Source organism: Streptomyces sp. DSM 40868 (assembly GCF_011820545.1).
GTDB classification, from domain to species: domain Bacteria; phylum Actinomycetota; class Actinomycetes; order Streptomycetales; family Streptomycetaceae; genus Streptomyces; species Streptomyces eurythermus.
Window position 1 is genome coordinate 7,269,343 of sequence record NZ_CP050504.1, and the last position, 56,306, is coordinate 7,325,648.

The window sequence follows — 56,306 nt, forward strand, 5'->3', positions numbered from 1 at the left end:
CCCTGCACCCGCTGGTGGACTCCGTGAACATCGCCCGCCGGCTGGTGGAGGAGTACGCCGCCGCGCACCCCGGGCTGGGGTATCTGAAGTAGCGAGCCGACGGATATTCTCCGCGGCGGTCGGCGGTTCTGCCCCGTGAGTGAGCCGGTATTTCTACCCCTTGAAAACTCCGCCCGAGCCGGGTGACGCTGCTGGAGGAGAGTAATCAGGGGGCGTGCCGGCGGGTGACAGCGGCCATGACGGTCTCTGCTCGGCTTTTCACTCAAGGATGGGAACAACTGATGAAGAAGCAGATCGCGGCGACCGCCGTAGTGGGCATGGTGCTCGCCGGAGGGATTTCCATTGCCGCCTCCTCGACCGATGCAGCTCCCGCACGGAAAGACATAACGTGCACCGCGTCGCAGTTCGCCGGCGGTCGGATCGCGATATCGGGAAGGGGATTCCCGGACGGTGAGACGGTTACCGCGAGAAATTCCGCAGGGGCGTCGGTGGGTACGTTCACCACGACACCCGGCGGCTTCTTCGAATTCACCGGGCTTCCGAACGACACCTACACGGTGACGTCCAAATTCGGCAAGGTGACCTGCGCGAAGCTCGCCGATCCGGGCGGCCGGGGCGGTCAACAGCAGCAACAGCAGGGCGGCCGAGGCGGTCAGCAACAGCAGGGGGGCAGGGGCGGTCAGCAGCAACAGCAGCAGCAGCAGCAACAGCAGCAACAGCAACAGCAGCAACAGCAGCAACAGCAGCAACAGCAGCAGCAGCAACAACAGCAGCAGCAACAACAACAACAGCAGCAGCAACAACAGCAGCAGCAACAGCAGCAGCAGCAACAGCAGCAGCAGGGCGGTGGGGGCGGTCAGCAACAGCAGGGCGGCGGGGGCGGTCAGCAGCAACAGCAACAGGGCGATGGAGGCGGTCAGCAGCAGCAGGGCGGCGGGGGCGGTCAGCAGCAACAGCAACAGGGCTGACGGGCGACGCGTCCGCCTTCCCGGTCACCGGCCCCGGCCTCCGTACGGAGACGCCGGGGCCGTCGTCCGCCCGGGCGCGGAACGGGCTCCGTGCGCCCGGCTGGCCCACTGGGCGTGCCGTGGCACGGGACTGTGGCCACTCTGGGATCCGACGGCATGACGGCCGGCCGTTGACCCCGTCGCCCGCCGCGTGGCGGTCCGCTACGCCCTGGAGCCCGTATGGACGCACCCGAGACCCCCATCAGCGTCATCTGCGACTGCCCGCTGATCGCCCACGGCCTGACGCATGTGATCGACCCCGAACCGGATCTGCGGATCGTGGCCTCGGTCAGGAAGGTGGGCGACTACCGCGATCAGGGCAACCACGGCGAGGTCGTCCTGCTGAACGTCCAGCTGTCCACCTGGGAGACGTCCAGCGTCGTCTCCCGGCTGCACCGCAGGGGACACGCGGTCGTCGTGCTGGCGTTCTCCGAGAAACAGTCGGACGCCGTGCTGTGCATCGAGGCGGGGGCCCGCGGTTATCTGGGCCACAGAATCGGGGAAACGGAATTGCTGACGGCCATCCGTGCCGTGGCCTCCGGGAGCAGTTATTTCTCCGCCGACCTCGACGGCCGGGTCCTGCCCGCGCCGCCGCCTCGTCTCACCGACCGGGAGCGGCAAATTCTACGGCTGCTCGCCGACGGCGCCACGGACCGGGAAATCGCGGTCACGCTGAACATCACCGAGAACACGGTGCACTCGCATCTGGACCGGCTGCGCAGCAAGAGCGGATTTCATCGCCGGGCGGATCTGACCCGGCTGGCGTTGCGGTACGGCCTGACCGGTGAATGAGAACGAGGAGGAAAGGGGTCGTTCTGCCCCTTGCCGTCCGGCCGGCGCCGGGAAACCGTATGCGACCGACACCCGCACCCCTCCTGGAAATGCCATGCGACCTCCTGATGCCGAGGTGCTGCCGAAGGAGCCGCCGGACCCGGGGGACCGCTCGCCGGGTGGCCGCGCCGACGGCCCGGGAGGGCTGTCCGGTCTCTCGCCGGTCTCACGGTGGGTCATCGCGCTCACGGCGGTGGCCGTGGTGGTCGGGGCCGCCGTGCACCTGGCGGTGGTCTTCCTCGCCATCGCGCCCCCGAACCACCTCTCCCAGCGGCACGCCGCCGGCATCAGCCGGTACCTCGGCCCGGAGTTCGCCCAGCAGTGGAAACTCTTCGCCCCCAACCCGTCGACGGCGAACACCCATGTGCACGCCCGCGCACAGGTCGAGATGCCCGACGGAAGCCTCTCCACCACCCGGTGGCTGGACCTGACCGCGAAGGACGAGACCCGGATCGCGCACCATCCGCTGCCCGGCCAGGCGTACCAGAACCAACTGCGCGTCGCCTGGAACAACTTCATCGAATCGCTCGACAGCCAGGGCCGCCCCACCGGCCTGTACGGCAGCCTCATGCGGCAGTACCTGGTGCGCATCGCCGTCCGGCGACTCGGCCCGCGGGCCGACGGCGGCACCGTACGCCGCGTCCAGCTGCGTTCGGCCGTCACACCGGTGCCGGCGCCCCCGTGGAGCTACCAGTACGTCGACACCAGGACGAGCTACCTAGTCCAGCCGTGGTGGATCGTCAGGGCGGAGGACGCCGGATGACCGCATACCCCTCGACGCCGCCCGGCCGTCCCTCCGGACCACCCGGTCCGGCCCCGCTGTCGCGCGGTTTCGCCTCGGCCGTGCGGCGCGGTCTCGCGCGGATCGCCGCCGAGCCCTTCGCGCCGTACCAGGCCGCCGTCCTCCGGATCGGCCTCGCGCTGACCTGGCTCGCCCTGCTGCTGCGCGAATGGGTGGACCGGGCCGAGCTGTACGGACCGGACGGCCCGTGGAGCTGGGACATGGCCCGGCAGTGGAACGCCACGACCCACGCCTTCACCGTCCTGCTGTGGTACGACGGCCGGCCGTGGTTCGAGGCCGTCTACGCGGCGGCGGTCGCCGCGTCGGTGATGCTGCTCCTCGGCTGGCGGACCCGGACCGCCTCACTGCTCTTCATGATCGCCGTGATGGCGGTCCAGAACCGCAACCCCTTCGTGGGCAACGGCGGTGACAACCTCCTCCACATCATGGCGGTCTACCTGGTGTTCACCCGCTGCGGCGCGGTCTGGTCGCTGGACGCCCGCCGGGCCGCGAAAGGCCGGGACCACGACGCCGACGCGACCGGGATCGTCCTGTGGGTGTGCTGCGCCGCCTTACTCGCCCTGGTCACCGGGCTGGGACGACTCGGCGCGGGCTGGGCGTGGCTGCTCCGGGCCTTCCTCGCGGCGCACCTGGTGGGGTGGCTGGTGCGGCGCCGCGCCCCGGGGGAGCCGCGCACCGTCCTGACCATGGCCGGCAACGTGGTGCACGCCGGGGCGATGCTCGTCATCGCGGTCCAGATCTGCCTGATCTACTCGTCCTCCGGCTGGTACAAGATCCAGGGATCCCTCTGGCAGGAGGGCACGGCGCTGTACTACGCGCTGCACATCGGCAACGTCACGCCGTGGCCCGCGCTGTCCCGGGCCGTCGCCGGCCACAGCCTGGTCGTCCTGTTGCTGACCTACGGCACGGTCATCGCCGAGGTCGCCTTCCCCTTCCTGCTGCTCAACCGTCGCACCCGCACCGCGATCGTGATGGTCATGATGGGGATGCACGCGGGGATCGGGACGCTGCTCGGCCTGCCGTTCTTCTCGCTGGCGATGATCGTGGCGGACGCGGTCTTCCTGCCGGCCTCCGTACTGCGCCGGCTGGGCGACCGCGTGACCCGCACGGCCCGCCGGACGCGAGCCGCCCTGCTCCGCCCGATCCGCGCACCGGCCGACTGAGAAGCCCCGACGACGCACCCGGCGGCCGGGAAGCCCGGACGGTGCACCGACCGGCCGGGAAGCCCCGACGGGCGCACCGGCCGGTGAGTAGTCCCGACGGCGTGTCGGTCGTCGGCCGAGAAGTCCCGACGACGTGTCGGCCGGCTGAGAACCCCGGACGGTGCGCCCGCCGGCCGGGAAGCCCCGACGGCGTGGCCGGGAAGCCCCGGCCGGCTCGGAGGGCCGTCGCCTAGAGCGGCAGCACCTCGCCCGCCGGGGCCGTCTGCGCGGGCGTCGGCACCGCCGGGAGTGCCACCTCGGCGGGCTCCGGCCGCTGCCGGGCCGGCCCGGCGGGCAGCAGCGGACGCGGTCCCGCCAGCACCGTGTAGTCCTGGCCGAGGAACGGCGGTTCGATCACCCCGGGGTCGTCGCCCAGCGCGAGCCGCACCGCCGCCCAGGGCGCGTTCACCCCACAGAGCGACAGCTGGTGCAGCCCGCCGGCGGGCCTGGTGTTGACGTCCAGCAGCACCGGGCGGTCGCCGAGCATCCGGAACTGGATGTTGGACAGATGGTGCAGCCCGAAGCCCTCCGCGATCAGCCGGGCCGGCGCCAGCCACCGCTCGTCCAGGGTGAAGCCCCGGCGGCGGCCGTTCTTGGTGCGGCCGATGGCGAGCCGTACCCGGTTGTCCGTCCCGGTCAGGCAGTCGACGGACACCTCCGGTTCCGCCAGGCGGGGCATCACCAGCCAGTCCACCGGCTCCCCGGACCGCCGCAGCGCGTCGAGGACCGCGTCCAGCTGCACGGACGCGCCGGGGTAGCCGCTCAGCTGGGACAGGGACAGGGGCGACCGGGTGATCACCCGGAAGCCGGCCCCGCCCGCCCCGGCGGCCGGCTTGACGCACGCCTGGTGCCCGGCCTCCTCCAAGTCCTCCACCGCGGCGAGGAGCTGGTCGGCCGTCCGGACCCGCCACCACGGCGGCACCGGGACACCCACCGAGCGCACCGCCTCGTACCCGATCGCCTTGTTCTCGAACACGGCGACCGCCTCGGGCGTCGGGGCCAGCAGCGCCGTACCGGCCGCCGCGAACTCGGCCCGGTGCGCCACGATCGCGGCCTGGTGCAGCCGGGGCACGAACACGTCGATGCCGCGCCGGGCGCACTGGTCGAGCGCGTATTCGACGTACGCGGCCGGGGACAGGCCCTCCGGCTCCAGCTCGGCCGTGTCGGCGGCGGCCAGCACCGGCGAGTCCGGATCACCGTGCGTGGCGTGGATCTCGACCGCCCGGTCACCGGGATTTCTCCGCAGCTGATCCATGAAGAACACGTTCTCCGCGTACGTGCGGTTGAGCCAGACGCGTACGCGAGAGAGCATGCAGGCCGCCTTTCGGGTGTGCGGGCAGGGCGGAGCGGCCCGTGCCCGGGCAGGTGCGAGGAAGGGTCACCAAACGGCCCTGGAGGCAAGGGAGTCGGGGCGCCGGTGTCGGGGCGATCATACGGCCAACCGGAGCCCCCTCGCGCACCCTGCCGGTGCGGGCCGCACCCCGCGTGTCAGTGGTTCCCGGACGTGGCCGCCTCCTCGGTGACGGCGGCGGGCGCGCCGGCCCCCGCCGAGGGCTCCGGCGAGCCGGCCACGGGAGCGTCGGCCGCCCGGGCACGGGGCAGCCACAGCGCGATCAGCAGGCCGAGGGCCATGCCGGCCGCGGTGAGCAGGACGACCAGGAACTCCCCGTCCGCGGTGGCGGCCCGCAGCGCCCGGCCGGTCTTGCCGTCGGTACCGGCGTCGGCGAGCGCGGTGAGCACGGCCAGGCCGATGGCGTTGCCCAGGTTGAGGGTGGTGGAGGCCATGCCGTTGGCGATGCCCTGTTCGCCGGGCGCGACCTTGGTGGCGGCGGCGATCCACATGGACGTCCACACGATGCCCTGACCCACCCCGGAGACGATCAGCCCGGGTACGGCGATGCCGTAGCCGGCGTCCGCGTCGAAGCCGAGGGAGAGGGCGGCGGTGCCCACCGCGCCGACCAGGAAGCCCGTGATCAGCGTGGTGCGCGCGCCCAGCCGGGTGGTCATGCGCTCGCCGAGCTGGGTGCCGGCGGCGATGGCGACGGAGGGCACGAGGAAGGCGAGCCCGGTGTCCAGGGCGCTGAAGCCGTGCACCGACTGCAGCAGCACGGTGAGGAAGTAGGGCAGGGTGCCGAACGTGGCCATGTACAGGAACGTCACCGTGATGGCCACGCTCAGGCTGCGGTTGCGGAACAGCCGGAACGGCATCAGCGGGTCGGCGCTGCGGGACTCGATCGCGGCGAACGCGGCGAGGCACACCACGGCGGCGACGGCCGCGCCGATGACCGCCGGCGCGGCCCAGCCCCACTCCGGGCCCTCCACCAGCGCGAAGACGAGCAGGGTGGCGCCGGCGGTGACGGTCAGGGCGCCGGGCAGGTCGAACCGGCGGCCCGCGCCGCCCGCCGGGTCGCGCGGGATGACGAACACGGCGGCCAGGGCGACGAGCCCGGCCAGCGGCACGTTGACGAAGAACACGGCGGGCCAGCCGAAGGCCTCGGTGAGCAGGCCGCCCAGCAGCGCGCCGACGGTCAGGCCGCTGGCCCCGGCCCCGCCCCACACGGCGAGCGCCCGGTTCCGCCTCGGGCCCTCCTCGAACAGGGTGTTGATCAGCGACAGCGTGGACGGCAGCAGCAGCGCGCCGCCGATGCCCTGCACCGCCCGCGCGGCGACGATGACCTCCGGGCTGCCCGCCAGTCCGCCGGCCAGCGAGGAGACGGCGTACACGGAGAGCGCGAGCACGAAGATCCGGCGCCGGCCGAGCAGATCGGCGGCCCGGCCGCCGAGCAGCAGGAAGCCGCCGGCGAAGACCACGTAGGCGCTGACGACCAGTTGCTGGGTCTGGCCGGGGAAGTCCAGGTCGGCGCCGATGTCGGGCAGGGCGACGAACACGATGTTCAGGTCGAGGGAGAAGATCAGCTGGGCCAGCGCCAGCAGCGCCAGGCTCCAGCCCGGCCGGGTCCGGCCGGTTCCGGTCGGCCGCGTGTGCGGCCCGGGGGAGGGGGACATGGTCGGCCCTTCGGGTCATGGGCAGGGCGGCCCGGCTCACTACGACAGTTCGTATAGTTGCGTACTGTCGAACTTTCGCTCAGTGGGACCATCGGTATCCGGTCACACCGCCGTCGGCCGCCGAGGGCCCGTGCGTTCCGGTGCCGGATCTGGACGCGCGCCTGGCCGGGCGGTCGCGATACCGTGGAGCGGTGATCCGGCACGACCCGGACCCGGGACGGAATCCGGTCCGGGAGCCTCCTCCACGGTGACCGGAAAACGACCATGACCCGCCAAGTCGCCCTCGGGCCCGGGAAGCTGACGCCCGGCCAGAAGACTCTTGTCCCGGGCGGGGTCGGTGTGTTCTTGTGGTGCCATCGGATGATCGGAAGGGGTGTGCGGGGTGGAGTCGACGGCCGGCGCCGGACAGCTGCTCGCCATCAGCGACCTGCACATCGGCTATCCGGACAACCGCGCCCTCGTGGAGGGCATGCGGCCCGAGAGCGACGAGGACTGGTTGATCGTGGCCGGCGACGTCGCCGAGACCGTGGCCGACATCCGCTGGGCCCTCGGCACGCTCGCGAGCCGCTTCCGCAAGGTGCTGTGGGTGCCCGGCAACCACGAGCTGTGGACGCACCCCAGGGACGAGGTCACCCTGCGCGGCGTCGCCCGCTACGAACACCTGGTCGAGGTCTGCCGGGAACTGGGCGTCGTCACCCCCGAGGACCCCTACCCCGTGTGGCGCGGCGCCGGCGGGCCGGCCGTCGTCGCCCCGCTGTTCCTGCTGTACGACTACTCGTTCCTGCCGGCCGGCTGCGCCACCAAGGCGGAGGGCCTGGCCTACGCGGAGAGCACGGGCATCGTCTGCAACGACGAGTACCTGCTGCACCCCGACCCCTACCCGACCCGTGAGGCGTGGTGCCGGGCCCGGGTCGCCGAGACCGAGCGCCGGCTGGCCGAGCTGCCCGAGGACCTCCCGACCGTGCTGGCCAACCACTACCCGCTGGACCGGCACCCCACCGAGATCCTCTGGCACCCCGAGTTCGCCATGTGGTGCGGCACCGGGCTGACCGCCGACTGGCACCGCAGGTTCCGGGTCGCCACCATGGTCTACGGCCATCTGCACATCCCCCGCACCACCTGGCACGACGGAGTCCGCTTCATGGAGGTCTCCGTGGGATACCCCCGCGAATGGCGCAAGCGCCCGGAACCGCCGGGAAGGCTGCGCCGCATCCTGCCGATGGAGGTCGAAGCAGGTGATCGAGGAGCTGCTCCCGGAGTCGGTCGTGGCCGTGGAGGCGCACACTGACGACCCGCTGTGGGAGACCCCGCTCTACCCGGCGGAGGAGGCGCTCGTCGTGCGCGCGGTGACCAAGCGGCGCCGTGAGTTCGCCGCCGTGCGCGGCTGTGCCCGGCGCGCCATGGAGAAGCTCGGCGTGCCGCCGCAGGCCGTGCTCAGCGGCGAGCGGGGCGCCCCGCTGTGGCCGGACGGGCTGGTCGGCAGCATGACCCACTGCGACGGCTACTGCGCCGCCGCGCTGGTCCGCGCCGCCGACCTCGCCTCCCTCGGCATCGACGCCGAGCCGCACGGGCCGCTCCCCGAGGGCGTCGGCGACGCCGTGTTCCTGCCCGCCGAGTCCGCGCGGCTCGGCGAGCTGGCCCTGCGCCGGCCAACCGTGCACTGGGACCGGCTCCTGTTCAGCGCCAAGGAGTCCGTCTACAAGGCGTGGTTCCCCCTCACCCGCAAGTGGCTCGACTTCTCCGAGGCCGACATCACCCTGCACCCGGACAGCGGCGGCGCGTCGTACGGCACCCTGCGCGCCGAACTCCTCGTGCCCGGGCCCCTGGTCGGCGGCCGGCGCCTCCAGGCCTTCGAGGGACGGTGGATCGTCCGGGACGGAGTGGCGGCGACGTCCGTCGTCGTACCGCACGCGTCCCCGGCCCCGAGTCCCTGACGGACCGGCGGACCGCGTACCGAACTCCGCCCCTGACGGCGGGTGAACCGCGTACCGTACCCGCCCCCGCGCCCCTGACGGCCGGTGAACCGCGTACCCCGCCCGCCCCAGCGCCCCGGCACCGGGCGTCCCGCGCGCCGCCGGGCCGTCAGGCGGGCGGGTACCAGTCGCGCAGCAGGCGGAAGAACTCCGCCTCGTTGCCCGCCAGTCCGGCGTGGGCCAGCGCCTGTTCGGCCTCGGCGAGGACCGCGGGCGGCAGGACGGCGGGGCGGCCGGCCTCCGGCGGCGCGTCGAGGGCGGCGCGCACCGTGTGGAGCAGCCGCAGATACGCCTGGACGGCGGTGCGCTCACGATCGGTCAGTACGGCGGTGGGCATCGTCGGCTCTCCCCGGGTAGGCGTCACGGTCACGCGCCCTGACGGCGCCGTGCACCGCGTCCCGCGGCGCACACCCCCAGCTTGCCGCCCGCCACTGACAATCCCGTCCGGCTCGGCCCGTGTTCGCCCGCTCAGCGCAGGCGCGAGGAGGAAACGGCCGCGTCCGGGCGTGCCGTACGGCCCGGCACCGGCGGGCGCCCGGACCCGCCGCCCGCATTCACGACTCGGGCCGCTTCACGCTCTCCAGGAGCATGTCCAGCCACTCCGCGACCTTGTCCCGGTGCTGGTCGGTGGGCAACTGCGCGGCCCGCCAGGCGATACCGCGCACCCCGTGGTCCTGCAACAACCGCTCCAGCGGATCCTCCGCGGCCTCGCCATCGGCCCGCTCCCGGTCCGCGAGCTTCTGCAGCAGCTCCTGCTCGACGCGCTGTAACGCGCCCGCCAGCGCCTCGGGGTCCTCCGCGGTGAGGAAGCCGGCGTGCACCCGGAAGAAGCGCTGCAACGCGTCGCAGTGCTCCATGGTGGGCCGCCGGTCGCCGTTGATGAGGGCGCCGGCCTGCTGCCGGGACATGCCCGCGCCGTCGGCGATCTCCTGCTGGGTGTAGCGGCGTCCGCCCGGTTTCAGCCGGGTGCGGCGCAACAGGTCCAGGCGCTGCAGGAACCGGGCCTGGACGTCCGGTTCGCCCGCCGGCCGTCCGCTGAGCAGGGCCCTGACCACCGGCTCGGGCACCCCGCAGGCGATGGAGAGCCGCCCGACGTCGAAGACCTCGGCGTGCGGTACGCCGAGGCGGTCGGCGAGCGCGGTGACGCGGGCGACGACGGCCGGCAGCTGGGCGGTCGCCGAGGCGCCCGGATCCTCGTAGCCATCCGTCACCGACAGAACTCCTACGTCTCTAAAGAGGGCTTCAGGTGCGTCCGTGCTTCTCACGAGCGATCGCCGTGAACTTCCCGGAGAGTAGCCCGTGTCCGGAACCCACATCCAGGTGTCGCCACAACTGTGGCGAATTTCAGCCGTCAACCGGCATGAAATGCCACGATAGTTGACACGACTCTTGCCTGGGCAGCAGGATCGCATCGCCGCGTGAAAGGCCGCAGAGGCAAGAGGGGTGACCTCCCGATGGCACATCAGGCAGGAGGGCAGCGGCCGGCACCGCGGCCCGTCCCCGACACTTGCGACACCCAGGCGTACCTCCAGGACTACGGGGCGCTGCTGGAGTACATGTCGTGCCCGTCCATGGTCGTCGACCACCAGTGGAACGTGGTCATGGCGAACCGGGCGTTCGAGGCGCTGTTCCGCGGCGTCGGCCCGCATCCGACGGCCATGCCGGGGGTGAACTTCCTGCGGTTCGTGCTGTTCCACCCGGACGCGGGCGGGATCCTCGGCGAGCACGAAGCGGCCTGGTGCCTGCCGATGCTGGCCCAGCTGCGCACCGCGCTGGAGTTCTACGGCCACGACCACGAACTCCAGGCCGTGCGCCGGGAGATCGCCCAGGATCCGATCATGGAGGCCGCCTACCGGCACGGCCTGCCGCACTGGATCAGCGCCGTCGGCGAGGCCGCGACCCGGCTCGACGGCGCCGTACGCCTCCTGCACCACCCGGACCCGCGTCACGGGCGCACCGAGTGCCGCATCGTGGAGGAGGCGCCGCAGCCGCTGCGGGAGCTGGGCTACCGGCGCCTGACGATGGTGCTGCGCGAGCCCCGCCGCCCCACCTCGACCGTGCGCCGCCCCCGCCGGCCCCGAGGCACCACGTCCCACCTCACGGCGGTCCCGGCACCCGAAGGGTGACCCCACCCGCCCCCTGCCGCCTTTACGCAAGTCGCTTGCAATGCTTGCGCTAGCCTTGCGCTCATGACGCGACGACTTGCGGAAGTGGCCAAGAAGGTCGGGGTCAGCGAGGCCACCGTCAGCCGGGTGCTCAACGGCAAACCCGGGGTCTCCGACGCCACCCGGCAGGCCGTGCTGACGGCACTCGACGTGCTCGGCTACGAGCGCCCCACCCAGCTGCGCGGCGAACGCGCCCGGCTCGTCGGCCTGGTCCTGCCCGAGCTGCAGAACCCCATCTTCCCGGCGTTCGCCGAGGTCATCGGCGGTGCTCTGGCCCAGCTCGGGCTGACCCCGGTGCTGTGCACCCAGACCAAGGGCGGGGTCTCGGAGGCGGACTACGTCGAGCTGCTGCTCCAGCAGCAGGTCTCCGGCGTCGTGTTCGCCGGCGGCCTGTACGCCCAGGCCGACGCGCCGCACGACCACTACCGGCTGCTCGCCGCGCGCAACATCCCGGTCGTGCTGGTCAACGCGGCCATCGAGCACCTCGGTTTCCCGGGCGTGTCCTGCGACGACGCCGTGGCCGTCGAGCAGGCCTGGCGGCACCTGGCCTCACTCGGCCACGAGCGCATCGGCCTGCTCCTCGGCCCCGCCGACCACGTCCCCTCGGCCCGCAAGCTCGCCGCCGCCCGGGCGATCGCCGGCGATCTGCCGGAGGAGTTCGTCGCGCGGGCCATCTTCTCCCTCGAGGGCGGGCACGCCGCCGCCTCCCGGCTGCTCGACCGGGGTGTCACCGGCATCATCTGCGCCTCCGACCCGCTGGCCCTCGGCGCCGTCCGGGCGGCCCGGCGCAAGGGGTACGACGTCCCGGGCCGGGTCTCCGTCGTGGGCTACGACGACTCGGCGTTCATGAACTGCACCGAACCCCCGCTGACCACCGTCCGCCAGCCCATCGAGGCCATGGGGCGCGCGGCCGTGGAGCTGCTGAACGCGCAGATCGGCGGCACCGCCGTACCCGCCGAGGAGCTGCTGTTCGAGCCGGAGCTGGTGGTGCGCGGCTCCACCGCGCAAGCACCGCGCGACTGATCCTCCGTGAGATCCGGCCACCTGTCGAATAATTACAGATTCCGCTCGACATCTTGCGAACGAAAGTCGGCGGTGCTTGAGTGTGCGGCGCCCACCGCTCCTGCCACGAGTGTCATGAGGGGTCCACCGATGAGACACACCGGGTTCCGCCGTACCGTCGTCGCGATCGGCGTCTGTTCCTCCCTCGCCCTCGCCGCCACCGCCTGCGGGTCCGGCGCCGACGGCGCGGCGAGCGGCAAGACCCGCATCACCGTCAACTGCGAGCCGCCCAGGAGCGCCAAGGTCGACCGCGCCTTCTTCGAGGCGGACACCGCCGCCTTCGAACAGGCCCACCCGGACATCGATGTCGTCGCCCACGACGCCTTCCCCTGCCAGGACCCGAAGACCTTCGACGCCAAACTCGCCGGCGGCCAGATGGAGGACGTCTTCTACACGTACTTCACCGACGTCCGGCACGTCGTGGACCTGGGCCAGGCCGCCGACCTCACCCCGTACCTGAAGGAACTCAAGAGCTACGACAGCATCCAGAAGCAGCTGCGGGACATCTACACCGTCGACGGGAAGGTCTACGGCATCCCGCGCACCGGCTACTCCATGGGGCTGATCTACAACCGCGCCCTGTTCCGCGAGGCCGGGCTGGACCCCGACCGGCCCCCGGCGACCTGGGACGAGGTCCGCGCCGCCGCCCGGAAGATCGCCGCCCTGGGCGACGGCACGGTCGGTTACGCCGACTACAGCGCCCAGAACCAGGGCGGCTGGCACTTCACCGCCGAGCTGTACGCGCAAGGCGGCGACGTCGTGAGCGCCGACGGCGAGAAGGCCACCATCGACACCCCCGAGGGCCGCGCCGTACTGCGGAACCTGCACGACATGCGGTGGACCGACGACTCGATGGGCAGCAGACAGCTCCTCGTCCTCAACGACGTGCAGCAGATGATGGGTTCGGGCAAGCTCGGCATGTACCTCGCCGCCCCCGACAACATCCCGATCCTGGTCAAGGAGAAGGGCGGCGACTACCAGGACCTCGCCCTGGCCCCCATGCCGGGCGGCCACGCCACCCTCATCGGCGGCGACGGCTACATGTTCCGCAAGAAGGCCACGCCCGCCCAGATCCGGGCCGGCCTGAAGTGGCTCGACCACATGTTCCTCACCCCGGGCAAGGGCTTCCTCGGCGACTACGCCCGCGCCAGGAAGCACGGCGCGCCCGTCGGCCTGCCCGAACCGCGCCTGTTCACCGGTGCCGCCGACGCCACCGACCAACGGGTGAAACAAGCCAACGCCAACGTCCCGGTGGAGAACTACCGGGCGTTTCTCGACGGCAACGGCAAACTCCGGCTGAAGACGGAGCCGCCGCACGCCCAGCAGATCTACTCCGTCCTCGACGGCGTCGTCTCCGCCGTGCTCACCAAGGAGGACGCCGACATCGACCAGCTCCTCGAGGAGGCGTCCGGAAAGATCGACAGCATTCTGGCCCGGGGCTGACCGCCATGACGAAGACGGCCGAGCGACGGCCCGTCGCCCACCCGCCCGTCCCGCCGCTCCCGGCACCCACCCCGGCCGGGCGCCGCCGGCGCCGCCTGGCCGACCAGGCCCGCGCCTACGGCTTCCTCCTCGGCGGCCTGCTCTGCTTCGCCCTGTTCTCCTGGGGCCCGGCGATCCGCGCGGTCGTCATCTCCTTCCAGAGGTACACCCCGGGCTCACCGCCCGCGTGGGCCGGCACCGCCAACTTCACCCGCGTCCTCGACGACCCCGAGTTCGCCGACGCCTGGCGCAACACCCTCACCTTCACCCTGCTGGCGCTGCTCATCGGCTTCGCGGTCCCCTTCGTGCTCGCGCTCGTCCTGAACGAACTGCGGCACGCCAAGCCCTTCTTCCACGTGGTGGTCTATCTGCCGGTGATGATCCCGCCGGTGGTCAGTGCCCTGCTGTGGAAGTGGTTCTACGACCCGGGAGCCGGCCTCGCCAACGAGGCCCTGCGCCTGCTGCACCTGCCCACCTCGAACTGGACGAACGGCACCGACACCGCGCTGGTCTCCCTGGTGCTCGTCGCGACCTGGGCCAACATGGGCGGCACCGTCCTCGTCTACCTCGCCGCGCTCCAGTCCATCCCCGGCGAGCTGTACGAGGCGGCCGAACTGGACGGCGCGAACCTCCTCCAGCGCGTGCGGCACGTCACGATCCCCCAGACCCGGTTCGTGATCCTGATGCTGATGCTTCTTCAGATCATCGCCACCATGCAGGTGTTCACCGAACCGTTCGTCATCACCGGCGGCGGACCGGAGAACTCCACCGTCACCGTGCTCTACCTGATCTACAAATACGCCTTCCTCTACAACGACTTCGGCGGTGCCTGCGCCCTCAGCGTCATGCTCCTGGTCCTGCTCGGCGCCTTCTCCGCCCTGTATCTGCGGCTCACCCGCACCGAGGGGGACACATGACCCCGGGCACCCGCACCCTGATCTCCCCGGCCGCCCTCGCCCGTCCCCGCGGAAAGGCCCTCTACTGGACGGTGTTCACCACCGTCACCGTCCTCTTCGCGCTCGCCTTCCTCTTCCCCGTGTACTGGATGGTGACCGGCGCGCTGAAGTCGCCCGACGAGGTGGCCCGCACCCCGCCCACCCCGCTGCCCGAGCACTGGCACCCCGGCGGCTACACCGACGCCTGGGAGCTGATGGAGCTGCCGCGGCACCTGGGGAACACCGTCGTCCAGGCGGCCGGGGCCTGGGCCTTCCAACTGGTGTTCTGCACCGCCGCCGCCTACTCCCTGTCCAAGTTGCGCCCGGCGTTCGGCAAGGTGGTCCTCGGCGGCATCCTCGCCACCCTCATGGTCCCGGCGCAGGCGCTGGTCGTCCCCAAGTACCTGACCGTCGCCGACCTGCCGCTGATCCACACCAGCCTGCTCAACGACCCCCTCGCCGTCTGGCTGCCGGCGGTCGCCAACGCCTTCAACCTCTACCTGCTCAAACGCTTCTTCGACCAGTTGCCGCGCGAGGTGCTGGAGGCCGCCGAGATCGACGGCGCCGGAAAGCTCCGCGTCCTGTGGTCCGTCGTGCTGCCCATGTCCCGGCCGGTGCTCGGCGTGGTGTCGATCTTCGCGCTGGTCGCCGTCTGGCAGGACTTCCTGTGGCCGCTGATGGTCTTCTCCGACACCGGCAAACAGCCGATCAGCGTGGCCCTGGTGCAGCTGTCGCAGAACGTCCAGCTCACCGTGCTCCTTGCCGCGATGGTGATCGCCAGCATCCCGATGGTGGCGCTCTTCCTCGTCTTCCAGCGGCACATCATCGCCGGGATCGGCGCGGGCAGCACCAAGGGCTGACGCCGCATCCCCGACCACAGAAAGGCCAAGCTCCGTGGGACAGCCCACCCCTGCCCGCAAAGACCCCGACTGGTGGCGTGACGCCGTCATCTACCAGGTGTACGTCCGCAGCTTCGCGGACGGCGACGGCGACGGCACCGGCGACCTCGCGGGAGTCCGCGCCCGGCTGCCGTACCTGGCCGAACTCGGCGTGGACGCCCTGTGGTTCACCCCCTGGTACCTGTCGCCCCTGAAGGACGGCGGCTACGACGTCGCCGACTACCGGACCATCGACCCGGCCTTCGGCACCCTCGCCGAGGCGGAGAAACTCATCGCCGAGGCCGCCGGGCTGGGCATCCGCACGATCGTCGACATCGTGCCCAACCACGTCTCCGACCAGCACCCCTGGTTCCGGGCCGCGCTCGCCGCCGGGCCCGGCAGCCCCGAACGCGAGCTGTTCCACTTCCGGCCCGGACGCGGCCCGCACGGCGAACTCCCGCCCAACGACTGGCCCTCGCAGTTCGCCGGCTCCACCGAACCGGTGTGGACCCGGCTGCCCGACGGCGACTGGTACCTGCACCTGTTCACCCCCGAACAACCCGACCTCAACTGGGCCCACCCGGCCGTCCGCCAGGAACACGAGGACGTCCTGCGCTTCTGGTTCGAGCGGGGCGTCGCGGGCGTCCGCATCGACTCGGCGGCCCTGCTCGCCAAGGACCCGGACCTCCCCGACCTCGCCGCACACCCCGACCCCCACCCCTTCCTCGACCGCGACGAACTCCACGACATCTACCGCTCCTGGCGGCGCGTGGCCGACGAGTACGACGGCGTCTTCGTCGGGGAGGTCTGGCTCCCCGACCCCGAGCGCTTCGCCCGCTACCTGCGCCCCGACGAACTCCACACCGCCTTCAACTTCTCCTTCCTCACATGCCCTTGGGACGCCGGCCGGCTGCGCGCCGCGATCGACACCACCCTCGCCGAGCACGCACCCGTCGGCGCCCCGGCCACCTGGGTGCTGTGCAATCACGACGTCACCCGCACCGTCACCCGCTACGGCCGCGCGGACACCGCCTTCGACTTCGCCACCAAGGCCTTCGGCACCCCGGCGGACCTCGCGCTCGGCACCCGGCGGGCCCGGGCCGCAGCCCTGCTGTCGCTGGCGCTGCCCGGCGCGGTCTACCTCTACCAGGGCGAGGAGCTGGGCCTGCCGGAGGCCGACATCCCGCTCGAGAGCATCCAGGACCCGATGCACTTCCGCTCGGGCGGCACCGACCCCGGCCGCGACGGCTGCCGGGTGCCGCTGCCCTGGGCCGCCGGCCTGCCGTACGCCGGATTCGGCTCCCGCGAGGAGCCGTGGCTGCCGCAGCCGGCCGACTGGCCGTCGTACGCGGTCGACCGCCAGCGGCGGGACCCGCACTCCATGCTCTCCCTCTACCGCACGGCCATCGCCCTGCGCCGCGTGTTCGGTGCCGGCCCCCTGACCTGGCTTCCCGCCCCCGACGGCGTGCTCGCCTTCGCCCGCGCGGACGCGCTGTGCGTGGTCAACCTCTCGGCCACGCCCGCCCCGCTCCCCGCGCACTCCCGGCTCCTGCTCGCCAGCGGCCCCCTGGACCCCACGGGCCGGCTGCCCCAGGACACGGCGGCCTGGCTGCGCGCCTGAGCCACGTCGCACGTACCACCGCACCATCACGCGCCCGAGCCGCACCACCGCACCATCGCACCATCGCGCGCCCGCACCGCGCCCCACGCACCACCGCGCTGTCCCACGCACCCACCACGAAGGGATCGGCACATGCACAACAGAAGCACCGGACACCTCCGGCGCATGCCGGCCGTCGGGGCGGTCGTCGCCCTCGCCGCCGGCATGCTCGTCACCCTCGCCCCGGCCGCCCACGCGGCGGCGGGCGCCACGCTCCCCTTCACCTCCGTGGAGGCCGAGTCGGCGAGCGGCAACGGCACCCGGATCGGCCCCGACCACACGCAGGGCACGCTCGCCTCGGAGGCATCCGGCCGGCAGGCCGTCCGGCTGGCGCCCGGGCAGCGGGTGGAGTTCACCGTCCCGCGCACGGCCGACGCGCTCAACCTCGCCTACAGCGTCCCCGACGGCCAGTCCGGCGCGCTCGCCGTGTACGTCAACGGCAGCCGGCTCGCCAAGACCCTGCCGGTGACCGCCAAGTACTCCTACGTCGACACCGGCTGGATCACCGGCTCCAGGACCCACCACTTCTTCGACAACACCCGCATGCTGCTGGGCCGGACCGTCCAGGCCGGCGACAAGGTCGCCGTCGAGGCGACCGATGTGCAAGTCACCGTCGACGTCGCCGACTTCGAGCAGGCGGGCGCGGCCACCTCCCAGCCCGCCGGATCGGTGTCCGTCGTCGCCAAGGGCGCCGACCCCACCGGCAACGGCGACTCCACCCAGGCGTTCCGGGACGCCATCGCCGCAGCCCAGGGCGGCACGGTCTGGATCCCGCCGGGCGACTACCGGATCACCTCCTCCCTTAGCGGCGTGCAGAACGTCACCCTCCAGGGCGCCGGCCCCTGGTACTCGGTCGTGCACACCTCCCGCTTCATCGACCAACCGAGCTCCGTCGGCAACGTGCGCATCAAGGACTTCGCGGTCATCGGCGAGGTCACCGAGCGCGTCGACTCCAGCCCGGACAACTTCGTCAACGGCTCGCTCGGCCCCGGGAGTTCGGTATCGGGCATGTGGCTCCAGCACCTGAAGGTCGGTCTGTGGCTCACCGGCAACAACGACAACCTGGTGGTGGAGAACAACCGCATCCTCGACACCACCGCCGACGGCCTCAACCTCAACGGCAACGCCAAGGGCGTCCGGGTGCGGAACAACTTCCTGCGCAACCAGGGCGACGACGCCCTCGCCATGTGGTCCCTGTACGCCCCGGACACCGACTCGTCCTTCGAGCACAACACCATCTCGCAGCCCAACCTCGCCAACGGCATCGCCGTCTACGGCGGCACCGACATCGCCGTGCGGGACAACCTGATCTCCGACACCAACGCCCTCGGCAGCGGCATCGCGATCTCCAACCAGAAGTTCCTCGATCCGTTCCACCCGCTGGCCGGCACCATCACGGTCGACGGCAACACACTGGTGCGCGCCGGCGCCATGAACCCCAACTGGAACCACCCGATGGGCGCGCTGCGCGTCGACTCCTACGACAGCGCCGTCAACGCCACCGTGAACATCACCGACACCACGATCACCGACAGCCCGTACAGCGCCTTCGAGTTCGTCTCCGGCGGCGGGCAGGGCTACCCGGTGCGCAACGTCAACGTCACCGGGGCGACCGTACGGAACACCGGGACGGTCGTCGTCCAGGCCGAGGCTCAGGGCGCCGCCGTCTTCAGGAACGTCACCGCCACCCAGGTAGGTGCGGCCGGCGTGTACAACTGCCCCTTCCCGGCGAACTCCGGCTCCTTCACGCTCACCGACGGCGGCGGCAATTCCGGCTGGTCGAGCACCTGGTCGGACTGCTCGACCTGGCCGCGGCCCGGACAGGGCAACCCCGAACCCGACCCGAACCGCAACCTCGCGAAGGGCCGCCCGGCCACCGCGACCGGCTCCCAGGACGTCTACACGCCCGGCAAGGCGGTCGACGGCGACGCGAACTCGTACTGGGAGTCGGCCAACAACGCCTTCCCGCAGTCCTGGACGGTCGACCTCGGCGCGTCCTACGGAGTGCGCCGCCTAGTGCTGAAGCTGCCGCCGTCGGCGGCCTGGGGCGCCCGCACCCAGACCCTCGCGGTGCTCGGCAGCGCCGACGGCACGACCTGGACGACGGTGGCCGGCGCCCAGGGCCACCGCTTCGACCCCGCCACCGGCAACACCGCGACCGTGTCCCTGCCCGACGGAACGAACCTGCGCCATCTGCGCCTGACCGTCACCGCCAACACCGGCTGGCCCGCAGGTCAGTTCAGCGAGGTGGAGGTCTATTCGTCCTGACCCCGGACAGCGAGGGAGCCGTGCCCGGGCACGGCTCCCTCCTCAGCGTTCCAGCTCCCGGTGGGCCGTCTCCGGCAGCCGCAGGTACACCAGCGAGGACAGCAGGCAGAGCACGGCGACGTACCAGGGGAACAGCCCCGAGTGGCCCAGGTCCTTGAACAGCGTGCCGACGTACGGGGCCGTGCCGCCGAACAGCGCCACGGTCAGGGAGTACGGGAAGCCGATCCCGGCCGCGCGCACCCGGGGCGGGAACACCTCGGCGTTGACGGCCGCGCTGACGGACGTGAACCCGGTCAGCAGCACCATGCCCGCGCAACTCACCAGCAGCAGCACGGCGAAGGAGTCGCGCAGCGCGTGCAGCAGCGGCACGCACAGCACGGCGAAGCCCACCCCGAAGCCCAGCAGCAGCGGCCGGCGCCCCACCCGGTCCGACAGCATCCCGCCGAGCGGCTGGAGCAGGGCGAAGAAGGCCAGCGAGATGGTGCTCACGAGCAGCGCGTCCGACTTCGCGACGCCCGCGTTGAGTTCGGCGTACGTCGGCAGGTACGACGTCCAGGTGTAGTAGGCGATGGTGCCGCCCGCGGTGATGCCGGCGATGAGCAGGGACTGGCGCGGATGGCGGCGCAGCGCCTCGAACAGGCCGGGCCGCGGCGCCTGTCGCTGCGCGGCGCTGCGGGTCTCCGCGGCGCCGCGCCGGATCCAGAAGCCGACCAGGCTGAACGCCCCGCCGAGCCAGAACGGCACGCGCCAGCCCCAGCCGTCCATGGAGGGTTCGGAGAGCGTGTCCACGAGCAGGGTGGCGATGCCGGAGGCGACCAGCTGGCCGGCGGTCGTCGAGACGTACTGGAAGCTGGAGAACAGCCCGCGCCGGCCCGGCCCGGCCGACTCCACGAGGAAGGTGGTGGAGGCCGCGAACTCCCCGCCCACCGACAGCCCCTGGAGCAGCCGGGCGGCGACCAGCACCACCGGGGCCGCGACGCCCGCCGAGGCGTAGGTCGGGGTCAGCCCCACCAGCAGGCTGCTGCCGCCCATCAGCAGGATGGTGACGGTGAGGGCGGCCCGCCGGCCGCGCCGGTCGGCTACCGCCCCCATGAGCAGCCCGCCCACGGGCCGCATGAAGAAGCCGACCGCGAACACGGCGAACGTCGACAGCAGGGGTACCAGGGAGTTGCCGGTGCCCTTGGGGAAGACCGCGGCGGCGATGTAGGTGGCGAGGAACGTGTAGGCGTACCAGTCGTACCACTCCACGGCGTTGCCCACGGAAGCGGCAACGAGCTGTCGGGCGGACCGTCTCGTCCGCTCCGGTGCCGTCGTCTGCTTGCCTGTCATGATCGCGTCTCTCCCCGGCCGGAGGGTTCCGCACACCTCATGTAGCGATGAGTTCACATCCGTGCCACCGCACCCTTCCCTGACGTTTGCTGCTCTTGGAACACTCGCTCCGCGCACATTCCGTCAGCCGGCGGCAACCGTGCACGTCAGGACGAGAGGACCCTCACTCATGCCCGAAGTCAACCGGCGGCGCTTCCTCCAGCTCGCGGGCGCCTCCACGGCGTTCACGGCGCTGGCCGGCAGCATCCAGCGCGCGGCGGCCCTGCCCGCCCGCTACCGCACCGGATCGCTGGACGACGTGGAGCACATCGTCGTCCTGATGCAGGAGAACCGTTCCTTCGATCACTACTTCGGCTCCCTGCGCGGAGTACGCGGCTTCGGCGACCCCCGCCCGGTCACCCGGAAGGGCCGGTCCGTCTGGAAGCAGTCCGACGGCACCAAGGACATCCTGCCCTTCCACCCCGACGCCGACGACCTCGGCCTGGCCTTCATCCAGGACCTCCCGCACGGCTGGAACGACGGCCACACCGCGTTCAACGGCGGCAAGTACGACAAGTGGGTGCCCGCCAAGTCCGCGACGACCATGGCGTACCTGACGCGCGACGACATCCCCTTCCACTACGCGCTCGCGGACGCCTTCACCGTCTGCGACGCCTACCACTGCTCGTTCATCGGCTCCACCGACCCCAACCGCTACTACATGTGGACGGGTTACACAGGCAACGACGGCAAGGGCGGCGGCCCGGTCCTCGGCAACGAGGAGAAGGGCTACGGCTGGACGACGTACCCCGAGCGCCTGGAGCGGGCCGGCGTCTCCTGGAAGATCTACCAGGACGTCGGCGACGGACTGGACGCGAGCGGCTCATGGGGCTGGATCAACGACGCCTACCGCGGCAACTACGGCGACAACTCGCTGCTCTACTTCAACCAGTACCGCACCGCCCAGCCCGGCAGCCCGCTCTACGACAAGGCCCGCACCGGCACCGACGCCCGCAAGGGGGAGGGCTTCTTCGACCGGCTGAAGGCGGACGTCAAGGCGGGCACGCTGCCCCAGGTCTCCTGGATCGTCGCCCCCGAGGCGTTCACCGAACACCCCAACTGGCCGGCGAACTACGGTGCCTGGTACATCTCCCAGGTCCTGGACGCGCTCACCGCCGACCCCGACGTGTGGGGCAGGACCGCGCTGTTCCTCACCTACGACGAGAACGACGGCTTCTTCGACCACGTCATCCCGCCCTACCCGCCGGCCTCCACCGCCCAGGGCAAGTCCACGGCCGACCCCGCGCCCGACGTGTTCAAGGGCGACAGCGGCCATGTCGCCGGCCCCTACGGGCTCGGCCAGCGGGTGCCGATGCTGGTCGTCTCCCCGTGGAGCAAGGGCGGTTACGTCTGCTCCGAGACCTTCGACCACACCTCGATCATCCGGTTCATCGAGCGCCGCTTCGGCGTCGAGGAGCCCAACATCTCGCCCTGGCGCCGTGCCATATGCGGCGATCTGACGAGCGCCTTCGACTTCTCCCGCCAGGACACCACGCCGGTGGCGCTGCCCTCCACGGCCGGTTACCGGCCGCCGGACCGCGAACGGCACCCGGACTACGTGCCGAAGCCCCCCGCCCAGGGCTCGCTGCCCCGGCAGGAGCCCGGCAGCCGGCCCACCCGCCCGCTGAAGTACGCCCCCGTGGTGGACGGTTCGGCGGACACGGCGGCCGGCAAGTACACGCTCACCTTCGCCTCCGGAGCGGGTGCCGGCGCGGCCTTCCTGGTGACGTCCGACAGCCGCACCGACGGCCCCTGGACGTACACCACCGAGGCGGGCAGGACGTTGTCGGACACCTGGAACTCGGTGTACTCCGGCGGCGACTACGACCTCACGGTGCACGGGCCCAACGGCTTCCTGCGGGTCTTCAAGGGCCGCAACAAGGTGGCCGGCCCCGAGGTCACCGCCCGGCACACGGGCGACGACATCGAGCTGGCCTTCACCAACAAGGGCTCCGGCACCGCGCGGCTGAAGGTCACCGACGGTTACGGCGGCAGCCCGCTCACGGTGACGGTGCGACCCGGCGCCACCGTGCGGCAGACGGTGAGCCTCGCGGCGAGCAAGCGCTGGTACGACCTGACCGTGACCTCGGACGCCGACCCGGGCTTCCTGCGCGGCTTCGCCGGTCATGTGGAGAACGGACAGCCCGGCGTGAGCGATCCGGCGATCGCCACGGGGTGAACGACCGATGAACACCGCTCCGTGCGGACTGGTCAGGTACCGGTCACATCAGGGTAGTGTGCCCCGGTGACCACGCAATCGAACACCCCTGCCGGCTGGTACCCGGATCCGCACGGAGCGCAGAACACGCTGCGTTACTGGGACGGCACGCAGTGGACCGACCACACCAACCCGGCCCAGCAGGCCGCCGGGCAGGTTCCGCCGCAGCAGGCCCCGGCCCAGCAGGCCGCCTTCCCGCAGCAGCAGGCTGCCGCCGCCGACCCCAAGGTCCAGCGCCAGGTGCAGAAGCAGGCCGGTGTCTCGGCCGGCGGCGCCGGCGGCGGCACCCTCTTCACCGAGCCCGTCCTGGTCGTGAACCAGAAGGCCAAGCTCATCGAGCTGACCAACGAGTACAAGGTCATGGACCAGAGCGGCCGGGAGCTCGGCTCGGTCACCCAGGTCGGACAGGGCGTCCTGCGCAAGATCCTGCGCTTCGTCTCCAGCCTGGACCAGTTCCTGACCCACAAGCTGGAGATCCGCGACGCCCACGGCCAGCCGCAGCTGCTGCTGACCCGGCCCGCGAAGATCTTCAAGTCCCGGGTGATCGTGACCCGTCCGGACGGCTCCCCGGTGGGCGAGATCGTCCAGAAGAACATGATCGGCAAGATCAACTTCGCGATGATGGCGAACGGCCAGCAGGTCGGCGCGATCAAGGCGGAGAACTGGCGGGCCTGGAACTTCGCGATCGTCGACCACGCGGACAACGAGGTCGCCCGCATCACCAAGACGTGGGAGGGCCTGGCCAAGACGCTCTTCACGACCGCGGACAACTACGTCCTGCAGATCCACTACCAGCTGCCCGAACCCTTGCTGAGCCTGGTGGTGGCCACGGCGCTGACCGTGGACACCGCGCTCAAGCAGGACGCCCGCGGCTGGGGCTGAGCCGAAGCGGACGCACGGAACGGCGGCGGCCGGTGCCCGGGGGACTCCCCGCGCACCGGCCGCCGCCGTATGACGCCTCACAGGGCCGTGAGATGCCCCGGCTGCTCCGGCTGCCGGGGCAGGCGCGCCGGCCCCTCGGCACCCGTGCCCGTGTCCGGCCCGGGCCGGCGTGGGACGAGGGCCGGTTCGGCGGTGGCCGTGCCCGGCTCCAGGGCCAGTACGGCCGCCACCGGATGGTCCTCGTCCGCCGTCGGCCCGCCCGGATCCGGGGCGGGGGCCGCCCGGGTGAGCAGCAGCACACCCCAGCCGGCCAGCCCCGCGCCGGCCACCGCCAGCAGCACCCCGCCGGCCCCGCCCCGCAGTCCCTGCCCCAGCAGGCTGAGGCCGATCACCGCGGCGGCGACCGGATTGGCCAGGGTGACGACGGCGAGCGGCGCGCCCAGCCCGCCGCGGTAGGCGGTCTGGGACAGCAGCAGCCCGCCCACGGCGAACGCGGCGACGAGTACGGCACCCACGATCACCTCGGTGTCCAGCACCGGACCCGAGCGGTCCGTGGCCGCCACGGTCACCGTCTGGGTGAGCGCGGAGGCCACCCCGGAGGCGAAGCCGGACGCGGTCGCGTGCCGCAGGCCCGGGCGCGCGCCGGGCCAGGAGAGCAGTCCGATCGCGGCGGCCGTCGCCCCCGCGACCACCAGCGCCGCCGGCAGCGACAGCACCCGCGAGGGCGCCGGACCGGACGCGGCGACCAGCAGCGCGGCCAGCCCCAGCAGGGTGAGCGCCGTACCGCGCCACTCCACCGCGCTGACCCGCCGCCCGGCCGCCCGCGCGCCCAGCGGCACGGCCGCGACCAGGGTGAGCGCGCCGAGTGGCTGTACCACGGTCAGCGGGCCGTACTTCAGGGCGACGACGTGCAGCAGCGCGGCGCCGGCGTTCAGCCCGACCGCCGACCACCAGGCGCCGGTGCCCAGCAGCCGCAGCAGCCCGGTGCCGGTGCCGCGGGCGGCCAGGCGCTCCTGGGCGACGGCGGCCAGCGCGTAGGCGACGGCCGACACCAGCGACAGGCCGAGGGCGGCCAGGGCGGCGGCGCTCATCGGACCGCTCCCGCCGGCACGGGCTCCCGGGCGACCGGCACACCGGTGCCGCGTCCCGCCGTGGTGGCGGTGCGCCGGGGCGGGTGGATGGCGGCGAGGGCGAGGCCGAGCATGGCGGTGGCCACGAGCGCGTCGAGCCAGTAGTGGTTCGCCGTGCCCACGATCACCAGCAGGGTGATCAGCGGGTGCAGCAGCCACAGCCAGCGCAGGCGGGACTTGGTCGCGGCGATCAGGCCGATGGCCAGCATCAGCGCCCAGCCGAAGTGCAGCGAGGGCATCGCCGCGAACTGGTTGGACAGGTGGTCGCTGGACGGCGGGCCGTACACGGAGGGCCCGTAGACCCGGCCGGTGTCCACCAGCCCCGTGCCGGTCAGCATCCGCGGCGGGGCCAGCGGGAAGGTGAACGGCAGCACCAGGGCGGCCGTGGTGACGACCGCGAGGACCCGGCGGGCCCAGACGTAGTGCGCGGGCCGGCGCACGTACAGCCAGACCAGGAAGGCGAGCGTGGCCGGGAAGTGGACGGTCGCGTAGTAGGTGTTCGCCAGATGGACGAGGGTGTCGCCGTGCAGCAGCGCGGACTGCACGGCGTTCTCGTGGGGGAGACGCACGGCCCGCTCCAGGTCCCACACGCGGCGGGCGTTGCGGAACGCGTCCCCGGTGTGGCCGGTGGCCAGCTGGCGGCCGAGTTTGTAGACCAGGAAGAGCCCGGCTACCAGCAGGAACTCACGTATCAGAGGCGGGCGTGCCGGGGTGGCCGGTGCCGTTTCCGCCTCCGCAGGCTCGGTTCGGGCATTCATCCCCCGGCCCCTTCACTGACGGTGGTGCGTGCGGTGGTGCGTTCGTCCCGGTCGGTCACCGGGACCTTCATCGATACGTTGCCGTACCGATACGCCAGTGTACCGATACGGTGGAGTACCGGTACACTTGCGTATCGATTGATGTGCGCCACACTGGACGCAGTACGAGCGAGGGGAAGCACCGCATGACGTCGCAGGCCGCGGAGGGACCGGAGACGGTCGTCGCCTCGCGCCGCTCCAAGATCACGCCGGAGCGTGAGCGGGAGTTCTTCGACGCCGTGCTGGAACAGATCCGCGAGTGCGGCTACGACTCCGTCACCATGGAGGGCATCGCCGCCAGCACCCGGTGCAGCAAGTCCACGCTCTACCGGCAGTGGAAGACCAAGCCGCAGTTCGTCGCCGCCGCCCTGCGGGCCAGCCGCCGGGTGCGGTTCGCCGGCATCGACACCGGGTCGCTCGCCGAGGACCTGCGCCAGGCCGCCCGGGCCGCGGGCGACTGGTCGGGCAAGGACACCCGGCTGCTCCAGGCGCTGGGGCACGCGGTGACGTCGGACCAGGAACTGGCCCAGGCGCTGCGCGAGGCGCTGGTCCACCCGGAGATCGCCGCGCTGGAGGAGATGCTCGCCCGGGGCGTCGCCCGGGGCGAGGTCCGGGCGGACCACCCCGCGCTGGAGTACATCCCCGCCATGATGTTCGGCGTCCTGCGTGTACGACCCGTGCTGAACGGGCAGTACGCCGACGCCGACTATCTGGTCCGGTTCGTGGAGGCCGCGGTGCTGCCCGCGCTCGGACTGGCATAGACGCGGGGCGCCGTTCACGGGATGACTGAACGGCGGCCTGCCCGCGCCGCACCGTGGGGACGGGGGCGGCGCGCACCCCCCGGCCGGGTGGGATTCCTCTTGAGCGGAGGGGAATCCCACCCGGCCGACTCATGTCCCCGCAAGCCCCGGGCGCCGACGGGCTCCCGCGCGCGCCGAACACGGCAGTGACCGCGGCTCCTGGACCGTCGTTGGCGGCATGTCACTCGTGTGGCTTGATCGAAGGAGAGCACGCCCCATGGCCGCCATCTGCCCGAACTGCCACCTGCCGGAGATGATCGCGTACGTGGTCAACGACGACGGACTGCACCCCTTTCCGTGCCTGGAGTGCAACACCGGGACCGTCCGCTGCACCCCGTACGGGCACCTCTCCGGGGCGGCCCCGTGCGGCACCGACGGCTGCCAGGGGTCCGTACGGGACGACTACCAGTACGACCCCAAGGGACGCCTCTCCCGCCTGGACCGCGTCCGGTGCCGGCTGTGCGCGACCGACAGGACGGCGGCGCTCCCCGCCGGGAGCGCGCCGGAACGCGCCGTGCCCGGCCCCCGGCTGCCGGGGAGCGCGATCCGGTCCCGTCCGCACGGATGACCGGGGCGGCATCCGCGACTACACGGCCTGTCCGTTGCCCGTGCCGGCCGACGAGACCTTGACGCCCTTCAGGATCTCGTCCATGACCGACAGCTTCTGGCCGACGTCCAGACCGAAGCGGATCACGACGATCCGCTCGGGGGCGTCGGGGGAGGGGAAGGCGACGGACTCGACGTAGCCGTCGGCGCCCTTGCTGGTGACCGCCTTCCAGCGGACCAGGTACCCCTTCTGCCCGGCCACCGTCACCGCCTCGGAGGCCAGCTCCTCGTGCGAGGTGATGCCGCCGTAGGTGGTGCCGCCGTAGGACTCCTTGGCGTTGGCCGCGATGTCCGCCTTGGCGACCTCCTCGGCGGTGTCCCCCTTGACGCGCAGCACCATCGCCGGAGCCGAGTAGGCGCCGCCCGCCGTGCAGGTCTGCGTCGTGTCGCCGGGGCACTTGTAGGTGTCCTCGGAGGTCACCTGCGCACCGGCGCTCAGCGTCTGCCCGGTCCAGCCCTCGGGCACCGGCAGGCTTATCCCGTTGACCGGGTCCGGCACCGTGCCGCCCCCCTCGATCTCCGGCGCACCCGACGGACCCGTGGACGGCGAGTCCCCACCGGAACCACCCGACCCGCCGGGTCCATCCGATCCGCCGGATCCACCGGACCCGCCGGGGCCTCCCGGGCCGCCCTGCGGGCCCCGGCCGCCGTCCCCGCCGGACGGCCCCTGCGCCGACCCCGCGCGGTCGCCCCCGCCGTCGTCCTTGGTCAGGGCGTACACACCGACCCCGATGCTCGCCAGTACCGCGGCCGTCACCGCGACGGCTATCCCGGTGCGCAGCCCGCGCCGGGACCGGGCCGGCGGCTGGGCCGGATACGCGGGGTACCCCGGGTACCCGGCGTACCCCCCGGGAGCCTGGGCGCCCGGCTGCGCCGCCTGCGGTGCGGGGGGACCCCACGGGGCGGCCGTGCCCGCCGGGCGGGTCCGGTCCGTCCAGGCCGTACCGTCCCACCAGCGCTCGGTGGGCGGGGCGTCGTTCGTCTGCCCGGGGTCGGGGTACCACCCGGGAGGAGTCACCTGCGTCATGCCCCCACCGTATGAGGTGTCGGTGAAAGTGTGATGAGAGGATCCGCCGCCGTGCGGGCGGACCGGCAGAACCCGCCCCGCGAAACCCGCGTGCCGGTGGCCGCCCCCTTGGACCCGCGGCCCGTCCCGGGCCGACGCCCGCGTCGGGGAGCTGCTGGACGGCCGCCCCGCGGACCCCGGCCCGGCCCGGCCCGCCTGCACGACCGGCCGGCCCGGGGCCGGAGTCACCCACGCGTACCGTCTTTCACCCGGCCGGGCAGCACCTGCCCCGACCGCCCCCGCGGGCCACGCCGGACGGCTACGCTCGGTGCCTGCATGCCGTGCGGGCGACCTGGGGAGGGAACGGGATGACGGACGGACGGCCCACGGCGGCCGGCTCGGCACCCCTGTGGGAGCGGGACGCCGAACTCGCCACCGTCGCGGCGGCGCTCGACGCCCTGTGCGCCGGCCGGAACGCCCCGGGCGCCCTGCTGGTCTTCCGTGGCAAGGCCGGACTCGGCAAGACCGCGCTGCTGGCCGAGACCCGCCGCATGGCCGAACGCCGCGGCTGCTCCGTCTGGTCCGCCCGCGGCGCCGAGACCCTCAGATCCGTCCCGTTCCACGTCCTGCGCCAACTGCTCCAGCCCGCACTGCTGTCCCTCCCGCCCGAAGACATCCGCGACCACCTCGGCGACTGGCACGACATCGCCGGCCCCGCCCTCGGCATAACGGAACCGCCCGGCGACAACGCCGACCCGCACTACGTCCGCGACGGACTCGTCTCCGCCGTACGCCGGATCGCCCGCCGCACCTGGCCGCTCGTCCTGCTGCTCGACGACGCCCACTGGGCCGACCCGGAAACCCTGCGCTGGCTCGCCGCGTTCGCCGAACGCCTGGACGACGTCCCGGTACTCGTCGTGGTCGCCCGCAGGCCCGACCGGGCCGGCGGGGTCGGCGCCCGCCACCTCGACGCGGTCGCCGCCGCCGCGGGCCGCCCCGTCAACGACCTGAGCGCCCTCACCCCGGGCGCCACCGCCGGACTCACCCGCGCCACCCTCGGCCGGCACGCCGACGACGCGTTCTGCCGCGAGGTCTGGGCGGTCACCGACGGCAACCCCTACGAGACCGTCGAACTCCTCGCCAAGGTGCACGACAGCGAACTCGAGCCGGTCGAGTCGCACGCCGGGGAGCTGCGTGCCCTCAACCGCGCGGCCCGCGGCGGCGGACTGGTCGACCGGCTCAAGGGCCTCGGCCTGGAGGCCACCCGGTTCGCCTGGGCCGCCGCCATTCTCGGCACCGGCATCACCGTCGACATGGTCGCCCGCCTCGCCACCATGGACGACGACCTCGCCCGCGCTTGCGCCGACGTGCTGTGCGCCGCCCGCATCCTCACCCGCACCGGACCGGCCACGGGCACCGAGGCCGACACCGGCGAGCTGGAGTTCGTCCACCCGCTCATCGCCACCGACGTCTACCAGTCCATCCCTTCCGGGGTGTGCACCGCCATGCACGGCGTCGCCGCGCAGCTCGTCAACGAACTGGGCCGGGGCGCCGCCGAGGCCGCCCGGCACCTGCTGAAGGTGCACCCTGACGAAGACGAGGAATTGGTCGAGTAGTTGCGTCAGGCGGCCCGCGAACACCTCGCCGTCGGCGCCCCGGACGCCGCCCGCCGCTGCCTGGAACGCGCGCTGCGGGAACCGCCCCTGCCCGAGGTGCACGCGCATGTGCTGTACGAACTGGGCTGCGCCACCCTGCTGACCAACCCCGCCGTCTCCATCGACCAGTTGCGCAGCGCGCTCGGCATGCCCGGCCTGGACGGCGACGACCGCGTCGACGCCGTCGTCCGCCTCTCCCAGGCGCTGCTCCACAACGACCAGCTGGAGGAAGCCGTCCGCACCGTCGAGGCCGAGGCCGCCCGGCACGCGGCCGGCCCGGTACGACTGCGGCTGCAGGCGTTCCAGTTCATGTGGGAGGGCATCCACGGCGAGACCGTCGCCCCGGCCCGCTCCCGGCGCCTCGCCGAACTCGCGAGCACCTGCACCGGCCGTGACAACGCCGAACGCGCCCTGCTGATCCTGCGCGCCTTCGACGCCATGACCCACGGCGAGAGCGCCGACGCGGTCGTCGACCTGTGCGACCGCGCCCTCGTCAACGGCCGCCTCGCGCCCGGCCTCGGCTGGACCGACCCCGAGTGGGGCATGGAACTGCTGATGATGCTCGGCAGCGCGTACGCCTACGCCGACCGGCTCGACCGCGCCGAAAGCCTGTTCTCCGAGGCCCGGCGCGTCTACACCTCGGCCGGCTGGCGCGGCGTCCACCTCTCCCTGGCCAACGCCTTCCTCGGACTCGCCTACCGCAGACAGGGCCGGTTGCCCGACGCCGAGGCCACCCTGCGCGAAGCCGTACGGCTCGCCGAACGCGTCGGCCGCCGCCTGCCGTTGTACTGGTCGGCCACCTGCGGACTGGTCGACACCCTGCTCGCCCGCGGCCGGGTGGAGGAAGCCTGGTCGGTCGCCGAACAGTACGGCTTCGCACCGCCGTACCCGTCCACCATCGTGCTGCCCGACATCCGCTCCGTGCGCGGCCGGCTGCTGCTCGCCGTCGGCCGCACCGCCGAAGGCATCGGCGAACTGGAGGCCGCCGAGAAGACCGCCGCCTCCCGAGGCGGCCACAACCCGGTGCTCGCGCCCTGGTCCGTCGACCTCGCCCGGGCCCTCGCCGGGACGGACCCGGCCCGCGCCGCCCAACTCGCCGCCGACGCCCGAAAACAGGCCGAGCGGTTCGGCACGGACACCGCCATCGGCGAGGCCCTGCGCTGCGCCGCCGCGCTGGAGACCGGCCAGCGCGCGGTACGGCTCGCCGCCCGCGCCGTCGCCTACCTGGAGGCCTCGCCCTGCCAGTACGAACACGCGGCCGCCCGCGTCGAGTACGGCATCGCCGCCGGCTCGGCCGCCGAGCTCGCCCGGGGCCTGGAACTCGCCCGCCTCTGCGGCGCGGACGGCCTGGCGGACCGGGCCCGGAAGGCCCTGGCCGGCGCGCGGGGCCCGCGCTGAAGCGATCGAGGCTTGTCACACCGGGTCATTCGGCAGGCTTTCTGTCATCGGTGCCGAAGGGCCGGAGTTCCCGGGCACTCCAGCGGTGCCGTGCGCGGGGCTGATCCCTTCCACGGCGAGGCGGAAGAGGCGGCCGGCCTGGGTGTCGGGGTTCTCGTGATGCTCGGTGGCCAGGGCGATGCCGACAGCGAGGGTCAGCAGGTCGTGGAAGGTGACATGCGGTGCGACCGCCTTGTCGCGAATGGCTCGCTGGAGCAGGGGATCTCCGGCCGCCTCGATTCTTTTGCCACAGGAGTGCGGGGAGGGTTCTTCGGTGGGGGGTTCGTAGCTGAGGACGTTGGCGAATCCGCGGGCCGAGACGGCATAGGCGACGAGAGCGCGGAGCCACTCCAAGAGGGCGGTGCGGCTGTCCTCGGCCGTACTCAGCCGATGGGCGTGCGCGCACAGAACGTCGATGCGCTCCTGGAAGACGGCTTCGAGAAGGGCCCGACGGGTGGGGAAGTGGCGGCGCACGGTCGCCGATCCGACGCCCGCGGTCCGGGCGATCCGCTCCTGGGACGCGTCGGCGCCGTGCGCGGCGACCTCGGCTTCGGCGGCAGCGAGGATGAGCCGGTAATTGCGCCGGGCGTCTGAGCGTTGGCCGGTCATGATCTCCCCATTGCTAAACGGCGGGCCCCGCCATATCGTAGCGGCAGACAAAACGGCGGCCCCCGCCGTTTTCCTTCTCCGGTTCGTGAGGAGCAGCGGCCATGCCCGTCGACACCGATACCGTCCTGGTCACCGGAGCCACCGGACGGCAGGGCGGGGCCACGGCTCGCGCACTCCTGGCCGCCGGGGTACCCGTACGCGCACTCGTACGCGATCCGAGGTCGAAGCCCGCACGGGCGATCGAGGCGCTGGGCGCCGAACTGGTGCGAGCGGACCTTTCCGACCGGGCCACCCTCGGCCCGGCGGTCGAAGGGGTCCGCGCCGTGTTCTCCGTGCAGATGCCGCCGATGACCGAGACCGGTGTGGACTTCGTGGGCGAGCTGACCCAGGCCACCAACCTGGTGGATGCCGCGAAGGCCGAGGGAGTGCGGCAGTTCGTGCAGTCCTCGACCAGCGGAGTCGGTGAGCACACCCAGGTCCCCGGCTGGACCGAAGGCCGCTGGGCGGCGATGGCCGACTACTTCCACACCAAGCAGGCGATCATGGAGGCGGTACGCGACGCGGGCTTCGCCCGCTGGACGGTGATCAAGCCCGCCTTCTTCATGGAGAACCTGCCCCTGCTGGCACCCCGGGGGCCCCGCGGCGGCCTGCTGACGGTACTGAAACCGGATACCGAACTGGCCCTGGTGGCCGTGCGGGACATCGGCACCGCCGCGGCGCACGCCCTCCACGACCCCGACCGGTTCCACCAGGTGGAACTGGAACTGGCCGGCGACCTGCGCACGATGGAACAGATCACGCAGACCTTGTCCGCCGCCTGGGGCGTGCCCGTGACCGCCCCTTCCATGAGCCTGGAAGAGGCCCTCGACGCGGGCATGCCGAAGTGGGGAGCCGGACACGAGTGGAACAACATGGTCCTCCAACCCGCCCGGCCCGAATTCGCCCAGGAACTGGGCATCCCGATCACCACCTTCGCCGAATGGGCGGACGAGCAACTGACACCCGTGTCCGGCCATGGGCATCCGGCGTGACCAGGGGCGACCACGATGCGCCGATGGGTGCTCCAGGAACACGTCTGGACCAAGGTCTTGGACGAGTCCGGGTTCACCGGCATCGGCGTCGACACGTTGCCGTCGCCCACCGACGCGCCGCGCAGCGCGGCCACGTTGCTCATCAGGGCGGTCCGACGGGCCTGAACGAGCCGCGCGCCACGGTACCGCCGCTGACCGCCGGCCTCCTGGCAGTACGACCGGCAGGGGCACCTTCCTCGCCGGTCAGCCCGGGTCCTCCTCGGCGAGGACTCGCTGGGCCGTCGCGAACGCCGAGTTGGCGGCCGGTACGCCGCAGTACACGGCGGTCTGCAACAGCACCGCGCCGATCTCCTCCGGTGTCAGCCCGTTGCGCCGGGCCGCCCGGACGTGCATCGCCAGCTCCTCGTAGTGGCCGTGCGCGACCAGCGCGGTCAGCGTGATCATGCTGCGCTCGCGGCGCGACAGCGTCGGGTCGGTCCAGATCTCGCCCCAGGCGTAGCGGGAGATGAAGTCCTGGAAGCGGGCGGTGAACGGGGTCTGCCGGGCCTGCGCACGGTCCACATGGGCATCGCCCAGCACCGCGCGGCGCACCGCCAGCCCGCTCGCCGGCGGCCCGTCGAGCTGGGTGCGCAGCGCCGCCAGCACCGCCCGGGGGACCTGCGCCGGGGCCAGATGAGAAGCCCCGGGCAGCTCCACCAGCGCCGCCCCCGGCACCGCGTCCGCGATCTCCCGCAGATGCGCGGGAGGGGTCGCGGGATCCTCCCGCCCGGCCACGCACAGCGTCGGTACGGTGATCCCGGCGAGCCGGTCGCGCAGGTCGAACGCGGCGAGCGCGTCGCAGCAGGCGGCATACGCCTCCGGGTCGGCCGTACGGTGGTCCCGGACCAGTTCCGGCACGCTGAACCCGGGCGTGAACCAGCGCGCGTCGGCGCTCTCGGCCAGCCACTGCAGTCCCTCGCGACGCACCCGCTCCGCCCGCTCCCGCCAGGGCGCCGCACCGCCGAAGCGGGCCGAGGAGCACAGCACCGCCAGCGAGGTCAGCCGCTCGGGGTGGTGGACGGCCAGGTGCAGGCCGACCGCGCCGCCCAGGGACACGCCCGCGTAGGCGAACCGGTCGACGCCGAGCGCGTCGGCGAGCGCCAGCACCAGCGCGGCCAGGTCGCCGACGGTCGCGCCCGGCCCGATCAGGTCCGCCGCCGAACCGCCGTGCCCCGGCAGGTCCCAGCGGATCACCCGGTGGCTCGCGGACAGTTCGGGCGCCACCCGGTCCCACAGGGCGAGCGAGGTGCCGAGCGAGGGCCCGAGCAGCAGCGGCGGCGCGGAAGCGGGGCCTTCCGCACGGTAATGGAGGAGGGTCACGGTCAACGTCGCTCCAGAGCACGGTCGGTGAGGGTCCCGGCGAAACCGGTGTATCTGGCCGGGTCGGTCGCCCCGGCCAGGTCGATGCCCGCCAACTCCTCCTGCTCTTCCAGGAGTTCACGCAGCGGGCGGTTCTCGTCGTGGGCGCGGCGGGCCAGTTCGGTCAGCAGCTCCTTGGCCCGTGCCCGCCCGAGGACGGGCGCGAGGACGGCGGTCAGCCGCTCGGAGACGATCAGCCCCCGGGTACGGCCGAGATCGCCGCGCATCGCGTCCGGGTGCACCCGCAGCCCCTCGGCCAGCTCCGCCGCCTGTCCGGCCGCGCCGCCCACCAGCCGGAGCAGATCGCGCAGCGGCTCCCACTCGGCGTGCCAGGCGCCGGCCGGCCGCTCGTCCTCGGCGGCCAGGCAGCCGTACAGCGTCGCCGCGAGCTGGGGAGCCTGCCGGGCGGCGGACGCCAGGAGCGTGGCGCGCACCGGGTTCGCCTTGTGCGGCATGGCGGACGAGCCACCCCCGCCGCCCTCGCTCACCTCGCCGATCTCGGTGCGCGACAACGTCAGCACGTCCACGGCGAGCTTGCCCAGCGCGCCCGCCGTGAAGGCCAGGCACCCGGCCAGGTCCGCGATCGGCGTACGCAGCGTGTGCCAGGGCAACTCGGGTGCGGCCAGCCCGACTTCACGGGCGTACGCCTCCGTCAGTACGGCCGGGTCCGGGGCGCCGTACGCCCGGAACGCCGCCAGGGTGCCGGCGGCCCCGCCGAGCTGGGCCGGCAGCGAGTCGCGTACCCGGGTGAGACGGTCGCGCGCGTCCAGGACCAGCGCACGCCAGCCGGCCGCCTTCAGCCCGAACGTGGTCGGTACGGCGTGCTGGGTGAGCGTCCGGCCCGGCAGCACGGTGTCCCGGTGCCCGGCCGCGAGACGGGCCAGCGCCCGCTCGGCGCGCCCGAGATCGGCCAGGACCGGGCCGAGGGCGCGCACGGCGACCAGCATCGTCGCCGTGTCCATGATGTCCTGGCTGGTGGCACCCCGGTGGACATAGGGGCCGTACTCGGCGCCGACCGCCGCGGTCAGGTCGGCGGCCAGCGGGATCACCGGATTGCCGCCGCCGGCGGCGCGGGCGGCCAGGGAACGCAGGTCGAACCGGGCCGGGTCGGCCGCCTCGGTCACCGCCGCCGCGGCCTCGGGCGGGGCGAGCCCCAGCGCGGCCTGCGCCCGGGTCAGCGCGGCCTCGGCGTCGAGCAGCGCCCGCAGATACGCGGGATCGCCGGTCTCGGACACGGCGGCCGCCGCCCCCCGCCCGGGGGCCAGCAGACCGGTGTCGGCGCAGGAAGGGAACTCGGGTGTCACTGGAACTCCAGGAAGACCGTCTCGCCTTCACCCTGAAGGCGGATGTCGAAACGGTAGGTGCCGTTCCCCTCGTCACCCGCGATCAGCGTGTCCCGCCGGTCGCCCACCCGGGTGAGCAGCGGGTCGGCGGCCAGGGCGGCGTCGTCACCCGGCAGATAGATACGAGTGAACAGGTGCACGAGCAGCCCGCGCGCGAAGACACAGACACTGAGGTAAGGCGCGCTCCCCCCGCGCGCGCCGGGGCGCAGCGTACGCACGTACCAGTGCCCGTTCGCATCCGTCTGGATCCGTCCCCAGCCGGTGAACTCCACGCCGTTGCGGCCCAGGAAGCCGCCCGTGGCCGGGTCCCGCCGCAGCGAGCCGTCCGCCCGCGCCACCGTGCCGTCGGGCCGCGGGCCCCACACCTCGAGCAGCGCGTCGGGCAGCGGATCGCCCGCGCCGTCGAGGACGTGACCGTGCACGGTGACGGTGTCCGGATGACCGAGCGGGGCGATCTCCTCGCCGCCGCGGAACGGCAGCGCGTACCCGTAGAACGGGCCGACCGTGTGGGACGGCGTGGGCAGCACCTGCTCCGGGCTGCCCGGGTCGATGAGCGTCATGGCGGTCAGCGTCCTTCTTCGATCCAGGTGGCGGCCGGGCCGTCCAGCACGATGTCCCAGCGGTAGCCCAGGGAGAACTCGGGCACCGACAGCCCGTGGTCGTAGGTGGCGACCAGCCGCTGCCGGGCCGCGTCGTCCGTCACCGACTGCAGGATCGGGTCGTAGGGGAACAGCGGGTCGTTCGGGAAGTACATCTGGGTCACCAGCCGCTGGGTGAACGCCGTCCCGAACACCGAGAAGTGGATGTGGGCCGGACGCCAGGCGTTCACGTGGTTGCGCCAGGGGTAGGGGCCCGGCTGGATGGTGGTGAAGTGATAGCGGCCCTCGGCGTCGGTGAGGGTACGGCCGACCCCCGTGAAGTTCGGGTCCAGCGGCGCGTCGTGCTGCTCGCGCCGATGGGCGTACCGCCCGGCCGAGTTGGCCTGCCAGATCTCGATCAGCTGACCGCGCACCGGGCGCCCGTCGCGGTCCAGCAGCCGCCCGGAGACCGTGATGCGCTCGCCGACGGGCTCCCCGGTGTGCTGCCGGGTGAGGTCGTTGTCGATCTCGGTGATGTCCCGCTCCCCGAAGGCGGGGGAGCGCAACTCCACCAGCTCCGGGTCCTGGCGCGTGTCGATCGCCACCAGGGGCTGCTTCGGATGGCGCAGCACGGAGGAGCGGTACGGCGCGTAGTCGCGGCGCGGATGGTGCTCGACGGGCGCGCCGTCGGCGACGCGCTTGGCGTAGGCGACGCGCGCCGCGGCCATCTCCTGGTCGATGTCCTGCTGGGTGAGAGTCATGGTGCTACCTGACGCTTCCTTATCGTTCGAGGACGAGGGCGAGGCCCTGGCCCACGCCGATGCAGAGGGTGGCCACGCCGGTGCCGGAGCCGCGGCGGGCGAGCTGGTGGGCGACGGTCCCGGCGAGCCGGGCCCCGGAGGCGCCGAGCGGGTGGCCGAGCGCGATGGCGCCGCCCTGCGGATTGAGGACCGCCGGGTCGAACTCCGGCCATTCGGCGAGGCAGCCCAGCACCTGGGCGGCGAACGCCTCGTTCAGCTCCAGCACCGACAGATCGCCGAAGCCCCTGCCTGCCTTGGCGAGGGCCCGCTGGACGGCCTCCACGGGCGCCAGCCCGAAGAACTGGGGATCGGTCGCCGACAGGCCGGTCGCGCTGATCCGGGCCAGCGGCTCCCGGCCGGTGGCCCGCAGCCCCTCCTCGTCGGCGAGGAGCAGGGCCGCCGCGCCGTCGTTGAGGGGAGAGGCGTTGCCCGCGGTGACCGTGCCGCCCTCGGCGCGGAAGGCGGGCCTCAGCTTCGCCATGGCGGCGAGCGAGGCGTCCGGCCGTACGCATTCGTCGGCGGTGAAGTCAACCGGCTCGCCCTTGCGCCGCGGCACCGGGACGGACACCAACTCGGCGTCGAACAGGCCCTGTTCCCGCGCGGCGACGGCCTTGCGGTGGGAAGCCAGCGCGAACTCGTCCTGCCGCTCGCGGCTGATGCCGTGCTTGTCGGCGATGAGCTCGGCGCTCTCACCGAGCGGGATGGTCCACTGCGGGTCCATCCGAGGGTTGACCATGCGCCAGCCGAGCGTGGTCGAGTACAGCTCGGTGTGGGCGGCCGGGAACGGGCTGTCCGGCTTCGGCAGGACGTACGGCGCCCGGGTCATGGACTCCACCCCGCCGGCCACGGCGAGGGACGCGTCCCCCAGGGCGATGGCCCGGGCCGCCTGGATCACCGCCTCCAGGCCGGAGGCGCACAGCCGGTTCACGGTCACGCCGGGCACGGAGGTGGGCAGCCCGGCGAGCAGGGCGGCCATGCGGGCGACGTCACGGTTCTCCTCGCCGGCGCCGTTGGCGTTGCCGAGGTAGACGTCGTCGATCCGGGCGGGATCCAGCTCCGGGGTGCGGGCGAGCAGCGCGCGGAGGGTGTGGGCGGCGAGGTCGTCGGGACGGACGGTGGCCAGGGCGCCGTTGTACCGGCCGAAAGGGGTGCGGACGGCGTCGACTATGTAAACGGGTTTCGGGGTGTGAGCGGTGTTCACAGGGTGCGCGCCTTTGCAGCAGGAGTCACGGTGTCGAGGCCGGCGGAGGCGTGAGCGGTGGGAACCGTGTGAGCTCCGTTCACAGCAGATTCTCCGCAACGCTCAGTTCCGCGTCCGTCCTGGCGATGACCTCGTCCACGCTCACACCCGGCGCGGTCTCCGTCAGCGTCAGACCTTCCGCGGTGACGTCCAGCACCGCCAGATCCGTGATGACTCGGTTCACACACCCTTTGCCGGTCAACGGCAGCGTGCACTCCTTGAGGATCTTCGCCGAGCCGTCCTTCGCGGTGTGCGTCATCACCACGATCACCTGCCGGGCACCGTGCACCAGGTCCATCGCGCCCCCGATCCCGGTGACCAGCTTCCCGGGCACCGCCCAGTTGGCCAGGTCGCCCCGGGCGGACACCTGCATCGCGCCGAGCACGGCCACGTCGATGTGCCCGCCGCGGATCATCGCGAAGGACAGCGCCGAGTCGAAGAAGGAGGCGCCCGGCAGCACCGTCACGGTCTCCTTGCCGGCGTTGATCAGATCGGGGTCGACCTGGTCCTCCGTGGGGTAGGGACCGGTGCCCAGAATGCCGTTCTCCGACTCCAGTACCACCTCGACCCCCTCGGGGAGATGGTTCGGGATCAGCGTGGGCAGCCCGATCCCCAGGTTCACGTACTGGCCGTCCCGCAGTTCACGGGCCGCGCGGGCGGCCATCTCCTCGCGTGTCCAGGCCATCAGCCGCTCACCGTCCGGAACTCGATCCGCTTGTCCGCCGCCTGCTCCGGGGTGAGCGGCACCACCCGCTGCACGAAGACGCCCGGCACGTGCACCTCGTCCGGATCGATCGCGCCGGGCTCGACCAGCTCCTCCACCTCGGCGATCGTGACCCGGCCGGCCATCGCGGCCAGCGGGTTGAAGTTCCGCGCCGACCTGCGGAACACCAGGTTTCCGTGCCGGTCCCCGCGCGCGGCCCTGACCAGCGCGAAGTCGGTGCGGATGCCCCGCTCCAGCACGTACTCCACGCCGTCGAACTCCCGCACCTCCTTCGGCGGCGAGGCCAGCGCGACCCCGCCCGAGCCGTCGTAGCGCCAGGGCAGTCCGCCCTCGGCGACCTGGGTGCCGACGCCGGCCGGGGTGTAGAAGGCGGGGATGCCGGCGCCGCCCGCGCGCAGCCGTTCGGCCAGCGTGCCCTGCGGGATCAGCTCCAGCTCCAGCTCGCCGGCCAGGTACTGGCGCGCGAACTCCTTGTTGCCGCCGATGTACGAGCCGGTCACCCGGGTGATCCGGCCCGCGGCCAGCAGCACCGCCAGCCCGGACTCCATCGCCCCGCAGTTGTTCGACACCACCTTCAGGCCGCCGACCCCGCGCTCGTACAGCGCCTGGATCAGCACGTTGGGCACGCCGCTGAGCCCGAACCCGCCGACGGCGAGGGACGCGCCGTCCGGCACATCGGCCACCGCCTCGCCGGCGGTGGCCACCACCTTGTCCATGCGTGAAGCTCCGTCTCTCCGGCCCCGAATAGTCAGGGCACTGAGTAATTCGTGAGGTGGCGCTCACGCTGCCACCGGAGACGAAGGTCGTCAAGACCTGGATTTTTCCGCGCCCACAGAACAAGACAGCCGGTTTGGCGGCCGGTATCGTTCAGTGCACCAACGAATCGATCAGGGGAGCGCACATGGCCGCGGTGGATCTCACCACCCATCCCGGACACCTCGCCCGGCGGCTCCAGCAGGCGCACTACCTGCTGTGGAACACGATGGTCTCGGAGGAGATCACCTCGCCGCAGTTCGCGGTCATGAACGCGCTCGTCGCCGAGCCCGGACTCGACCAGCGGACCGTGGGGGAGCGGGTGGGCCTGGACCGCTCCACCATCGCCGAGGTGATCAGCCGGCTCGACCGCCGCGGGTTGCTGCACAAGGTGCGCGACCCGCGCGACGGCCGGCGTTTCCTGCTCCGCCTCACCGAGGAGGGCGCACGCACCCACCGCAAGCTGTCCGTCCGCACCGCCCGGATGAACCAGGTCTTCCTCGCCCCGCTGTCCGCCGAGGAGCAGAGCGTGTTCTTCGACCTGATCCGCCGGGTCGCCGACGCGGCCGAGAGCCTGCGCAACCCGGCCGAGAGCCCGCGGGAGCCGGCCGAGCCGCTGGCCGCCCAAGGCTGACCGGTCCCACGGCCACCGCCCCGCCGTGGGCTTCGTCCGTACAAGATGCCAGGTGCCCCGCGCCGGATGCCGGGTGCCGTGCGCCCTGCCCCGGACGCCGGTGTCCCGAGCCGGAGGCCGGCCGCCGCCGGGTTCGGCCCCGGTACGCACGGGTACCCGGCCGCCACCGCACAAGGACGAGGCCGAACGTGACCTAGGGAGTGCGACCCATGAAGGCAGTCACCTGGCAGGGCAAGCGGGACGTCCGGGTCGAGGACGTGCCCGACCCGCGGATCGAGGAACCCACGGACGCCGTCATCCGCGTGACGTCCACCGGACTGTGCGGCTCCGACCTGCATCTGTACGAGGTGCTCACCCCGTTCATGACGCCCGGCGACATCCTCGGTCACGAACCCATGGGCATCGTGGAGGAGGTCGGCCCGGAGGTGCCGGACCTGCGCCCCGGCGACAGGGTGGTGGTGCCCTTCCAGATCGCCTGCGGGCACTGCTTCATGTGCGACACGGGCCTGCCCACCCAGTGCGAGACCACCCAGGTCACCGGCGAGGGCATGGGCGCGGCCCTGTTCGGCTACACCCGCCTGTACGGTGCCGTGCCCGGCGGCCAGGCCGAGTATCTACGGGTCCCGCAGGCGCAGTTCGGCCCGATCAAGGTTCCCGAGGGACCGCCGGACGACCGGTTCGTCTACCTCTCCGACGTGCTGCCCACCGCCTGGCAGGCCGTCGAGTACGCCGCCGTCCCGCCCGGCGGAACCCTCGCCGTCCTCGGCCTCGGCCCGATCGGCGACATGGCCTGCCGGATCGCCAGGGCCCGCGGCGCGGAACGCGTCTTCGGCGTGGACCTGGTGCCCGAGCGACTGGCCCGGGCGCAGCGGCGCGGGGTCGAGACCTACGACATCAGGGCTTTCGACGACGAGAAGGCGCTGGTCCACGCGATCCGTGAGGTGACCGGCGGCCGCGGCCCGGACGCCGTGATCGACGCGGTGGGCACCGAGGCGCACGGCAGCGCCGCCGCCAAGCTGGCCCAGACGGCGACCGCGATGATGCCCCGCAAACTGAGCGGTCCGCTCGCCGAACGCTTCAGCATCGACCGGCTCGGCGCCCTGTACATGGCGATCGACCTGGTCCGCCGCGGCGGCACGATCTCGCTGAGCGGTGTCTACGGCGGCATGGCGGACCCGATGCCGATGCTCACCCTCTTCGACAAGCAGATCCAGCTCCGTATGGGCCAGGCCAACGTCCGCCGCTGGACCGACCGGATCATCCCCTACCTCACGGACGAGGACCCGCTCGGCGTGGACGACTTCGCCACGCACCGGCTGCCGCTGGCGGAGGCACCGCACGCCTACGAGATGTTCCAGCGCAAGCAGGACGGCGCCGTCAAGGTCCTCATGCAGCCGTAGCGCGCCGGTCGCGGACGCTCAGCCGGGATCCCGTGAGCCCTTCTCGCCGAGCACCTCCGCCAGGTCGTACCGCACCGGCTCCTCCAGCTGGGCGTACGTGCAGCTGTCCGGTGCACGGTCCGGGCGCCAGCGGCGGAAGCGGGCGGTGTGCCGGAAACGCTGACCGTTCTCCATGTGGTCGTAGGCCACCTCGGCCACCCGCTCCGGCCGCAGCGGCACCCAGGACAGGTCCTTCTTCCCGGACCAGCGGCTCGGCGCGCCCGGCAGCCGGGCCGTCTCGTGCGCGGCCTCGTCCGTCCAGGCGGCCCACGGATGCCCCGAGACGTCGTCCATCCGCAGCGGCTGAAGCTCCTCGACCAGTTCGGCGCGCTTCCTCATGGAGAACGCGGCCGACACGCCGACGTGCTGGAGCCGGCCCCGCTCGTCGTAAAGGCCCAGCAGCAGCGAGCCCACCACCGGGCCGCTCTTGTGGAGGCGGTACCCGGCGACGACGACGTCCGCCGTCCGTTCGTGCTTGACCTTGAACATGGCCCGCTCGTCCTGGAGATAGCGCAGGTCGGGCGGTTTGGCCACGACCCCGTCCAGCCCGGCGCCCTCGAACTGCTCGAACCAGTGCCGGGCCACCTCGATGTCGGTCGTCGAGGGCGCCAGATGCACCGGCGGGGTGGCGTCCGCCAGGGCCCGGTCCAGCAGGGCGCGGCGGTCGGTCAGCCCCACGTCGAGCAAGGCGTGGTCGTCCAGGGCCAGCAGGTCGAAGGCGACGAAGGAGGCCGGGTTCTTCTCGGCCAGCATCCGCACCCGGGAGGCGGCCGGGTGGATGCGCTCGGTCAGCGCGTCGAAGTCCAGCCGCCCGCCGCGCGCGATCACGATCTCCCCGTCCAGCACGCACCGCTCGGGCACCCGCTCCTTCAGCGCCTCGACCAGCTCGGGAAAGTACCTGGTCAGTGGCTTGCCGGTGCGGCTGCCCAGCTCGACCTCGGCCCCGTCACGGAACACGATCGACCGGAAGCCGTCCCACTTGGCCTCGTAGTGCATGCCCGGCGGGATCTTCGCCACCGACTTGGCGAGCATCGGCTTCACGGGCGGCATGACGGGCAGATCCATGCTCCGATTCTGCTCGCATGCATACCGCTTCGCCCGGTGTGCGAGGTGTGCGGGGTGCGCCTACGGTGGCCGCATGGGCGATGCGGTGGAACTGGAGGTCGGCGGCCGGACCGTACGGCTGTCCAGCCCGGACAAGGTGTTCTTCCCGGAGCGGGGCTTCACCAAGCTGGACCTCGCCCGGTACTACGTCTCGGTCGCCCCCGGCATCCTGCGCGCCCTGCGCGACCGCCCCACCACCCTGGAGCGCTACCCGGACGGCGTCGGCGGCGAGTGGTTCTTCCAGAAGCGGGCGCCCAAGAGCATGCCGGACTGGATCCCGACCGCCCACATCACCTTCCCCAGCGGCCGCAGCGCCGACGAGATGTGCCCCACCGAGGAGGCCGCGGTGGTGTGGGCCGCCCAGTACGGCACCCTCACCTTCCACCCCTGGCCGGTCCGCGCCACCGACGTCGACCACCCCGACGAACTCCGCATCGACCTAGACCCGCAGCCCGGCACCGACTACGACGACGCGGTCCGCGCCGCCCACGAACTGCGCGCGGTGCTGGAGGAGTTCGGCGGACTGCGCGGCTGGCCCAAGACTTCCGGCGGCCGGGGCCTGCACGTCTTCGTTCCCATCGAACCCCGCTGGACCTTCACCCAGGTGCGCCGCGCGGCGATCGCGGTCGGCCGGGAGATGGAACGCCGGATGCCCGAGCACGTCACCATCAAGTGGTGGAAGGAGGAGCGCGGGCGCCGCATCTTCCTCGACTACAACCAGACGGCACGGGACCGCACCATCGCTTCCGCCTATTCGGTGCGCCCCCGCCCGCACGCCCCCGTCTCCGCGCCCCTGCGCTGGGAGGAGGTCGGCGTCGCCCACCCCCGCGACTTCGACCTCGCCACCATGCCCGCCCGGTTCGCCGAACTCGGCGACGTGCACGCCGACATGGACGACCACGCCTACTCCCTGGACACGCTGCTGGAACTGGCCCGGCGGGACGAACACGACCACGGCCTGGGCGACCTGCCGTACCCGCCGGAGTACCCGAAGATGCCCGGCGAGCCCACCCGCGTCCAGCCGAGCCGGGCCCGCCGCACCTCCTCGGACTGAGGCCCTGCCGGGAGCGGTCGCCGCACTGCCTGCCGGGCCGGACGGACCGCCGCGGCGGACAAGGAGGATTCCTCATGACCACCCGCCCCGAATCCCTCCCCGCCAGGGGAACGGCCATCGTGACCGGTGCCTCCTCGGGCATCGGCGCGGCCTACGCGCGCCGGCTCGCCGCGGACGGTCACGGTCTGGTCCTGGTGGCGCGTCGCGCGGAGCGTCTGCGCGCCCTCGCCGCGGAACTGACCGGGCGGCACGGCGTACGGGTGGAGGTCGTCGTCGCGGACCTGGGCGATGCCGGTGACCTGGACCGCGTGGCCCGGCGGACCGCCGGGGACGACATCGAGGTGCTGGTGAACAACGCGGGCATCAACGGCTACGGCCCCTTCGCCGAGACCGATGCGGGACTGCTGGAGAAGGTGATCGCCGTGAACGTGGTGGCGCCGACCCGGCTCGCTCGTGCGGCCGTGCCGGGCATGCTGGCACGCGGCCGCGGTGCCGTGGTGAACGTGGCCTCCACCCTCGCCTTCGCCGGTTCGCTTCCGCCGGACCCGCTGCCGGTGCGGGCGGTCTACGCGGGGACCAAGGGGTACGTGGTCACCTTCAGCCGGACCCTTGCCGCGGAGCTGGACGGCGCGGCGGTTCGTGTCCAGGTGCTGTGCCCCGGGCTGACGGCGACCGAGTTCCATCTCACCCAGGGCCAGGTTCCGGTAGCCGGTGACGCGGCGCGCGTACACGACGACGGAGGCATGCCCGCCGAGGACGTGGTGACCGCTTCGCTGAGGGCCTTGGAAACCGGCGAGGTCGTCTGCGTGCCCGGACTGGCCGACGCCGAGGCGGTGGATCGCGTCACCGCGGCGGAACTCGGGCTCCGTTCCTCGTCCACCGGCACACTCGCCCCGCGCTACCGGAACCCCGCCGGGGGGTCATGAGGTGGTGCCGGTCAGGGCGAGGAACTCGCTGCGGGAGCGGGCGTCGGAGCGGAGCAGACCGAGCAGGGTCGAGGTCATGGTGGTGGAGCCGGTGGCCTGGATGCCGCGCAGGGTCATGCACGCGTGCTCGGCCTCGATCACCACGCCGACTCCCTTGGGGTCGAGGTGGGTCTGCAGCCAGTCGGCGATCTGCTTGGTCAGGCGTTCCTGGACCTGCGGACGGCAGGCGAAGTGCTCGACGACGCGGGCGAGCTTGGACAGCCCCAGGATGCGGGCGCCGGGCAGGTAGCCGACGTGGGCGGTGCCGACGAAGGGCAGCAGGTGGTGCTCGCACACCGACCGGACGGGGATGCGCCGGGCCAGGACGAGTTCGTCGTAGCCCTCGTCGTTGGGGAAGGTGGTCAGGTCGAAGGGACGGGGGCTGAAGAACTCGGCGTACGCGCGGGCCATGCGGCCCGGCGTCCCGCGCAGGCTCTCGGTGGCGGTGGAGATGCCGAGGGCGTCGAGGAACTTGCCGGCCGCCGCCTCCGCGGCGGCCAGGTCGATTCCGTCCTGCTCGTGGACGACCCGCAGGGCGGGCCGGGCCGGCGGGGTGCGCTCCGCGTCGTCGGAGTCTATTCGGGCGGTGGCGTGGTGCGGCTGCTCGATCACTTCACTGTCCTTTGATGCCGAGGGCGGTGAGCAGGGCGGAGGCGATGTCGAAGACCGGGCTGGATACGTAGTTTCGCCAACAATTCTTGGTCTTATCACCGAGGGCCGTCAAGAAGTCCAGGAGAACGGGACAACGGGAACGCTTGTGCCTACGCATATGGGGGTTACCGTGGTCCTGTGGCATCCGACCAGACAGCTCCGGCCGACGCGGCCGGCAGCGCCATCGACTCCGTCAGCGTCCTGAGCGAGGACTCACGACGGCGCATGTTCTCCTTCATCCGCCGTGCCGGCCACGCCGTCACCCGCGACGAGGCCGCCGCGAGCGTCGGGATATCGCGCAAGCTCGCCGCCTTCCACCTCGACAAGCTCGTCGACGCCGGCCTGCTCCGCGCCCGCTACGAGGCGCCCGGCGGGATCCGCAAGGTCGGCAGGCGACCGAAGGTGTACGAGCCCACCGACGCCCAGATCACCGTCAGCATCCCCGACCGGCGCCACGAACTCCTGGCGGACCTGCTCCTGGACGCCGTCCTGACCGAGGGAGCGGACGAGAACGCCACGCAGGCGGCCATGCGGACCGCCGGGCAGCGCGGCCGGCAACTGGGCGAAGCCGCGCGGGAGGAGACCCGGCCCGGGCGTCTGGGCCCCGAGCGCGGGCTGACCGTCTGCGAGGGGCTGCTGGAGGGCTACGGCTACGAACCCGTCCGGGAGGCCCCCAACCGGCTCCGGCTGCGCAACTGCCCGTTCCATCCGCTGGCCGCGAAGGCCCCTGACCTGGTGTGCGGCATGAACCAGGCGTTTCTCAGCGGCTACCTCACCGGTCTGGAGGTGGGCGGCATCCAAGCCGTCCTGGCCCCCGGGCCCGGCGCGTGCTGCGTACGACTGGGCCCGAACAGTCCCGGCCATGACGACCAGCCGCCCCAGGACCACTGACCGCCGCGATTCCCTGTCCCTCACCTACGTCACCGGTGCTTGCCTCCCCGCCGAGCCGGCGGAGACGCCCGTTCCCGGGGTCGCACCGCCCATCGCTGCCTCCGGTGCGGGAGGCGTCGCCACGGCGAAGAGCGGCAACCGCCGGCCCGGTGCCCCGCGGCTATCCTGAGTGCCGGCCGCCGAGGAGGGGGTGTCCGAAGTGACCGAGGCCGTGTCGCGTCCCACCCTGGAGGCCGTGGCCGCGCGGGCCGGAGTCTCCCGGGCCACCGTGTCCCGGGTGGTCAACGGCGGCGACGGGGTCCGCGCACCCTTGGCCGAGCGGGTCCGGCGGGCCGTGGAGGAACTGGGCTACGTCCCCAACCAGGCCGCACGCAGCCTGGTGACCCGGCGCCACGACGCGGTCGCGGTCGTCGTCGCCGAGCCCGAAAGCAGGGTCTTCGCCGATCCCTTCTTCGCGCTCCAGCTGCGCGGCATCGGCAAGGAGCTGACCGCGCACGACAACCAGCTCGTGCTGCTGCTCACCGAGGGCCGCGCCGACCACACCCGCGTGGCCCGCTATCTCGCCGGCGGCCATGTCGACGGCGCGCTCGTGTTCTCCCTGCACCTGGACGACCCGCTGCCCGGCCTCATCCGCGACGCCGGGGTGCCCACCGTGTTCGGCGGACGCCCCCACTGGAGCGCGGACACCGGGGCGCCGGACCCCGGCGTGGTGTACGTCGACTGCGACAACCGGGGCGGGGCCCGGGCGGCGGCCCGGCATCTGCTGGATCTCGGCCGCCGGCGTGTCGCCCACCTCACCGGCGCGCTGGACCAGACCTCGGCGGTGGACCGGCTCGACGGCTACCGGGACGCCGTCGCCGAGGTGCCCGGCGCGTACGATCCCCGGCTGGTCGTGGAGGGCGACTTCACCCCGGCCGGTGGTGAGCGCGCCATGCGGGAACTCCTGGCCCGCTGCCCGGACGTCGACGCCGTGTTCGCCGCCAACGACCTCACGGCGCTCGGCGCGCTGCGGGTGCTGCGCGAGAGCGGCCGGCGGGTTCCCGAGGACGTGGCCGTGGCCGGCTTCGACGACATGGCGCCGGTCGCCGAACAGACCGATCCGCCGCTGACGACGGTACGTCAGGACATCGAGGGCATGGGCCGGCTGATGGCCCGGCTGCTGCTGGAGGGCCTGTCCGGCGGCCGGGACCGGGAGCGTACGACGGCCGGCGGCCCGGGCGCGCGGGGCAAGGGCGTGATCCTGCCGACCACCCTGATACGCCGCGCCTCCGCATGAGCCGCCCGCGGGTCAGCCGTCGGTCGGCTCGGGTCTGATCACCGCGAAGCGGGCCCCGTACGGATCGGCGAGCCGGGCCGTCCGCCCCACCCCCGGCACGGTCGTCGCGGGCCCGCGGACCGCCCCGCCGAGCCGCCGGGCCCGGTCGACGACGGCGTCCGCGTCCGCCACCTCGAAGTACGGCAGCCAGTACGCGCCGGACTCCGCCTCGGCGGGATCGCCGGCCGCCGGCACCAGCCCCCCGAACATCGCCTCCTCACCGGCACCGTCCGGATTGACACACGTATAGGTCCCGCCCGGGAAGGACACCCCGGACGTCTCCAGGCCGAGCACCCGGCGGTAGAACGCCGCCGCCGCCGCGATGTCCGGCGTGTGCAGCTCGACCCAGCACAGCGCGCCCGGCTCGCCCGCCGCCTCCAGGCCCTCGGTCCGGCCCGGCCGCCCGACCCCGAACGGCGCGCCCGCCCGGTCGGCGAGCACCGCACCGCGCCCCCGCTCCGGCCCGTCCGCCGGCCTCACCAGCACGCTGCCGTGCGCCTGTTCGGCCGCCTCGGCGGTGGCCCGGACGTCCTCGCTGCGGAAGTACACCGTCCAGCCCGGCGGCCCCTGCCCGGGAGCGGCCCGCGCGCCGCCCGCCACGGCCCGGCCGGCCAGCCGGAAGACGCCGTCACCGCCGGCGTCCGGCCCCGCCGGGCCGAACCGCCAGCCGAAGAGCGCGCCGTAGAAGGCGGCGGCACCCTCGAGGTCGGGGCTGGTCACGTCGATCCAGTCGGGCGCGCCGGTGACGAAACGGGTCGTGAGCATCTCGGCCCTCCTCGCAAGGGTCCGGTCCTGTGCACTGCCGAGTCTGGCACCGGCCACTGACAATCGCCGCCGGAGCACCACACGAGCACCCGCTTCCCCGGGTTCCTCGGGTTTTCACACCGGCCCCGCGCGCCGCCGTGCGCGCGCGGGGAGCGAGGCGGCATCATCGGGGCGGTCCGGGGGCGGCGGCCGGCATTCCGGGTACGCCGTTGAGCCGGCGTTGATCGAACGTTTTTCTGTCCGGGGCAGGCTTCTGGCATGCACATCGACACCATCACCCCGGCCGACGACACCTGGCAGGCTCAGGCCCTGTGCGCACAGACCGGGCCGGACTTCTTCTTCCCCGAGCCCGGCAGCTCGGTGCGCGAGGCGAAGCGCATCTGCGCCATGTGCGAGCTGCGCCCGGCCTGCCTGGAGTACGCCCTCGCCCACGACGAGCGGTTCGGCGTCTGGGGCGGCCTGTCGGAGAAGGAACGCCTGGCCCTGCGGCGCACCGCCCGCTGACCACCGCCCTCCGGCACCGCCCGCCGGCCGCCCGCCCGGGCGTGGGCCGTCAGCCCGCGGCGCGTGCCGCCATCCGGGCCTTGCGCGCGGCCAGCTTCTCGTCGAACTTCGACGCCTCCGCGTTCAGCCCGCCCAGGAACAGGCCGAGTTCCTCCTGCGCCTTCAGGCCCTCGGGGCCGAGGCCGTCGATCTCCATGACCTTCAGGAAGCGCAGCACCGGCTGCAGCACGTCGTCGTGGTGGATGCGCAGGTTGTACACCTCGCCGATCGCCATCTGCGCGGCGGCCCGCTCGAAGCCGGGGATGCCGTGGCCGGGCATGCGGAAGTTCACCACGACGTCCCGGACCGCCCGCATGGTCAGGTCGGGGGCGAGCTCGAAGGCCGCCTTGAGCAGGTTGCGGTAGAACACCATGTGCAGGTTCTCGTCGGTCGCGATGCGGGCCAGCATGCGGTCGCAGACCGGGTCCCCGGACTGGTGGCCGGTGTTGCGGTGCGAGATCCGCGTGGCCAGCTCCTGGAAGGCGACGTAGGCGATCGAGTGCAGCATCGAGTGCCCGTTGTCGGACTCGAAGCCCTCGCTCATGTGCGCCATACGGAAGCGTTCCAGCTGGTCGGGGTCCACCGCGCGCGAGGCCAGCAGATAGTCGCGCATCACGATGCCGTGCCGGCCCTCCTCGGCCGTCCAGCGGTGCACCCAGGTGCCCCAGGCGCCGTCGCGGCCGAACAGCGTGGCGATCTCGTGGTGGTAGCTCGGCAGGTTGTCCTCGGTCAGCAGGTTGACCACGAGGGCGATGCGGCCGACCTCCGTCACCTTCGACTGGCCCTTCTCCCAGGCCTCCCCGTCCTCGAACAGGCCGGGGAAGTTACGGGCGTCGCTCCACGGCACGTACTCGTGCGGCATCCAGTCCTTGGCGACCTTCAGATGCCGGTTCAGTTCGTTCTCGACCACTTCCTCCAGTGCGTACAGGAGCCGCGCGTCGGTCCAGACGGACGGGCTGCCGAGGTGAGGGGAAGTGATCGTCACAGGAACTCCAGGGGGACGCCGGACAGGGGGCGTGGGGAAAGGGAACGGCCCGGCGAGCGGTGCCGGGAACCTACGAGATCGTAGGCTACGAAACCGTAGGTTACGAAGCCGTAGGCTAAGGCGGCGGTAAAGAACCACTGATCAGCCTTGCCGGCCGGCCTCCCGTGCATGCCGGACAGCCCCGGGACCCGCAGGTCCCGGGGCTGCCGGAGGGGCGGAATCACCCGGTCAGGCGTACAGCTCCCGCAGGCGCACGGAGAGGCAGGTCACACAGCCCTCCAGCTTCTCGAACTCGCTGATGTCGACCGTGACCACGTCATGCCCGAGATCGCTCAGCAGCTCCGCCGTCCGCGGCGCGCTCGCCGCCATCAGCAGCTTGCCGCCGCCCAGCAGCACCACGTGCGCCCCGGACTCCTCCGGCACCGACAGGAACCCCGGGAACAGCGAGGGCCGGTCCACCCGGGGGATGTGCCCGATCACCGTGCCGTCGGGCAGCGCGGTCACCGCCGACTTCAGGTGCAGCACCTTGCTCACCGGGACGGCCACCACCCGGGCGCCCAGCGGTTCGAAGGCCGCCCGCAGCTGCTGCACACCGGCCGCGTTGGTGCGCCCGCTGCGGCCGACGTACACGGTGTCGCCGACCTTGAGGACGTCACCGCCGTCCAGCGTCCCCGGATCCCATATCCAGTTCACCGAGCAGCCGAGGCTCGCCACGGCCTCCTCCACCCCGGCGGTCTCCGCGCGCCGGACGGCGGCACCCGGACGAGTGATCAACGCCACGTTCCGGAACATGACGACGGTGTCCTCGACGAACACCGAGTCCGGGCAGTCGTCGGCCGGTTCGACCTCGATCGTCTCCCAGCCGTGCGCGCGCAGGGCCGCCACATAGGCCTCCCACTGCTCCACGGCGAGCCCCACGTCGACCTTCTCCCGCGCCATGTGCGTCACCAGGCCGTCGGCGAGGCGGGGGCTGGGGCGGCGGACGAGGGCCTTCTTGCTGGGCACGACGGGCCTTTCGTATCGGTCGGTGCGATGGTGCGGTGGCCGGCGCCGGTCACCCGGCGCCGGTCCGTCATCATGCAGCGCGCTCCGGCCAGGGCAAAACCTGGGTACCGGGGTGTGTCCCGGCCGCCCGGTCAGGCCGGCTCGCCGAGCGCCTCGGGCGTGGTCTCCGTCAGCTCGCCTCCCTCCATCAGCAGCCAGCGGGTGATCCCGATCGACTCCAGGAACGGCAGGTCGTGGGCGGCGACGAGCAGCGCGCCCTCGTACGACTCCAGGGCCTGGGTCAGCTGCCGGACGCTGGCCATGTCCAGGTTGTTCGTCGGCTCGTCCAGCAGCAGCAACTGCGGTGCCGGCTCGGCGAGCAGCAGCGCGGCCAGGGCCGCCCGGAAGCGCTCGCCGCCGGAGAGGGTGCCCGCCTTCTGGTCGGCCCGGGCGCCCCGGAACAGGAAGCGGGCGAGACGGGCCCGGATCCGGTTGTTGGTGGCGTCCGGCGCGAACCGGGCCACGTTCTCGGCCACCGACAGGCCGTCGTCCAGCACGTCCAGCCGCTGCGGCAGGAACCGCAGCGGCACGTGGGCCGTCACGGTGCCGGCCGACGGCGCCAGCTGCCCGGCGATGGTCCGCAGCAGCGTCGTCTTGCCGGCGCCGTTGCGGCCGACGAGCGCGATCCGCTCCGGGCCGCGCAGATCGAGGATGCCGGGCACGCGCGTGTGGCAGGCCGTTTCCAGGTTCTCCAGGGTGAGCACCTGCCGGCCGGGCGGCACGGCCGTGTACGGCAGTTCGACGCGGATCTCGTCGTCGTCCCGTACGGCCTCCACCGCCTCGTCCAGCCGTTCCCTGGCCTCGGCGAGCCGTTCCTCGTGCAGGATGCGGTGCTTGCCGGCGGACTCCTGGGCGGCGCGTTTGCGCGCACCCATGACGATCTTCGGCTCGCGCTTGGAGTCGTACATCTTCTGTCCGTACCGCTTGCGGCGGGCCAGTTTCATGTGGGCGTCGGACAGTTCGCGCTTCTGCCTGCGCACATCGGCCCCGGCCACGCGCAGCATGCGCTCGGCCGCCTCCTGTTCGACGGCCAGCGCCTTCTCGTAGGCCGAGAAGTTGCCGCCGTACCAGGTGACCTCGCCCGCGCGCAGGTCCGCGATCTGGTCGACCAGGTCGAGCAGTTCCCGGTCGTGGCTGACCACGACCAGGACGCCCGGCCAGGCGGTGACGGCCTGGTGGAGCCGCCGGCGCGCGTACAGGTCGAGGTTGTTGGTGGGTTCGTCGAGCAGCAGGATGCCGGGGCGGCGCAGCAGCAGCGCGGCGAGCCGCAGCAGCACCGACTCGCCGCCGGACACCTCGCCGACGGTCCGGTCCAGGCCGAGGTGGCCGAGGCCGAGCTCGCCGAGGGTGGCCAGGGCGCGCTCCTCGACGTCCCAGTCGTCGCCGACGGTCTCGAAGTGCTCCTCGGAGACGTCGCCCGCCTCGATGGCGTGCAGGGCGGCCCGCCGCTCGGCGATGCCGAGGGCCTGGTCGACCCGGAGCGCGGTGTCCAGGGTGACGTTCTGCGGGAGGTATCCGATCTCGCCGGTCGCCTTGACGGTGCCGTCGGCCGGCACGAGTTCCCCGGCCAGCAGCTTGAGCAGGGTGGACTTGCCCGATCCGTTGACGCCGACGAGCCCGGTCCGGCCGGGGCCGAACGCGATGTCGAGGCCGTCGAAGACGGGGGTGCCGTCGGGCCAGGCGAAGGACAGGGAGGTGCAGGTGAGGGAAGCAGACATGGGCGCCTCGCGAAGGTGTGGGCGTTCGGGTGGACGCGTATCGAGACACCGCGAGGCGGAAACCGAGGGGCCGGGCAGGGAAGGGCCGCGGAAGAAGGGACCTGTGCCTGGGGGACGGCTCGGACGCCGAGGTCGTCGTACGCCGCGCACACCTCACCGGTGCGACGCGGTGTCTCAAGACCTCAGACGAGCAACGTCCTTCTCCGATCGACGGCAACAGAATCGCTGAACACCGTACGAGCGGCGGGAAGAGGGTGTCAACGCGATTTCGCCGAGGCGCTTCCCGCGCTGCCCGGGGCGCTCCTCACGCGCGCGTGCCGCACATCGGGCGTCCCGCGCGCGTGTCGTTCAGCAGGCGTCCCGCGCGCGTGCCCTTCAGCAGGCGTCCCGCATCAGCTCGGCGAGGCCGTGGTCCAGGTCGAGCTGGAGGTGTTCCAGGCCGACGGGGACCAGTTCGTCCGCGGCCTTGAGGAACCGCCGTATCTCGCCCGAGCGCACATGCACGATCGCGGTGCCCTCCGGGGCGTGGAACTCCAGCACCGTGCGGTCGTACCCGTACGGCCGCACCCGGACGTCACCCTGGCCCGCGGGGTCCTCCAGCCCGGCCGTCAGCAGCTCACGGGCGAAGGTCCAGCACACGTCGACGCCCTCCAGGGTGGCCGGCGCCGGGAAGGCCATGCGGACGGCGAACGGGTCGCGCCGGTCGTAGCGCAGCGTGGCGGGAATGCTCGGCATGCGCGGTGCGGCGGCGACGAGACGGGCCTCGACGGGCTGCTCGATGACGGTGGACAACGCCTTGCTCCCTCGTGACGGCTGGACTGCGCCCGGATGCGCCCACACCCGGCACAGGAAGAGACGACGGAAACGGCCGGTGCGTGCACACCCGGACCGAGTGACCTCGGTCACCGCGTTCATGCACGGGGAGCGCGGCCCGCTGCGGCCCGTCTCCGCCGCGTACCGGCGCGCCCGGCCCCCTGGACGCGCCCCGGGGACTGGGCTAGCTTCGCCCGCCATGAGGCGCTTGGGGAACACGCGACGCGGGGGACGGGCGAGCCGGCCGGTGGCGACGGCGGTGGCGTGCGCGGCCGCACTGGCCGCCCTGACGGTTCCGGCGGCCGGGACCCCGGGGAGGGCGGACCACGGCCCGGGCCCGGAGCGGGGGGGCGGCGGCCCGGCGGCCCCTCGGTGGGTCCCCCGGGACACCGGCGCCCCCCAGGTCCGCTTCCGCGGCCTCGCCGCCGTGGACCGGCGCACCGCCTGGCTGGCCGGCACCGGCGGCACGGTGCTGCGCACCACGGACGGCGGCGCGAGCTGGCGGAACGTCTCTCCGCCCGGCGCGGCCGGACTGGAGTTCCGGGACGTGACGGCGTTCGACGCGCGGCGGGCCGTGGTGCTGGCCATCGGCGCGGGCGAGGCGTCCCGCGTCTACCGCACCGACGACGGCGGCACGACCTGGACGGAGTCCTTCCGCAACACCGATCCGAGGGCCTTCTACGACTGCCTCGCCTTCTTCGACCGCCGCCACGGCCTCGCCCTCGGCGACCCCGTGGACGGCAGGTTCCGCGTCCTGTCCACCGCCGACGGCGGACGCTCCTGGCGCCTGCTGCCCACCGAGGGCATGCCGCCGGCGCGGGACGGCGAAGCCGGGTTCGCCGCGAGCGGCCAGTGCCTGGTCGCCTCCGGCCCGCGCGACGCCTGGCTGGCCACCGGCGGCGGCCGCCACGCGCGCGTGCTGCACTCCGCCGACCGCGGCCTGACCTGGACGGCCGCCGACACGCCCGTACCGGCGGGCGATCCGGCCAGGGGTGTCTTCGCGCTCGCCTTCCGCGACCGCGCGCACGGCATCGCGGTCGGCGGCGACTACCGTCCCGGGCAGCCCTCACCGAGGTCCGCCGCGGTCACGGCCGACGGCGGCCGGACCTGGCGCCCCGCCACCACCCCGCCGCCCGCGTACCGCTCCGGCGCCGCCTGGCTGCCGCACAGCCGCACGGAAGCGCTCGCCGTCGGCCCGACCGGCACCGATCTGACCACCGACGGCGGCCGCACCTGGCGGACCGTCGACACCGGCTCCTACGACACCGTGGCGTGCGCCCCCGACCGCGGTTGCTGGGCGGCCGGCGAACAGGGCCGGGCGGCCCGGCTGGAACGGTGAGACGGCGGCCTCTCCGGTGACGTGAGCGGGCGGGAGGCGGGTACTCGTCCTTCGCCGCGAACGAAAGGAGCGATCATGCCAGCCGGTTCCAGCCCCAAGCGCGAGCGTCAGTACGAGCACATCAAGAAGAGCGCGCAGGACCGGGGCGAGAGCACCGGGCGCGCCAAGGAGATCGCCGCGCGGACGGTGAACAAGGAACGCGCCCGCTCCGGCGAGTCCAAGACCGCCAGCCGCACCTCCACCCAGGACATGTCGTCCGGCAAGCGGGGCGGTCAGCGGTCCGGCAACCGGGTCGGCTCGCACGGCCCGACCCGCGACCAGTTGTACAACGAGGCCAGGCAGCGCGGCATCGAGGGCCGTTCGCACATGAACAAGGAGCAGTTGCAGCGCGCGCTGGACCGCAAGAAGGGATGACCCGCCGGCTCAGCCGAGCGTCTGCCGGTGCCGTTCCAGCTCGGGGGCCGTCTTCGTGGCGAGAAACTCGATGACGCGGTAGGAGCACACCCCGGCGGTGACGAACGGGTCGGTGGCGACGACCTCCTCGATCTCGGCGCGGTCCCCCGTGACGGCGAGGATCACCCCGCCGTCACGGGGGTTCTTGCGTCCGGAGGCCAGGAACAGGCCCTTGTCGTACTGCCGCTCCAGCCAGGCCACATGGTCGGGCAGGACGGCGTCCACGGCATCGAGGGGCGCGGTGTAGGTCAGCTCAAGGACGAACATGATCCGGAGCCTACCCCCGCCCCGCCGCCGGCCACCGGCGAACCGTACAGTCACCCGCGTGACGATCGTTGGCGTACCCGCGGGCTGGCCCGCGACCGAGGAGGAGGCCCGCGCCGTCCAGGACGAGCTGCGCGGCCGAGTGGTGCTCGACGAGCCCGGGCCGCCGCCCGGGACGGGCCGGGTCACCGGGGTCGACGTCGCCTACGACGACGAGCTGGACCTGGTCGCGGCGGCGGCCGTGGTGCTGGACGCCGCCACCCTGGACGTCGTCGCGGAGGCGACGGCCGTCGGCCGGGTCTCCTTCCCGTACGTGCCCGGGCTCCTCGCCTTCCGCGAGCTCCCGGCCGTGCTGGCCGCCCTGGACCGGCTGCCCGGCCCGCCGGGCCTCGTCGTGTGCGACGGCTACGGACTCGCCCACCCGCGCCGCTTCGGCCTGGCCAGCCACCTCGGGGTGCTCACGGACCTGCCGGTCATCGGCGTCGCCAAGAACCCGTTCACCTTCACCTACGACGAACCCGGCCCGGCGCGCGGCGCCTCGGCGCCGCTGACGGCGGGCACCGAGGAGGTCGGGCGCGCCCTGCGCACCAGGGACGGCGTCAAACCGGTCTTCGTCTCCGTCGGCCACCGGGTGGGCCTGCCCGGTGCCCTGGCGCACACCCTCGCGCTGACCCCGCGGTTCC

54 protein-coding genes and 1 pseudogene (2 of these 55 only partly in view) are annotated in these 56,306 nt (G+C 72.8%); 31 read left to right on the forward strand and 24 right to left on the reverse strand.

Annotated features, from left to right (window positions below; translation table 11 throughout):
• From HB370_RS32915 to HB370_RS32935, 5 genes are all read left to right on the forward strand, one after another.
• A protein-coding gene (locus HB370_RS32915; RefSeq protein ID WP_030788872.1) for a 6-phospho-beta-glucosidase crosses the window boundary here: on the forward strand, positions 1–92 show its final stretch. The gene continues 1,246 nt to the left of window position 1, outside the view; only the last 92 of its 1,338 coding nucleotides appear in the window; the start codon falls outside the window, past its left edge; it ends in the stop codon at positions 90–92.
• A 189-nt stretch (positions 93–281) separates the two neighbouring features.
• Complete coding sequence (locus tag HB370_RS41420; RefSeq protein WP_051816037.1) at positions 282–968, forward strand: hypothetical protein; 687 nt, start codon at positions 282–284, stop codon at positions 966–968.
• A 219-nt stretch (positions 969–1,187) separates the two neighbouring features.
• The gene (locus HB370_RS32925; RefSeq protein WP_030788869.1) at positions 1,188–1,799 is read left to right on the forward strand and encodes a response regulator transcription factor; all 612 of its coding nucleotides are present in this window, start codon (positions 1,188–1,190) and stop codon (positions 1,797–1,799) included.
• A 94-nt stretch (positions 1,800–1,893) separates the two neighbouring features.
• Positions 1,894–2,601: a DUF5819 family protein gene (locus HB370_RS32930; protein ID WP_244405723.1), complete on the forward strand. Its 708-nt coding sequence runs from the start codon at positions 1,894–1,896 to the stop codon at positions 2,599–2,601.
• The gene (locus tag HB370_RS32935; protein WP_051816036.1) at positions 2,598–3,803 is read left to right on the forward strand and encodes an HTTM domain-containing protein; all 1,206 of its coding nucleotides are present in this window, start codon (positions 2,598–2,600) and stop codon (positions 3,801–3,803) included. The genes HB370_RS32930 and HB370_RS32935 overlap by 4 nt, the downstream gene beginning before the upstream one ends.
• A gap of 229 nt (positions 3,804–4,032) precedes the next feature.
• Here the strand turns inward: HB370_RS32935 and HB370_RS32940 are convergent, their stop codons facing one another.
• Positions 4,033–5,154 (reverse strand): ATP-grasp domain-containing protein, encoded by a 1,122-nt coding sequence (locus tag HB370_RS32940; RefSeq protein ID WP_030788860.1) that lies wholly within the window; start codon positions 5,152–5,154, stop codon positions 4,033–4,035.
• A gap of 176 nt (positions 5,155–5,330) precedes the next feature.
• Positions 5,331–6,848 carry an MFS transporter gene (locus HB370_RS32945; protein WP_051816035.1) on the reverse strand — a complete coding sequence of 506 codons (1,518 nt, stop codon included), beginning with the start codon at positions 6,846–6,848 and terminating at the stop codon, positions 5,331–5,333.
• Between the two features lie 382 nt (positions 6,849–7,230).
• Between HB370_RS32945 and HB370_RS32950 the strand changes: the two genes are divergently transcribed.
• Positions 7,231–8,136 carry a metallophosphoesterase gene (locus HB370_RS32950; RefSeq protein WP_030788854.1) on the forward strand — a complete coding sequence of 302 codons (906 nt, stop codon included), beginning with the start codon at positions 7,231–7,233 and terminating at the stop codon, positions 8,134–8,136.
• The gene (locus HB370_RS32955) at positions 8,084–8,782 is read left to right on the forward strand and encodes a 4'-phosphopantetheinyl transferase superfamily protein (protein WP_030788851.1); all 699 of its coding nucleotides are present in this window, start codon (positions 8,084–8,086) and stop codon (positions 8,780–8,782) included. The genes HB370_RS32950 and HB370_RS32955 overlap by 53 nt, the downstream gene beginning before the upstream one ends.
• A gap of 148 nt (positions 8,783–8,930) precedes the next feature.
• On the opposite strand, the gene HB370_RS32960 is transcribed toward HB370_RS32955, so the two are convergent.
• Positions 8,931–9,158, reverse strand: coding sequence for a hypothetical protein (locus HB370_RS32960; protein WP_167513058.1), 228 nt, complete (start codon positions 9,156–9,158; stop codon positions 8,931–8,933).
• 217 nt (positions 9,159–9,375) lie between these two features.
• The gene (locus HB370_RS32965) at positions 9,376–10,032 is read right to left on the reverse strand and encodes a helix-turn-helix transcriptional regulator (RefSeq protein ID WP_030788845.1); all 657 of its coding nucleotides are present in this window, start codon (positions 10,030–10,032) and stop codon (positions 9,376–9,378) included.
• Positions 10,033–10,275: 243 nt separating this feature from the next.
• On the opposite strand from HB370_RS32965, the gene HB370_RS32970 reads away from it, so the two are divergent.
• The 7 genes from HB370_RS32970 to HB370_RS33000 all read left to right on the forward strand — a co-directional run bounded on the left by HB370_RS32970 (position 10,276) and on the right by HB370_RS33000 (position 19,271).
• The gene (locus HB370_RS32970) at positions 10,276–10,947 is read left to right on the forward strand and encodes a hypothetical protein (RefSeq protein WP_030788841.1); all 672 of its coding nucleotides are present in this window, start codon (positions 10,276–10,278) and stop codon (positions 10,945–10,947) included.
• A 63-nt stretch (positions 10,948–11,010) separates the two neighbouring features.
• On the forward strand, positions 11,011–12,009 hold the full coding sequence (locus tag HB370_RS32975) for a LacI family DNA-binding transcriptional regulator (RefSeq protein WP_030788837.1): 999 nt from the start codon (positions 11,011–11,013) through the stop codon (positions 12,007–12,009).
• A gap of 129 nt (positions 12,010–12,138) precedes the next feature.
• Entirely contained in the window at positions 12,139–13,491 is a 1,353-nt protein-coding gene (locus HB370_RS32980) for a sugar ABC transporter substrate-binding protein (RefSeq protein ID WP_030788829.1), read from the forward strand.
• 5 nt (positions 13,492–13,496) lie between these two features.
• The gene (locus tag HB370_RS32985) at positions 13,497–14,447 is read left to right on the forward strand and encodes a sugar ABC transporter permease (RefSeq protein ID WP_030788827.1); all 951 of its coding nucleotides are present in this window, start codon (positions 13,497–13,499) and stop codon (positions 14,445–14,447) included.
• Positions 14,444–15,325, forward strand: coding sequence for a carbohydrate ABC transporter permease (locus tag HB370_RS32990; RefSeq protein WP_030788820.1), 882 nt, complete (start codon positions 14,444–14,446; stop codon positions 15,323–15,325). Before HB370_RS32985 ends, HB370_RS32990 begins: the two co-directional genes overlap by 4 nt.
• A gap of 34 nt (positions 15,326–15,359) precedes the next feature.
• Positions 15,360–16,964 carry a glycoside hydrolase family 13 protein gene (locus HB370_RS32995; RefSeq protein WP_030788818.1) on the forward strand — a complete coding sequence of 535 codons (1,605 nt, stop codon included), beginning with the start codon at positions 15,360–15,362 and terminating at the stop codon, positions 16,962–16,964.
• Between the two features lie 132 nt (positions 16,965–17,096).
• The gene (locus HB370_RS33000) at positions 17,097–19,271 is read left to right on the forward strand and encodes a discoidin domain-containing protein (RefSeq protein WP_030788816.1); all 2,175 of its coding nucleotides are present in this window, start codon (positions 17,097–17,099) and stop codon (positions 19,269–19,271) included.
• A gap of 42 nt (positions 19,272–19,313) precedes the next feature.
• Here HB370_RS33000 and HB370_RS33005 read toward each other — a convergent pair whose 3' ends face one another.
• Complete coding sequence (locus HB370_RS33005; protein WP_030788814.1) at positions 19,314–20,600, reverse strand: MFS transporter; 1,287 nt, start codon at positions 20,598–20,600, stop codon at positions 19,314–19,316.
• Between the two features lie 169 nt (positions 20,601–20,769).
• Between HB370_RS33005 and HB370_RS33010 the strand changes: the two genes are divergently transcribed.
• Positions 20,770–22,818, forward strand: coding sequence for a phospholipase C, phosphocholine-specific (locus HB370_RS33010; RefSeq protein ID WP_030788811.1), 2,049 nt, complete (start codon positions 20,770–20,772; stop codon positions 22,816–22,818).
• A gap of 66 nt (positions 22,819–22,884) precedes the next feature.
• Complete coding sequence (locus HB370_RS33015; protein WP_030788808.1) at positions 22,885–23,739, forward strand: phospholipid scramblase-related protein; 855 nt, start codon at positions 22,885–22,887, stop codon at positions 23,737–23,739.
• 77 nt (positions 23,740–23,816) lie between these two features.
• On the opposite strand, the gene HB370_RS33020 is transcribed toward HB370_RS33015, so the two are convergent.
• On the reverse strand, positions 23,817–24,830 hold the full coding sequence (locus tag HB370_RS33020) for a hypothetical protein (RefSeq protein WP_030788805.1): 1,014 nt from the start codon (positions 24,828–24,830) through the stop codon (positions 23,817–23,819).
• On the reverse strand, positions 24,827–25,627 hold the full coding sequence (locus HB370_RS33025; RefSeq protein WP_030788801.1) for a phosphatase PAP2 family protein: 801 nt from the start codon (positions 25,625–25,627) through the stop codon (positions 24,827–24,829). Before HB370_RS33025 ends, HB370_RS33020 begins: the two co-directional genes overlap by 4 nt.
• Before the next feature lie 185 nt (positions 25,628–25,812).
• On the opposite strand from HB370_RS33025, the gene HB370_RS33030 reads away from it, so the two are divergent.
• The gene (locus tag HB370_RS33030) at positions 25,813–26,427 is read left to right on the forward strand and encodes a TetR/AcrR family transcriptional regulator (RefSeq protein ID WP_030788798.1); all 615 of its coding nucleotides are present in this window, start codon (positions 25,813–25,815) and stop codon (positions 26,425–26,427) included.
• A 256-nt stretch (positions 26,428–26,683) separates the two neighbouring features.
• Positions 26,684–27,034 (forward strand): hypothetical protein, encoded by a 351-nt coding sequence (locus HB370_RS33035; protein ID WP_051816034.1) that lies wholly within the window; start codon positions 26,684–26,686, stop codon positions 27,032–27,034.
• Positions 27,035–27,052: 18 nt separating this feature from the next.
• Here the strand turns inward: HB370_RS33035 and HB370_RS33040 are convergent, their stop codons facing one another.
• Entirely contained in the window at positions 27,053–28,099 is a 1,047-nt protein-coding gene (locus HB370_RS33040; protein WP_030788792.1) for a DUF2510 domain-containing protein, read from the reverse strand.
• A gap of 347 nt (positions 28,100–28,446) precedes the next feature.
• Here HB370_RS33040 and HB370_RS33045 point away from each other — a divergent pair.
• Positions 28,447–31,131: pseudogene (locus tag HB370_RS33045) on the forward strand (AAA family ATPase).
• Positions 31,132–31,146: 15 nt separating this feature from the next.
• Here the strand turns inward: HB370_RS33045 and HB370_RS33050 are convergent.
• Complete coding sequence (locus HB370_RS33050) at positions 31,147–31,779, reverse strand: TetR/AcrR family transcriptional regulator (protein WP_030788785.1); 633 nt, start codon at positions 31,777–31,779, stop codon at positions 31,147–31,149.
• A 101-nt stretch (positions 31,780–31,880) separates the two neighbouring features.
• Here HB370_RS33050 and HB370_RS33055 point away from each other — a divergent pair, with 101 nt between their 5' ends.
• The gene (locus tag HB370_RS33055) at positions 31,881–32,810 is read left to right on the forward strand and encodes an NmrA/HSCARG family protein (protein ID WP_030788782.1); all 930 of its coding nucleotides are present in this window, start codon (positions 31,881–31,883) and stop codon (positions 32,808–32,810) included.
• A 15-nt stretch (positions 32,811–32,825) separates the two neighbouring features.
• Complete coding sequence (locus HB370_RS33060) at positions 32,826–32,975, forward strand: hypothetical protein (protein WP_167345762.1); 150 nt, start codon at positions 32,826–32,828, stop codon at positions 32,973–32,975.
• Positions 32,976–33,053: 78 nt separating this feature from the next.
• Here HB370_RS33060 and pcaD read toward each other — a convergent pair whose 3' ends face one another.
• The 7 genes from pcaD to HB370_RS33095 form a co-directional block, all read right to left on the reverse strand.
• A complete protein-coding gene (gene pcaD / locus HB370_RS33065) occupies positions 33,054–34,175 on the reverse strand; it encodes a 3-oxoadipate enol-lactonase (RefSeq protein WP_030788776.1) in 1,122 nt (373 codons plus the stop codon).
• A complete protein-coding gene (gene pcaB, locus HB370_RS33070; protein ID WP_030788774.1) occupies positions 34,172–35,512 on the reverse strand; it encodes a 3-carboxy-cis,cis-muconate cycloisomerase in 1,341 nt (446 codons plus the stop codon). The genes pcaD and pcaB overlap by 4 nt, the downstream gene beginning before the upstream one ends.
• A complete protein-coding gene (pcaG, locus tag HB370_RS33075) occupies positions 35,509–36,111 on the reverse strand; it encodes a protocatechuate 3,4-dioxygenase subunit alpha (RefSeq protein WP_030788771.1) in 603 nt (200 codons plus the stop codon). The genes pcaB and pcaG overlap by 4 nt, the downstream gene beginning before the upstream one ends.
• Positions 36,112–36,116: 5 nt before the next feature.
• A complete protein-coding gene (pcaH, locus tag HB370_RS33080; RefSeq protein ID WP_030788769.1) occupies positions 36,117–36,890 on the reverse strand; it encodes a protocatechuate 3,4-dioxygenase subunit beta in 774 nt (257 codons plus the stop codon).
• Between the two features lie 19 nt (positions 36,891–36,909).
• A complete protein-coding gene (locus HB370_RS33085) occupies positions 36,910–38,130 on the reverse strand; it encodes a thiolase family protein (protein ID WP_030788767.1) in 1,221 nt (406 codons plus the stop codon).
• 79 nt (positions 38,131–38,209) lie between these two features.
• Positions 38,210–38,854, reverse strand: a complete 645-nt coding sequence (locus HB370_RS33090) for a CoA transferase subunit B (RefSeq protein ID WP_030788765.1) — start codon at positions 38,852–38,854, stop codon at positions 38,210–38,212.
• A complete protein-coding gene (locus HB370_RS33095; protein ID WP_030788761.1) occupies positions 38,854–39,609 on the reverse strand; it encodes a CoA transferase subunit A in 756 nt (251 codons plus the stop codon). Before HB370_RS33095 ends, HB370_RS33090 begins: the two co-directional genes overlap by 1 nt.
• Before the next feature lie 185 nt (positions 39,610–39,794).
• Here HB370_RS33095 and HB370_RS33100 point away from each other — a divergent pair, with 185 nt between their 5' ends.
• The gene (locus HB370_RS33100) at positions 39,795–40,280 is read left to right on the forward strand and encodes a MarR family transcriptional regulator (protein ID WP_030788750.1); all 486 of its coding nucleotides are present in this window, start codon (positions 39,795–39,797) and stop codon (positions 40,278–40,280) included.
• A gap of 209 nt (positions 40,281–40,489) precedes the next feature.
• A complete protein-coding gene (locus HB370_RS33105; RefSeq protein WP_030788747.1) occupies positions 40,490–41,680 on the forward strand; it encodes a zinc-dependent alcohol dehydrogenase in 1,191 nt (396 codons plus the stop codon).
• An 18-nt stretch (positions 41,681–41,698) separates the two neighbouring features.
• Here HB370_RS33105 and HB370_RS33110 read toward each other — a convergent pair whose 3' ends face one another.
• Positions 41,699–42,784, reverse strand: a complete 1,086-nt coding sequence (locus tag HB370_RS33110; protein WP_030788745.1) for an ATP-dependent DNA ligase — start codon at positions 42,782–42,784, stop codon at positions 41,699–41,701.
• Positions 42,785–42,857: 73 nt separating this feature from the next.
• Between HB370_RS33110 and ligD the strand changes: the two genes are divergently transcribed.
• The gene (ligD, locus tag HB370_RS33115) at positions 42,858–43,877 is read left to right on the forward strand and encodes a non-homologous end-joining DNA ligase (RefSeq protein WP_030788742.1); all 1,020 of its coding nucleotides are present in this window, start codon (positions 42,858–42,860) and stop codon (positions 43,875–43,877) included.
• Positions 43,878–43,951: 74 nt separating this feature from the next.
• Positions 43,952–44,803 carry an SDR family oxidoreductase gene (locus tag HB370_RS33120; protein ID WP_030788740.1) on the forward strand — a complete coding sequence of 284 codons (852 nt, stop codon included), beginning with the start codon at positions 43,952–43,954 and terminating at the stop codon, positions 44,801–44,803.
• Here the strand turns inward: HB370_RS33120 and folE are convergent.
• Positions 44,798–45,376, reverse strand: a complete 579-nt coding sequence (gene folE, locus HB370_RS33125) for a GTP cyclohydrolase I FolE (RefSeq protein ID WP_030788737.1) — start codon at positions 45,374–45,376, stop codon at positions 44,798–44,800. The genes HB370_RS33120 and folE overlap by 6 nt on opposite strands.
• A 255-nt stretch (positions 45,377–45,631) precedes the next feature.
• Between folE and HB370_RS33130 the strand changes: the two genes are divergently transcribed.
• Entirely contained in the window at positions 45,632–46,384 is a 753-nt protein-coding gene (locus HB370_RS33130) for a transcriptional regulator (protein WP_030788735.1), read from the forward strand.
• Between the two features lie 199 nt (positions 46,385–46,583).
• The gene (locus HB370_RS33135; protein ID WP_030788733.1) at positions 46,584–47,660 is read left to right on the forward strand and encodes a LacI family DNA-binding transcriptional regulator; all 1,077 of its coding nucleotides are present in this window, start codon (positions 46,584–46,586) and stop codon (positions 47,658–47,660) included.
• A gap of 12 nt (positions 47,661–47,672) precedes the next feature.
• On the opposite strand, the gene HB370_RS33140 is transcribed toward HB370_RS33135, so the two are convergent.
• The gene (locus HB370_RS33140) at positions 47,673–48,464 is read right to left on the reverse strand and encodes a VOC family protein (RefSeq protein ID WP_030788730.1); all 792 of its coding nucleotides are present in this window, start codon (positions 48,462–48,464) and stop codon (positions 47,673–47,675) included.
• A 258-nt stretch (positions 48,465–48,722) separates the two neighbouring features.
• Here HB370_RS33140 and HB370_RS33145 point away from each other — a divergent pair, with 258 nt between their 5' ends.
• Positions 48,723–48,968, forward strand: coding sequence for a WhiB family transcriptional regulator (locus tag HB370_RS33145; RefSeq protein WP_030618234.1), 246 nt, complete (start codon positions 48,723–48,725; stop codon positions 48,966–48,968).
• Positions 48,969–49,017: 49 nt separating this feature from the next.
• On the opposite strand, the gene HB370_RS33150 is transcribed toward HB370_RS33145, so the two are convergent.
• From HB370_RS33150 to HB370_RS33165, 4 genes are all read right to left on the reverse strand, one after another.
• Complete coding sequence (locus HB370_RS33150) at positions 49,018–49,992, reverse strand: acyl-ACP desaturase (protein ID WP_030788728.1); 975 nt, start codon at positions 49,990–49,992, stop codon at positions 49,018–49,020.
• Between the two features lie 228 nt (positions 49,993–50,220).
• On the reverse strand, positions 50,221–50,997 hold the full coding sequence (gene ddaH / locus HB370_RS33155) for a dimethylargininase (RefSeq protein WP_030788722.1): 777 nt from the start codon (positions 50,995–50,997) through the stop codon (positions 50,221–50,223).
• A gap of 131 nt (positions 50,998–51,128) precedes the next feature.
• The gene (locus HB370_RS33160; RefSeq protein WP_030788720.1) at positions 51,129–52,754 is read right to left on the reverse strand and encodes an ABC-F family ATP-binding cassette domain-containing protein; all 1,626 of its coding nucleotides are present in this window, start codon (positions 52,752–52,754) and stop codon (positions 51,129–51,131) included.
• Positions 52,755–53,129: 375 nt separating this feature from the next.
• Entirely contained in the window at positions 53,130–53,546 is a 417-nt protein-coding gene (locus HB370_RS33165) for an SsgA family sporulation/cell division regulator (protein WP_030788715.1), read from the reverse strand.
• A 220-nt stretch (positions 53,547–53,766) separates the two neighbouring features.
• Between HB370_RS33165 and HB370_RS33170 the strand changes: the two genes are divergently transcribed.
• Both HB370_RS33170 and HB370_RS33175 read left to right on the forward strand, forming a co-directional pair.
• On the forward strand, positions 53,767–54,906 hold the full coding sequence (locus HB370_RS33170) for an oxidoreductase (RefSeq protein ID WP_244405725.1): 1,140 nt from the start codon (positions 53,767–53,769) through the stop codon (positions 54,904–54,906).
• A 75-nt stretch (positions 54,907–54,981) separates the two neighbouring features.
• Positions 54,982–55,320, forward strand: coding sequence for a hypothetical protein (locus HB370_RS33175; protein ID WP_030618251.1), 339 nt, complete (start codon positions 54,982–54,984; stop codon positions 55,318–55,320).
• Between the two features lie 9 nt (positions 55,321–55,329).
• On the opposite strand, the gene HB370_RS33180 is transcribed toward HB370_RS33175, so the two are convergent.
• On the reverse strand, positions 55,330–55,626 hold the full coding sequence (locus HB370_RS33180) for a YciI family protein (RefSeq protein WP_030788710.1): 297 nt from the start codon (positions 55,624–55,626) through the stop codon (positions 55,330–55,332).
• A 58-nt stretch (positions 55,627–55,684) separates the two neighbouring features.
• On the opposite strand from HB370_RS33180, the gene HB370_RS33185 reads away from it, so the two are divergent.
• Positions 55,685–56,306, forward strand: partial view of an endonuclease V gene (locus tag HB370_RS33185; RefSeq protein ID WP_030788708.1) — the 5' portion only. 122 nt of this gene lie beyond the right edge of the window; 622 of the gene's 744 nt are visible here — the first part of the coding sequence; its start codon is at positions 55,685–55,687; its stop codon lies off the right edge, out of view.

Bases quoted from the DNA above. Each gene is read 5' to 3' on its own strand.
- HB370_RS33095 (WP_030788761.1), bottom strand. From the start codon at position 39,609: ATGGACAAGGTGGTGGCCACCGCCGGCGAGGCGGTGGCCGATGTGCCG.
- HB370_RS32990 (WP_030788820.1), top strand. From the start codon at position 14,444: ATGACCCCGGGCACCCGCACCCTGATCTCCCCGGCCGCCCTCGCCCGT.
- HB370_RS33005 (WP_030788814.1), bottom strand. From the start codon at position 20,600: ATGACAGGCAAGCAGACGACGGCACCGGAGCGGACGAGACGGTCCGCC.
- HB370_RS33100 (WP_030788750.1), top strand. From the start codon at position 39,795: ATGGCCGCGGTGGATCTCACCACCCATCCCGGACACCTCGCCCGGCGG.
- HB370_RS33030 (WP_030788798.1), top strand. From the start codon at position 25,813: ATGACGTCGCAGGCCGCGGAGGGACCGGAGACGGTCGTCGCCTCGCGC.
- HB370_RS33140 (WP_030788730.1), bottom strand. From the start codon at position 48,464: ATGCTCACGACCCGTTTCGTCACCGGCGCGCCCGACTGGATCGACGTG.
- HB370_RS33020 (WP_030788805.1), bottom strand. From the start codon at position 24,830: ATGAGCGCCGCCGCCCTGGCCGCCCTCGGCCTGTCGCTGGTGTCGGCC.
- HB370_RS33105 (WP_030788747.1), top strand. From the start codon at position 40,490: ATGAAGGCAGTCACCTGGCAGGGCAAGCGGGACGTCCGGGTCGAGGAC.
- HB370_RS32985 (WP_030788827.1), top strand. From the start codon at position 13,497: ATGACGAAGACGGCCGAGCGACGGCCCGTCGCCCACCCGCCCGTCCCG.
- HB370_RS32935 (WP_051816036.1), top strand. From the start codon at position 2,598: ATGACCGCATACCCCTCGACGCCGCCCGGCCGTCCCTCCGGACCACCC.
- HB370_RS33120 (WP_030788740.1), top strand. From the start codon at position 43,952: ATGACCACCCGCCCCGAATCCCTCCCCGCCAGGGGAACGGCCATCGTG.
- HB370_RS33035 (WP_051816034.1), top strand. From the start codon at position 26,684: ATGGCCGCCATCTGCCCGAACTGCCACCTGCCGGAGATGATCGCGTAC.
- HB370_RS33050 (WP_030788785.1), bottom strand. From the start codon at position 31,779: ATGACCGGCCAACGCTCAGACGCCCGGCGCAATTACCGGCTCATCCTC.
- HB370_RS33110 (WP_030788745.1), bottom strand. From the start codon at position 42,784: ATGGATCTGCCCGTCATGCCGCCCGTGAAGCCGATGCTCGCCAAGTCG.
- HB370_RS33090 (WP_030788765.1), bottom strand. From the start codon at position 38,854: ATGGCCTGGACACGCGAGGAGATGGCCGCCCGCGCGGCCCGTGAACTG.
- HB370_RS33180 (WP_030788710.1), bottom strand. From the start codon at position 55,626: ATGTTCGTCCTTGAGCTGACCTACACCGCGCCCCTCGATGCCGTGGAC.
- HB370_RS41420 (WP_051816037.1), top strand. From the start codon at position 282: ATGAAGAAGCAGATCGCGGCGACCGCCGTAGTGGGCATGGTGCTCGCC.
- pcaG (WP_030788771.1), bottom strand. From the start codon at position 36,111: ATGACGCTCATCGACCCGGGCAGCCCGGAGCAGGTGCTGCCCACGCCG.
- HB370_RS32970 (WP_030788841.1), top strand. From the start codon at position 10,276: ATGGCACATCAGGCAGGAGGGCAGCGGCCGGCACCGCGGCCCGTCCCC.
- HB370_RS32925 (WP_030788869.1), top strand. From the start codon at position 1,188: ATGGACGCACCCGAGACCCCCATCAGCGTCATCTGCGACTGCCCGCTG.
- HB370_RS32940 (WP_030788860.1), bottom strand. From the start codon at position 5,154: ATGCTCTCTCGCGTACGCGTCTGGCTCAACCGCACGTACGCGGAGAAC.
- HB370_RS33170 (WP_244405725.1), top strand. From the start codon at position 53,767: ATGAGGCGCTTGGGGAACACGCGACGCGGGGGACGGGCGAGCCGGCCG.
- HB370_RS33175 (WP_030618251.1), top strand. From the start codon at position 54,982: ATGCCAGCCGGTTCCAGCCCCAAGCGCGAGCGTCAGTACGAGCACATC.
- HB370_RS33000 (WP_030788816.1), top strand. From the start codon at position 17,097: ATGCACAACAGAAGCACCGGACACCTCCGGCGCATGCCGGCCGTCGGG.
- HB370_RS33040 (WP_030788792.1), bottom strand. From the start codon at position 28,099: ATGACGCAGGTGACTCCTCCCGGGTGGTACCCCGACCCCGGGCAGACG.
- HB370_RS32960 (WP_167513058.1), bottom strand. From the start codon at position 9,158: ATGCCCACCGCCGTACTGACCGATCGTGAGCGCACCGCCGTCCAGGCG.
- HB370_RS33055 (WP_030788782.1), top strand. From the start codon at position 31,881: ATGCCCGTCGACACCGATACCGTCCTGGTCACCGGAGCCACCGGACGG.
- HB370_RS33010 (WP_030788811.1), top strand. From the start codon at position 20,770: ATGCCCGAAGTCAACCGGCGGCGCTTCCTCCAGCTCGCGGGCGCCTCC.
- HB370_RS32945 (WP_051816035.1), bottom strand. From the start codon at position 6,848: ATGTCCCCCTCCCCCGGGCCGCACACGCGGCCGACCGGAACCGGCCGG.
- pcaH (WP_030788769.1), bottom strand. From the start codon at position 36,890: ATGACTCTCACCCAGCAGGACATCGACCAGGAGATGGCCGCGGCGCGC.
- ligD (WP_030788742.1), top strand. From the start codon at position 42,858: ATGGGCGATGCGGTGGAACTGGAGGTCGGCGGCCGGACCGTACGGCTG.
- HB370_RS33025 (WP_030788801.1), bottom strand. From the start codon at position 25,627: ATGAATGCCCGAACCGAGCCTGCGGAGGCGGAAACGGCACCGGCCACC.
- HB370_RS32930 (WP_244405723.1), top strand. From the start codon at position 1,894: ATGCGACCTCCTGATGCCGAGGTGCTGCCGAAGGAGCCGCCGGACCCG.
- HB370_RS33060 (WP_167345762.1), top strand. From the start codon at position 32,826: ATGCGCCGATGGGTGCTCCAGGAACACGTCTGGACCAAGGTCTTGGAC.
- HB370_RS32975 (WP_030788837.1), top strand. From the start codon at position 11,011: ATGACGCGACGACTTGCGGAAGTGGCCAAGAAGGTCGGGGTCAGCGAG.
- HB370_RS33145 (WP_030618234.1), top strand. From the start codon at position 48,723: ATGCACATCGACACCATCACCCCGGCCGACGACACCTGGCAGGCTCAG.
- HB370_RS33160 (WP_030788720.1), bottom strand. From the start codon at position 52,754: ATGTCTGCTTCCCTCACCTGCACCTCCCTGTCCTTCGCCTGGCCCGAC.
- HB370_RS32980 (WP_030788829.1), top strand. From the start codon at position 12,139: ATGAGACACACCGGGTTCCGCCGTACCGTCGTCGCGATCGGCGTCTGT.